At 72.7% G+C, this 54,975-nt stretch carries 49 protein-coding genes and 1 pseudogene; 15 read left to right on the top strand and 35 right to left on the bottom strand.

The genetic code is table 11. The features are described 5' to 3' along the window. From PAI11_RS11570 to PAI11_RS11560, 3 genes are all read right to left on the bottom strand, one after another. On the bottom strand, positions 1-826 hold an 826-nt coding region (locus tag PAI11_RS11570; protein WP_040599952.1), incomplete at its 3' end, for an MlaD family protein. A gap of 3 nt (positions 827-829) precedes the next feature. Continuing rightward, on the bottom strand, positions 830-1,642 hold the full coding sequence (locus tag PAI11_RS11565) for an MlaE family ABC transporter permease (RefSeq protein WP_007574763.1): 813 nt from the start codon (positions 1,640-1,642) through the stop codon (positions 830-832). Then, positions 1,642-2,496 (bottom strand): MlaE family ABC transporter permease, encoded by an 855-nt coding sequence (locus tag PAI11_RS11560; RefSeq protein ID WP_007574761.1) that lies wholly within the window; start codon positions 2,494-2,496, stop codon positions 1,642-1,644. Before PAI11_RS11560 ends, PAI11_RS11565 begins: the two co-directional genes overlap by 1 nt. A gap of 119 nt (positions 2,497-2,615) precedes the next feature. Here PAI11_RS11560 and PAI11_RS24285 point away from each other — a divergent pair, with 119 nt between their 5' ends. Then, entirely contained in the window at positions 2,616-3,251 is a 636-nt protein-coding gene (locus PAI11_RS24285; protein ID WP_007574759.1) for a TetR/AcrR family transcriptional regulator, read from the top strand. Positions 3,252-3,409: 158 nt separating this feature from the next. Here PAI11_RS24285 and PAI11_RS11550 read toward each other — a convergent pair whose 3' ends face one another. From PAI11_RS11550 to PAI11_RS11540, 4 genes are all read right to left on the bottom strand, one after another. Continuing rightward, the gene (locus PAI11_RS11550) at positions 3,410-5,113 is read right to left on the bottom strand and encodes an ATP-binding cassette domain-containing protein (protein WP_081488379.1); all 1,704 of its coding nucleotides are present in this window, start codon (positions 5,111-5,113) and stop codon (positions 3,410-3,412) included. Positions 5,114-5,382: 269 nt separating this feature from the next. Continuing rightward, positions 5,383-6,036, bottom strand: coding sequence for a hypothetical protein (locus PAI11_RS11545; RefSeq protein ID WP_007574755.1), 654 nt, complete (start codon positions 6,034-6,036; stop codon positions 5,383-5,385). Between the two features lie 35 nt (positions 6,037-6,071). Beyond that, positions 6,072-6,203 (bottom strand): hypothetical protein, encoded by a 132-nt coding sequence (locus PAI11_RS28310; RefSeq protein ID WP_007574752.1) that lies wholly within the window; start codon positions 6,201-6,203, stop codon positions 6,072-6,074. A 153-nt stretch (positions 6,204-6,356) separates the two neighbouring features. Then, entirely contained in the window at positions 6,357-7,274 is a 918-nt protein-coding gene (locus PAI11_RS11540; protein ID WP_007574750.1) for an ABC transporter ATP-binding protein, read from the bottom strand. Between the two features lie 188 nt (positions 7,275-7,462). Here PAI11_RS11540 and PAI11_RS11535 point away from each other — a divergent pair, with 188 nt between their 5' ends. Further along, positions 7,463-8,392 (top strand): hypothetical protein, encoded by a 930-nt coding sequence (locus tag PAI11_RS11535; protein WP_007574748.1) that lies wholly within the window; start codon positions 7,463-7,465, stop codon positions 8,390-8,392. Positions 8,393-8,399: 7 nt separating this feature from the next. On the opposite strand, the gene PAI11_RS11530 is transcribed toward PAI11_RS11535, so the two are convergent. Further along, complete coding sequence (locus PAI11_RS11530; RefSeq protein WP_040599949.1) at positions 8,400-9,917, bottom strand: aldehyde dehydrogenase family protein; 1,518 nt, start codon at positions 9,915-9,917, stop codon at positions 8,400-8,402. 134 nt (positions 9,918-10,051) lie between these two features. After that, positions 10,052-10,981 carry a hydroxymethylglutaryl-CoA lyase gene (locus PAI11_RS11525; RefSeq protein WP_007574744.1) on the bottom strand — a complete coding sequence of 310 codons (930 nt, stop codon included), beginning with the start codon at positions 10,979-10,981 and terminating at the stop codon, positions 10,052-10,054. Between the two features lie 237 nt (positions 10,982-11,218). On the opposite strand from PAI11_RS11525, the gene PAI11_RS11520 reads away from it, so the two are divergent. After that, positions 11,219-12,388: a LuxR C-terminal-related transcriptional regulator gene (locus tag PAI11_RS11520; protein WP_050897217.1), complete on the top strand. Its 1,170-nt coding sequence runs from the start codon at positions 11,219-11,221 to the stop codon at positions 12,386-12,388. Beyond that, on the top strand, positions 12,385-13,590 hold the full coding sequence (locus PAI11_RS28305) for a helix-turn-helix transcriptional regulator (protein ID WP_040599948.1): 1,206 nt from the start codon (positions 12,385-12,387) through the stop codon (positions 13,588-13,590). Before PAI11_RS11520 ends, PAI11_RS28305 begins: the two co-directional genes overlap by 4 nt. Positions 13,591-13,599: 9 nt before the next feature. On the opposite strand, the gene PAI11_RS26305 is transcribed toward PAI11_RS28305, so the two are convergent. The 7 genes from PAI11_RS26305 to PAI11_RS11480 all read right to left on the bottom strand — a co-directional run bounded on the left by PAI11_RS26305 (position 13,600) and on the right by PAI11_RS11480 (position 21,598). Beyond that, positions 13,600-14,040, bottom strand: a complete 441-nt coding sequence (locus PAI11_RS26305; protein ID WP_007574742.1) for an SCP2 sterol-binding domain-containing protein — start codon at positions 14,038-14,040, stop codon at positions 13,600-13,602. A gap of 123 nt (positions 14,041-14,163) precedes the next feature. Beyond that, positions 14,164-15,417: an acyl-CoA dehydrogenase family protein gene (locus tag PAI11_RS11505; RefSeq protein ID WP_040599947.1), complete on the bottom strand. Its 1,254-nt coding sequence runs from the start codon at positions 15,415-15,417 to the stop codon at positions 14,164-14,166. Positions 15,418-15,548: 131 nt separating this feature from the next. Continuing rightward, on the bottom strand, positions 15,549-15,974 hold the full coding sequence (locus PAI11_RS11500; protein ID WP_050897216.1) for a GFA family protein: 426 nt from the start codon (positions 15,972-15,974) through the stop codon (positions 15,549-15,551). 26 nt (positions 15,975-16,000) lie between these two features. Then, positions 16,001-17,587 carry a carboxyl transferase domain-containing protein gene (locus PAI11_RS11495; protein WP_007574736.1) on the bottom strand — a complete coding sequence of 529 codons (1,587 nt, stop codon included), beginning with the start codon at positions 17,585-17,587 and terminating at the stop codon, positions 16,001-16,003. Next, positions 17,584-19,569: an ATP-binding protein gene (locus PAI11_RS11490; RefSeq protein WP_007574734.1), complete on the bottom strand. Its 1,986-nt coding sequence runs from the start codon at positions 19,567-19,569 to the stop codon at positions 17,584-17,586. The genes PAI11_RS11495 and PAI11_RS11490 overlap by 4 nt, the downstream gene beginning before the upstream one ends. 14 nt (positions 19,570-19,583) lie before the next feature. Then, positions 19,584-20,405, bottom strand: coding sequence for an enoyl-CoA hydratase/isomerase family protein (locus PAI11_RS11485; RefSeq protein ID WP_007574732.1), 822 nt, complete (start codon positions 20,403-20,405; stop codon positions 19,584-19,586). Between the two features lie 2 nt (positions 20,406-20,407). Beyond that, complete coding sequence (locus tag PAI11_RS11480; RefSeq protein ID WP_007574730.1) at positions 20,408-21,598, bottom strand: acyl-CoA dehydrogenase family protein; 1,191 nt, start codon at positions 21,596-21,598, stop codon at positions 20,408-20,410. A 307-nt stretch (positions 21,599-21,905) separates the two neighbouring features. On the opposite strand from PAI11_RS11480, the gene PAI11_RS11475 reads away from it, so the two are divergent. The 3 genes from PAI11_RS11475 to PAI11_RS11465 all read left to right on the top strand — a co-directional run bounded on the left by PAI11_RS11475 (position 21,906) and on the right by PAI11_RS11465 (position 25,546). Further along, positions 21,906-23,684, top strand: coding sequence for an AMP-dependent synthetase/ligase (locus PAI11_RS11475; protein ID WP_007574726.1), 1,779 nt, complete (start codon positions 21,906-21,908; stop codon positions 23,682-23,684). A 146-nt stretch (positions 23,685-23,830) separates the two neighbouring features. Beyond that, positions 23,831-25,009, top strand: a complete 1,179-nt coding sequence (gene ribB, locus PAI11_RS11470; RefSeq protein ID WP_007574724.1) for a 3,4-dihydroxy-2-butanone-4-phosphate synthase — start codon at positions 23,831-23,833, stop codon at positions 25,007-25,009. An 18-nt stretch (positions 25,010-25,027) separates the two neighbouring features. Continuing rightward, the gene (locus PAI11_RS11465) at positions 25,028-25,546 is read left to right on the top strand and encodes a flavin reductase family protein (protein WP_007574721.1); all 519 of its coding nucleotides are present in this window, start codon (positions 25,028-25,030) and stop codon (positions 25,544-25,546) included. Between the two features lie 49 nt (positions 25,547-25,595). On the opposite strand, the gene PAI11_RS11460 is transcribed toward PAI11_RS11465, so the two are convergent. Together PAI11_RS11460 and PAI11_RS11455 are read right to left on the bottom strand one after the other, a co-directional pair. Next, on the bottom strand, positions 25,596-26,753 hold the full coding sequence (locus PAI11_RS11460) for a spirocyclase AveC family protein (RefSeq protein WP_007574720.1): 1,158 nt from the start codon (positions 26,751-26,753) through the stop codon (positions 25,596-25,598). Between the two features lie 8 nt (positions 26,754-26,761). Then, on the bottom strand, positions 26,762-27,163 hold the full coding sequence (locus PAI11_RS11455) for an SCP2 sterol-binding domain-containing protein (RefSeq protein ID WP_007574718.1): 402 nt from the start codon (positions 27,161-27,163) through the stop codon (positions 26,762-26,764). 322 nt (positions 27,164-27,485) lie between these two features. Here PAI11_RS11455 and PAI11_RS11450 point away from each other — a divergent pair, with 322 nt between their 5' ends. After that, the gene (locus tag PAI11_RS11450; protein ID WP_007574715.1) at positions 27,486-27,989 is read left to right on the top strand and encodes an SCP2 sterol-binding domain-containing protein; all 504 of its coding nucleotides are present in this window, start codon (positions 27,486-27,488) and stop codon (positions 27,987-27,989) included. 72 nt (positions 27,990-28,061) lie between these two features. On the opposite strand, the gene PAI11_RS11445 is transcribed toward PAI11_RS11450, so the two are convergent. From PAI11_RS11445 to PAI11_RS11375, 15 genes are all read right to left on the bottom strand, one after another. After that, on the bottom strand, positions 28,062-28,820 hold the full coding sequence (locus PAI11_RS11445; protein ID WP_138974252.1) for a DUF4386 family protein: 759 nt from the start codon (positions 28,818-28,820) through the stop codon (positions 28,062-28,064). Continuing rightward, entirely contained in the window at positions 28,810-30,165 is a 1,356-nt protein-coding gene (locus PAI11_RS11440) for an MlaD family protein (protein WP_007574711.1), read from the bottom strand. Before PAI11_RS11440 ends, PAI11_RS11445 begins: the two co-directional genes overlap by 11 nt. Then, the gene (locus tag PAI11_RS11435) at positions 30,162-31,505 is read right to left on the bottom strand and encodes an MCE family protein (protein WP_007574709.1); all 1,344 of its coding nucleotides are present in this window, start codon (positions 31,503-31,505) and stop codon (positions 30,162-30,164) included. Before PAI11_RS11435 ends, PAI11_RS11440 begins: the two co-directional genes overlap by 4 nt. After that, positions 31,502-33,001 (bottom strand): MlaD family protein, encoded by a 1,500-nt coding sequence (locus tag PAI11_RS26300; RefSeq protein WP_007574708.1) that lies wholly within the window; start codon positions 32,999-33,001, stop codon positions 31,502-31,504. Before PAI11_RS26300 ends, PAI11_RS11435 begins: the two co-directional genes overlap by 4 nt. Then, on the bottom strand, positions 32,998-34,365 hold the full coding sequence (locus tag PAI11_RS25825) for an MlaD family protein (RefSeq protein WP_007574706.1): 1,368 nt from the start codon (positions 34,363-34,365) through the stop codon (positions 32,998-33,000). Before PAI11_RS25825 ends, PAI11_RS26300 begins: the two co-directional genes overlap by 4 nt. After that, positions 34,362-35,846 (bottom strand): MlaD family protein, encoded by a 1,485-nt coding sequence (locus PAI11_RS11420; protein WP_040599946.1) that lies wholly within the window; start codon positions 35,844-35,846, stop codon positions 34,362-34,364. Before PAI11_RS11420 ends, PAI11_RS25825 begins: the two co-directional genes overlap by 4 nt. Further along, positions 35,843-37,345, bottom strand: a complete 1,503-nt coding sequence (locus PAI11_RS11415; protein ID WP_040599945.1) for an MlaD family protein — start codon at positions 37,343-37,345, stop codon at positions 35,843-35,845. The genes PAI11_RS11420 and PAI11_RS11415 overlap by 4 nt, the downstream gene beginning before the upstream one ends. Before the next feature lie 6 nt (positions 37,346-37,351). Further along, complete coding sequence (locus PAI11_RS11410; RefSeq protein ID WP_007574705.1) at positions 37,352-38,221, bottom strand: MlaE family ABC transporter permease; 870 nt, start codon at positions 38,219-38,221, stop codon at positions 37,352-37,354. Between the two features lie 15 nt (positions 38,222-38,236). Then, positions 38,237-38,980 (bottom strand): MlaE family ABC transporter permease, encoded by a 744-nt coding sequence (locus PAI11_RS11405; protein ID WP_040599944.1) that lies wholly within the window; start codon positions 38,978-38,980, stop codon positions 38,237-38,239. Positions 38,981-39,410: 430 nt separating this feature from the next. Then, entirely contained in the window at positions 39,411-39,902 is a 492-nt protein-coding gene (locus PAI11_RS11400) for a nuclear transport factor 2 family protein (protein ID WP_007574699.1), read from the bottom strand. 9 nt (positions 39,903-39,911) lie between these two features. After that, positions 39,912-40,379, bottom strand: coding sequence for a nuclear transport factor 2 family protein (locus PAI11_RS11395; protein WP_007574697.1), 468 nt, complete (start codon positions 40,377-40,379; stop codon positions 39,912-39,914). A 165-nt stretch (positions 40,380-40,544) separates the two neighbouring features. Further along, positions 40,545-42,503 carry an AMP-binding protein gene (locus PAI11_RS11390; protein WP_007574695.1) on the bottom strand — a complete coding sequence of 653 codons (1,959 nt, stop codon included), beginning with the start codon at positions 42,501-42,503 and terminating at the stop codon, positions 40,545-40,547. A gap of 106 nt (positions 42,504-42,609) precedes the next feature. Beyond that, entirely contained in the window at positions 42,610-43,662 is a 1,053-nt protein-coding gene (locus tag PAI11_RS11385; protein ID WP_007574691.1) for an LLM class F420-dependent oxidoreductase, read from the bottom strand. A 415-nt stretch (positions 43,663-44,077) separates the two neighbouring features. Continuing rightward, positions 44,078-44,257: a DUF1508 domain-containing protein gene (locus tag PAI11_RS11380; protein WP_007574689.1), complete on the bottom strand. Its 180-nt coding sequence runs from the start codon at positions 44,255-44,257 to the stop codon at positions 44,078-44,080. A gap of 281 nt (positions 44,258-44,538) precedes the next feature. Further along, positions 44,539-45,147 (bottom strand): TetR/AcrR family transcriptional regulator, encoded by a 609-nt coding sequence (locus PAI11_RS11375; protein WP_007574687.1) that lies wholly within the window; start codon positions 45,145-45,147, stop codon positions 44,539-44,541. 127 nt (positions 45,148-45,274) lie between these two features. Between PAI11_RS11375 and PAI11_RS11370 the strand changes: the two genes are divergently transcribed. The 4 genes from PAI11_RS11370 to PAI11_RS11355 are packed head-to-tail and all read left to right on the top strand — an operon-like array spanning position 45,275 to position 48,213. Next, a complete protein-coding gene (locus PAI11_RS11370) occupies positions 45,275-46,477 on the top strand; it encodes a lipid-transfer protein (RefSeq protein ID WP_007574685.1) in 1,203 nt (400 codons plus the stop codon). Next, a complete protein-coding gene (locus PAI11_RS11365; RefSeq protein ID WP_007574683.1) occupies positions 46,474-46,929 on the top strand; it encodes a MaoC family dehydratase N-terminal domain-containing protein in 456 nt (151 codons plus the stop codon). Before PAI11_RS11370 ends, PAI11_RS11365 begins: the two co-directional genes overlap by 4 nt. Further along, on the top strand, positions 46,926-47,351 hold the full coding sequence (locus tag PAI11_RS11360; RefSeq protein ID WP_007574681.1) for a MaoC family dehydratase: 426 nt from the start codon (positions 46,926-46,928) through the stop codon (positions 47,349-47,351). Before PAI11_RS11365 ends, PAI11_RS11360 begins: the two co-directional genes overlap by 4 nt. Positions 47,352-47,385: 34 nt before the next feature. Beyond that, positions 47,386-48,213, top strand: a complete 828-nt coding sequence (locus PAI11_RS11355; RefSeq protein WP_007574679.1) for an SDR family NAD(P)-dependent oxidoreductase — start codon at positions 47,386-47,388, stop codon at positions 48,211-48,213. Positions 48,214-48,449: 236 nt separating this feature from the next. On the opposite strand, the gene PAI11_RS11350 is transcribed toward PAI11_RS11355, so the two are convergent. Further along, complete coding sequence (locus PAI11_RS11350) at positions 48,450-49,373, bottom strand: SDR family NAD(P)-dependent oxidoreductase (protein ID WP_007574677.1); 924 nt, start codon at positions 49,371-49,373, stop codon at positions 48,450-48,452. 194 nt (positions 49,374-49,567) lie between these two features. On the opposite strand from PAI11_RS11350, the pseudogene PAI11_RS11345 reads away from it, so the two are divergent. Further along, positions 49,568-50,485: pseudogene (locus PAI11_RS11345) on the top strand (AraC family transcriptional regulator); the annotation flags it as partial. A 10-nt stretch (positions 50,486-50,495) separates the two neighbouring features. Here the strand turns inward: PAI11_RS11345 and PAI11_RS28125 are convergent. Then, on the bottom strand, positions 50,496-51,575 hold the full coding sequence (locus PAI11_RS28125) for an AraC family transcriptional regulator (RefSeq protein WP_007574674.1): 1,080 nt from the start codon (positions 51,573-51,575) through the stop codon (positions 50,496-50,498). Positions 51,576-51,672: 97 nt separating this feature from the next. Between PAI11_RS28125 and PAI11_RS11335 the strand changes: the two genes are divergently transcribed. Together PAI11_RS11335 and PAI11_RS11330 are read left to right on the top strand one after the other, a co-directional pair. Then, positions 51,673-53,184, top strand: coding sequence for a flavin-containing monooxygenase (locus PAI11_RS11335; protein ID WP_007574672.1), 1,512 nt, complete (start codon positions 51,673-51,675; stop codon positions 53,182-53,184). A gap of 47 nt (positions 53,185-53,231) precedes the next feature. Then, positions 53,232-54,854 (top strand): GMC family oxidoreductase, encoded by a 1,623-nt coding sequence (locus PAI11_RS11330; RefSeq protein WP_138974250.1) that lies wholly within the window; start codon positions 53,232-53,234, stop codon positions 54,852-54,854. Positions 54,855-54,975 lie beyond the last annotated feature (121 nt).

The raw sequence follows: 54,975 nt of genomic DNA, 5'->3' as shown, positions 1-54,975 counted from the left end.
CGCGGGCCGTCCGCAGCACCGCCGGCGCCCGCCGCAGCACCCCGTCGAGCGCGGTCCGCCGCTCGGCCACCGCGCCGAGCGCCCGCGCCGTCGCGGAGACGGCCCGCCGCAGGTCCTCGCGACGGGCGGCGATCACGCCGGCCGCGTCGCCGGCGCGGATGATCAGCCGCTCGACGTCGTCGCCGTCGGCCTCCAGCTCGCCGAACAGCCGAGCCGTCTCGCCCAGCGCGGGGTCGAGCCGCGCGAGCATCCGGTTGAACGAGGCCGCGCCCGATCCGGCGTAGATCCGGGACGCGCCGCGGATCAGCCCGCGGACGTCGTGGCGGGCGGGCGCGTCGAGCCGGTCGAGGATCGCGTCGAGGTCGACGATCCCGCGGGTCTGGGCCAGCGGCAGGGTGCCGCCGTCGGCGATCGCCGGGGCCCGCGACGAGCCGGGGGTCAGGTCGACGAAGCGGCTGGCGACGCCGGCCTGGCCGACGGCCCGGATCGCCGCCCGCGCGTCGCGCCGCAGCGGCCGCGCGAGCCGGTCGCTCAGCGACAGCTCGGCGTCGGCGGTGCCGTCGGCGGCCAGCGTCAGCCGGGTGACGGTGCCGACCCGGCGACCGGCCACCTGGACGGTCGCGCCCTCGACCATCTGGCCGGCGTTGGCGAACCGCGCGTGGACCCGATAGCCGTCGTCGCCGCCGGCGACCAGCAGCGCCACGGCCGCGACCACCGCCGCCAGCAGCGCGACGGCGACCCCGCGGCGGGTCCGCCGGCGTGCCGCGCGCCGCGCGACCGGCGCGGGTGCTCCCGCGCGCGGCGTCCGCTCCTGCCCACCGGCCACCGCTCAGCCGCCGATCGGGAGCCGAGGCATCCCGCCCCAGAAGAGCTGGGAGCCGAGGATGCCGATCACGTGGACGCCGATCAGGTTGACGACCATCGCCCGCGCGGTCGCCCGGCCGACGTCGACCGGCCCGCCGCGGACGCGGTAGCCGTAGTAGCAGCCGACGAGGACCACGAAGGTCGCCATCGTCATGCCCTTGATCCCGGAGAAGAGGTAGTCCTGCGGGCTCTGGAACTTCCAGAACAGCTCCAGGTAGCCGCCGGCCGAGACCTGCCCGACCTGCATCACGACCGCGACGAACGAGCCGACGTAGGAGACCACGATCGCGATCGCGTAGACGAACGGCAGGATCAGCCAGGTGCCGAGCAGCCGCGTCGAGCAGAGGAAGAGCACCGAATCCAGGCCCATCACCTCGAGCGCGTCGACCTCCTCGGCGATCTGCATCGTCCCGATCTCCGCCACGTAGCCGGTCGAGACCTTCGCGGCCATCATGTAGCCGAAGGCGTACGGGGCGATCTCGCGCAGGTCGGCGATCGCCGCGAACGCCCCGGCCACCGACGGCGCGCCGACGATCTTCGAGGCGTAGGCGCCCTCGATCCCGATCGCCAACCCGAGCGCGAAGACCAGGCCGAGCACGATCAGGACCGAGCCGGTGATCAGCAGGCTCGCCTGCCGCAGGACCTCGACCAGGTAGCGGCGGATCCGCGAGCTGAGCGCGCCGCTGGCGACCCGCCAGGCGAACTCGGCGCCGTCGCCGAGCGCGTCGAGCCCGTCGCGGACCTCGCGCGCGCGGCGGCCGGCGGCCCGGACCGCCATCAGCGAACCTCCGAGAGGATCGGGTTGGTCGCCAGCAGCAGCTGGGTGAAGACGTAGTTGATCGCGCCGGTCGCGAGGAACGCCACGACCACCGACTGGTTGACCGCCCGCCCGACGCCGGCCGCGCCGCCGGAGGCGTTGATCCCCTTGTAGCAGCAGACGATCGCGATCATCACCCCGTAGATCGCGCACTTCACGAACGAGGCGGCCAGTTCCAGCGTCGTCGCGCTGCTGAAGAAGGTCGAGAAGAAGGGGCCGACCGGAGCGTGGTTCTGGACCACCACCAGCACCGCGCCGAGGACGCCCGCCAGCAGCGCGAAGACGTCGAAGAGCACGCAGACGATCACGATCGCGAACAGCCGCGGGACGACCAGCGCCCGCACGGTGTCGATCCCGAGCACCTCGAGCGCGTCGATCTCCTCGCGCACGCGGCGGGCGCCGAGGTCGGCGCAAATCGCGGTGCCGGCCACTCCGGCGACCACGATCGCCGTCACCAGCGGCGCGAACTCGCGGATCACGACGATCACGTAGACCCCGCCGAGCCGGTCGAGCGCGCCGAACAGGCCGAGGAAGTTGGAGGCCTGGATGCCGGCCGGGCCGAACGAGAGCGCGAAGGCGGTCAGGACCAGCGGGAAGAGCGAGATCCGGAGCGCGAACCGCAACTGCTCGACCAGCTCGGGCCCGTAGTCGTACGGCGGGCGGAAGCCGCGCCAGAACGCCTGACCGGCCAGCTGGAGCATCCCGCCGGCCTGCAGCGTCGCCCCGGCCAGCCGCCCGTCGAGCCACGCCCGGCGGGGCGCCGGACGGGTGCTCGCCGGTGGTCGCCCGGCCCCGTTGTCGATCGTTCGATCCACGTCGCTCTCCCGCTCGCGGCCGCCACCGGGCTCGCGAGCGGCGCCACTCTGACAGAGCGATTTCCAGATGTCAAGAAAGGCTCTTGTCAGATTCGGGTCGTCTCTGCGACCATGGCTCCGTGTCCGCCGCCGGCCAACGCGTCTACAACGGCCTGACCGCCGACGAGCGCCAGGCGCAGCGCCGCACGCGACTGCTGAAGGCGGCCCGCGCGCTGCTCGCCGACGGCGACGCGAAGGGCCTGACCGTGACCGGGGTCTGCCAGGCCGCGAAGCTCAGCGAGCGCTACTTCTACGAGAGCTTCGCCAACCGCGAGGCCCTGATCGACGCGCTCTTCGAGGACGTGGTCGCGGTCGCCACCGGCGTGCTGGAGGAGGCCGCGGCCCGCGGAGCCTCGCGCGAGGCCCGGGCCCGCGGCCTGATCGAGGGACTGATCGACCTGATGCTGTCGGAGCCACGACTGAGCGTGCTCGCCACCGAGAGCCAGTCGAGCGAAGTCATCACCCGCGGCCGAGCCGTGACCGCCCGCGCCCTCGGCCAGGAGATCTCCGCCCGGGCGACGCTCTTCTGGCCAACCGCGGGCGACCCCGCATCCACGGACCTCGCCGGCGAGCTGGTGATCAGCGCCGTCGCCGACGTGCTCGCCGCCTGGCATGTCGGCCACCTGCAGTGGCCACGCGACGAGGTCGTCGCGCGCGCGACGAGGTTCTTCCTCGCGGCCGGCGACGCCCTGGGCGGCGAGCTGCCGTCCGCCTGAGCGGCGACGACGCTCGCCCAGACACCAGCGGACTGGTCGCCTACGTGGACCTCGCGACCTGGCCGTAGCGGCAGAGCGATCTCGACCGGAGCCCGCCGCTCGACGCCGCCGATCACCGACGACGTTGATCGCTCGCCATCGTCAGAGGTGGCTTCGGCTCAGTTGGTGGTGTCGTGTCGGGTGGTCGGGATCTCGTCGTACTCGTCGTAGACCGCGGCCGTCACCCGACGGTCGAGGACGATCGCGGCGAGGAACAGCGTGACCACCGACAGCAGCGCGATCATCAGCAACGGCCGCCCGACGCCGTCGGCGAAGAACGAGCCCTCCAGGCCGGTCGCGGTCCGCAACTCGCTCGAGATCCCCGCCCCCAGGTCGAGCGATCCGCCGATCCCCGACAGCGCCCAACGCGACAAGGTCATGTCGGACAGCAACCGCACCGGGTCGATCATCTGCGACGGCGGGATCAGCGCCCCGGCCAGCAGGAACTGCGGGATCACCACCAACGGCAGCGCCGTCGTCGCCTGACCGGGGTTGCGGACCGCCGCCGACACCAGCAGCCCGATCGCGGCGCTCCCCCAGCCCGCCACGACGCAGACCGCCAGCACGCCGAGGTACTGACTGGCCGGCCCGTCAGGCGGCTGCAGGACCGCGACCGCGATCACCAGCAGCAGGATCTGGAACGCGATCAACGGGAACAGGACCACGCACTTCGACAGCAGATAGGAGTCCAGCCGCACTCCGACCGCGACCTCGCGATAGAGCGCGTCGCGCTCACGCGCGATCTCGCGACAGGCCGTGATCAGCCCCAGCCAGACCGCGCCGACGACCAGCATGAACGCCAGCAGCACCCCGTAGAACGGGCCCAGCACCGCATCGGAGAGGATCCGGCTGGGCACCGTCAAGCCGATCGCGATCCCGATCAACGGCGCCTGCCCGATCATCAACGCCAGCGACCGCGGATCCCGCGCCAGGCACAGCGCATAGCGCGACGCGAGCGTCCGAACCTGAGCGCTCGCCGGCGGCAGCCCGCGACGCCGGACCGGCGCGTCCGGACTCTCGGCCGACACCGCCCGCAACGGGCCCGGGGCCTCGGTCAGCGGCTGCGCGACCGCCGTGTAGACCTCGTCGATCGAGCTCGCGCCGAAGTGCCGCAGCACCTCGTCGTGACTGCCGGAGAAGACGACCCGACCACCCGGCCCCATCACCGCGATCCGATCGCAGAGGGTCAGGCTGCCGGTCGCGTGCGTCGACGCCAGGATCGCCAGCCCACGATCGGCAAGCTCGCGCAGCAGCAGCATCAACCGCCGCTCCAGCCCCGGATCCAGCCCCGTCGTCGGCTCGTCGAGGACCAGCACCGACGGCCGCCCGACCAGCTCCGTGCCACACGCCACCCGACGACGCTCGCCATCCGACAGCGACCGCACCTGATGATCGCCACGCGCGGTCATGTGCAGCTCGTCGAGGACCTCCTCCACCCGCGCCGCGCGCTCGGCCGCCGGGACGTCGTGAACCCGCAACGCAGCGGCATAGGCCAGCGCCTCGCGCACCGTCAGCTGCGGATGGACCAGATCACCGGTCGGGACGTAGCCGACCGCATCCGTGCAGCTCCAGATCGGCTCCTCACCAACGCTCACCGACCCGCTGCTCGGCGCGTTGACGCCCGCCAACACCCGCAACAGCGTCGACTTGCCCGAGCCACTGGCCCCGATCACCGCACACAACTCGCCCGGCCGCACCTCCAGATCGACGTCGCGCACCAACACCGTCCCGCGCGCCTGGACGCCGACGGCACGACCACGCAACGCCCGACCCGTCACGGCCAACGACGCACGACCCTCATCGATCAACGGCGAAGAACCCATCGCCACCCATCATCGCGCGTCGTCATTCTCCGCGACTCCGCCGACGCGCCCTGCGTCGCCCCGAGCCCCACCACGACCGTACCCGCAGCCGACAACCCCACCAGCACCCTACGCGCCATACCGTCCCCCTCCTCAGCCGATCTCTCTCAGGGCGTCGATCGGCGCTCGGCGCCGGCCCCTCTCTCCCAACGCCACCGTAGGTCGGCGGCGCGCAGCGCGCATCTGCCCGAGGGAGCGTTGCCGTCCCCCGTTCGAGCGAGCCGGCGGGCTCATCCGGCCGCCAGCAGCGCGTGGCACGACCACAGCGCCTCGTCGACGGTGATCGCTGCGACGCCCGGAGGACGGATGGCGAAGAAGACCGCACGCTCGGTGCGGCGGCCGACGGCGACCTCGGCTCGCGGCGGTCGGCAGAGGTCGGCCAGCGCCCGCCGCTCGTCCGCCACCACCAGGCGACCCGGTGGCAGCGGCCGGCCCGGATCGGTCGGGTCCGGGATCTCGCCGCTGAGGCTGCAGCGGATCCCGAGCGTGCCGTCAACCGCGTCGGCGTCGAGCGCCCAGACCGGCACCCCGGTCTCGACCAGGGCGATCAGCAGTGCGTCGTCCGGCAGGCCGCCGGGGCGGAAGCCACCGCGGGCCAGCCGCTCGATGCACGCCGCCTCGTACGGCGAACGGTCGTGGTCCGGGTCGCGACCCAACGCCCGGAAGAGGGCGCGGAAGGCGGCCGGCACCGTCATCTGATGCATGTGCAGGACGTCGCGGCCGTCGATCGCGGTCGAGAGCTGGCGCAGGTGGTCCTTCGCCCACCGGGGACTGCGCGCGGCCACGGGGCACGGGCCCTCGAAGCTGGCCAGCCCGAGACCGGGAAGCTCCTCGGCGACGTCGGGCGCGATCCAGCCGCTGTCGGCCCGCGGCGCCGCCGGCATCGGCGACGACTGTCCGGGCGGTCGCGTCACCGCGCTCACGTCGTCTCGGCCAGGTTGACCATCCCGAGCCCCGCCATCGCCACCGCATCGTCCGAGCCGGCAGCGCGCAGCATCGACGTCGCGAAGACCTCGCTGCCGATCGTCACGGCCAGCAGCAGCCACATCATCGAAGGGCTCGCACGATCACGGCGATGGCATCGGGGGCGAACCGACGCTCGGCGCAGCCGAACGGAGACCGACGCCGGGGACGGCACGCGGGGAAGCACCCCGGCATCGGTCTCGTTCGCAGCGGGAGGACCCGCCGGCGCCGGCCGACGGGCTCAGTCCATCCCGAGCGGGCCCTCGGTCCGACGATTGAGGAACTGGCGGACGAATGGGTTCTCCGACGCGAACATCTCCTCGCGCCCGCCCGCTTGGACGATCCGTCCCTTCCAGAGCACGCTGATGTACTGCCCGATCTGGTGCAGCGACGCGATGTCGTGCGTGACCACGACGTAGGTCCCGCCGTGCTGGGCATGCATCTTCACGATCAGGTCGCAGAGCAGCGCGGTGCGGACCGGATCGAGACCGGAATCCGGCTCGTCGAAGACGACGATCTCCGGCTCGGTCACCAGCGCGCGGGCGAACCCGGCGCGCTTGCGCATGCCGCCCGACAACTCGCTCGGCATCAGCTCGCCGGCGTGGCCCATCCCGACTTCGGACAGCCGCTGGTGGACGACATCGGCGATCCGGTCCTCCGGCATGTCGGTGTTCTGCCGCAGCGGGAAGGCGACGTTGTCGAAGATGTTCATCGACCCGAACAGCGCGCCGTCCTGGAACAGGATCCCGAACTTCTGGCGCATCTCCAGCAGCTGCGAGGTCGTCAGGTGCGGGACCGACTGGCCGTGGACGATGATGTCGCCGTAGTCGGGGAAGAGCAGGCCGATCAGGTGCTTGATCAGGACGCTCTTGCCGGTGCCCGACGGGCCCAGCACGATCGTGATCATGCCCTCGGGGATGCCGAGGTTCAGCCCGTTGAGGATCGGCTGGCGGCCGAAGCTCTTGTAGACGTCGATGCACTCGATCGACCAGAACTCGCCGGGGTGCTTCTCGCGGAAGCTGGTCTGCCCCTCGTGCAGGCTGTACTCGTGGGCGCGGTCGAGCAGCTCCTTGGTCTCGGCGTCGGCAGCGATGCCGTCGCCGGTATCGAACCCGTCCTCGCCGCCGGCCCTCCGGTGGAGCAGCCCCCGTCCCGACATCGCTTCTCTCCTTGCCGTGCAGCGCACCGCACGAGGCGGCTCGCGGAGTCGGACCGACCGGCTCCCACACTGCCAGACGATCGTACGGTCGGCCCTCCGCGAAGTGGATGCCCAAGGGGGTGGATATCCATCCTCCCTGGGAGGGGGAGCACCCCGTGCGGATGCCGTGCCGGGCGTAGAGTCGGGCCGTGGATCCGCTCTTCGTCTTCGTCCAGTTCGAGTTCACCCACGGGCTCGGACCGACGCCCGGGCGCTACGTCGCCGCACCCCTCCGCGGGCTGCGGACGGCCGACGGCGACGACGGCCGACCGCAGCCGGCGCGCGAGCGACACCGCACCACCGGCACGCTCCTGACCACCGGCGAGGCAGACGTGCTGGTGATCGCGGTCGTCGGCGCCCGCACGACCGGGTTCAAGCTCCGCCGCCGCGCGCGCCCGGCGGTCGCCGAGGCCGCTGGCGAGCCGGTGCCGGTGGCCCTCGCCAGCTTCGTCGAGGGCAGCGCGCCGCTGACGGGCAAGCAGGCCGCCCGCGAGCGGCTCGACGAGATCGTCGGAGACGAGGGGCTCCAGCAGCGTTGGGTCGAGGAGGGGCTGGAGGTCCTCAACCGGGCGATACGCGCCCACCGCGCCGGCGCTGGCGATCCCTACGTCAGCGAGGTGACGCGACGCGACGCCCGCGCGGTCCGGATCGGCTACGGCACCACCAGCCAGGTCGCCGACGGCGGCTGGACCGAGGCCGTCGAGTTGCCGGCCCCCTCCGGCGGGCGCCAGCGACGGGCGGCCGCGCTGGCCCCGTCGCAGGCCGTCGCCGACGCGCTGACGGGGCGCCAGGCAGTGCTGGAGGCCGAGGACCTGCTGCTGCGCACGCACCTGGACCTGGACCACGGTCGCAGCCGCGGCGCCGCGCTCCAGGCAGCCGCGGCGCTGCGCCTGCTGCGGGCCGAGCTGGCGCCGCGCGACGACGAGGCCCTGTCCGCCGCGGTCGCGACGACGGCCGCGCTGGCCGACGTCGCGCTGGAGCGGCCGCTCGGCGACGACGAGCTCGAGCAGCTGGAGGGCGCGCTCGTCAGCGGCGTCCGCCTGCTCGAGGCGCGTCGCCACGAGCAGGCCCGCCGGTAGCGCGGCCTCAGCCGTCGCTGAGGACCATGTCGTAGGCGCGTGCTTCCCGTCGCTGCGACAGATCGACGTGGATGTGCTTGACCTCGCTGTACTCGTTGAGCGCGTCGGGGCCCAGCTCACGGCCGAGGCCGCTCTGCTTGTAGCCGCCGAACGGCAACTCCGGGGTCACCATGTGGACGTCGTTGACCCAGACGGTGCCGGCCTCGAGCTTGGCCGCGACCTCGAGCGCTCGCTCGTAGTCGCCGCTCCAGACCGCGGCCGAGAGGCCGTAGATCGAGTCGTTGGCGATCGCCACGCCCTCGGCCGGGTCGCCGCTGTATCTGATCACCGTCAGGACCGGGCCGAAGATCTCCTCGCGCGCGATCCGCATGTCGTTGGTGACGTCGGTGAAGACGGTCGGCTGGACCCAGAAGCCCTTCTCGAAGCCAGGGCCCTCGGGCACGCCGCCGCCGGTCGCCACCGTCGCGCCCTCGTCGCGGCCGATCTGCAGGTAGCTGAGGATCCGCTCGTGCTGCTCGGCCGAGATCACCGGGCCGAGGTCGGTGTCGTAGTCGGCCGGGTCGCCGAGCTTGATCGTGGCGGCCCGCGCGACGATCCGCGCGACCAGCTCGTCGTGGATCGAGTCCGGCACGATCAGGCGGGTGATCGACTCGCACATCTGGCCGCTGTAGAGGCAGCAGCCGAACAGCGCGGCGTCGGCCACGGTCTCCAGGTCGGCGTCGTCGAGCACGACGGCCGCGCCCTTCCCGCCCAGCTCCAGCGAGACCTTCTTGACCGTCTGCGAGGCCAGCCGCATGATCTCGCGCCCGACCGCGGTCGAGCCGGTGAAGGCGACCTTGCCGACGTCCGGGTGCGAGGCCAGCCGCGCGCCGACGTCCTCGCCGTCGCCGGTGATCACGTTCAGGACCCCGGCCGGCAGCCCGGCCTCGTGCGCGATCCGGGCGAAGGCCAGGGTCGACAGCGGCGTCTTCTCGTCGGTCTTGATCACCACCGTGTTGCCCGCGGCGAGCGCCGGTCCGATCTTCCACAGGCTGAGGACCAGGGGGAAGTTCCAGGGCAGGATCCCAGCGCAGACGCCGATCGGCTCGCGTCGCAGGATGTTGTGGGAGATCGTCGGATAGGGCGCCGTCGCGATCCCCCGCTCGACCTCGTGCTTGGCGGCGAGCTCGGCGAAGTAGGTCATGTGCGGGGCGGCGAGCCCGATGTGGAAGCCGCCGGCTTGGCGGACCGTCGCGCCGTTGGCGGCGATCTCCAGCTCGATCAGCTCCTCCAGGTTCTCCGAGACGCCCTCGGCGATCCGCAGCATCACCGCGCGCCGCTCGTCACCGGTCAGCCCCGACCAGCAGCCGCTCCGGAACGCGGCCCGAGCGGCTGCGACGGCGGCGTCGACGTCGTCGGCGCCGCCCTTCGCGACCGTCGCGACGAGCTCCTCGTTGGCGGGGTTGCGAATCTCGTACGCGTCGGCGGCGTCGCGCCACTCGCCGCCGATGAACATCTTGTGGTGCTGGACGCCCACGGTCGCCATGCTCGTCTCCCGGATCGGTGGTCGCCGCGGCCGCGCGAGAGAGCGCGACGCGGCGGATCGCTCCGATTCTCGTCAGCGATCGACGGCACGCCATCTCACCGCCGAAGGGTTCGTGCCCCCCGTTGGGGCAGCACTCAGGCGGTGGCCCACTCGATCGGCCCGGCCACCAGCACATGGCTGCCGAGCGGCCGGCCGAGCACCCGCTGGACGTCACGGGTGGCGTCGAGCAGTGCCGGCAGCGAGACCCCGGTCTCGATCCCCATCTCGTGCAGCATCGAGACGAGGTCCTCGCTGGCGATGTTGCCGGTCGCCCCCGCCGGCACCGGGCAGCCGCCCAGCTCGCCGAAGCTCGACTCGAACGACGTGCAGCCCGCCTCCAGCGCCGCGAGCACGTTGGCCAGCCCCTGCCCGCGCGTGTTGTGGAAGTGCGCGGTCAGCTCCACGTTCGGCAGCGCCTGCCGCGCGGCCGCGAAGAAGGCGCGGACCTGCAGCGGGTTGGCCATCCCGGTCGTGTCGCCGAAGCCGACCTCGTCGGCCCCGGCGGCGGCCAGCCGCCCCGCGATCTCCAGGGTCCGCTCGCCCGGGACCACGCCCTCGTAGGGGCAGCCGAACGCGGTCGCCACCACGGCCTGGCAACGCAGCCCGGCGGCGTGGACCTGCGGCAGCATCCGCTCGATCGCGGCCAGCGAGTCGTCGACCGCGCTGTTGACGTTGCGGCGGTTGTGGGTCTCGCTGGCGCTGAGGAACAGGCAGATCTCGTGGAACCGGTCGCGCAGCTCCAGCGCTCGATCGAGCCCCCGCTGGTTGGGAACCAGGACGCTCAGGTGGACGTCGTCGGGGACGTCGATCGCCTGCAGCACAGCGACGCCGTCGTCCAGCTGCGGCAGCACGTCGGGCCGCACGAAGCTGGCCACCTCGATCCGCTGCAGACCGGTCCGGGCGAGCGCCTCGATCAAGCGCACCTTGTCGGCGGTGGCGATCCGCTCGGGCTCGTTCTGGAAGCCGTCGCGAGGCCCGACCTCACGGATCGTGACGGCGGCGGGCAGGGTCGTGTCGGCAGGCACGTCGGCGCTCCCGGGACGGCGTGGCGAGGCAGCCGTCGGCTGCACGGGAGCAATCTGCCGGCTGGCCAACGGCCGCTCGTCCTCCCTGTGGAGGAGATCGCTCCCCCGCTCGCGGTCAGGGGCCGTTCGAGGCCCGTTCTGGCGGCCGACGCTGGGGTAGCATCGGCCATCGGGACTGGGAGGCCCGTGCGAGCGTCGGCGCGCCGCGCTCGCGAGCGTTACAGGAGGAGACGGGTTTTGACCTCGGCAGCAGCCACGCCTGCAGCACCGGACATCGACCTGCGGGTGCGAGAGCTCACCGCCGCCACTCGTGGCCTGGTCGCGGCCGATCCACCGGACCCGGACCCCGACTCCGCCCGTCAGCTGATCGCAACCCTGACGACCACCACCGAGCAGATCAGCGCCGAGTTCCTCGCCGGCCGCCTGCGCCCCGACCGCGCCGCCGACCTCTGCGAGCTGCTGGTCGAGGTCGGCGAGCTGCAGTCCGACCTGCGCGAGCACACGCTCGGGTTGCGCTTCCAGACCCTCCACCGGATCCACGAGGCGCTGGCCCGGATCCGCCAGGCCCCCAGCTCGGCGGCGCTGATCGAAGCCGCCCCCGCCGAGCTGTGCGCGGCCTGCGGCTTCGACCGAGCGCTGATCTCGCGCGTGCGCGGGTCGACCTGGGTGCCGGACGTGCTGCATATCGCCGCGGGCGAGGACAGCGAGGTCAACGGGGAGCTGAAGCAGTTCCTCGACGGGATCGAGATCCCGCTGACGACCTCGATGCTCGAGGCCGAGCTGGTCCGCCGTCGGGCACCAGCGCTGATCCACGACGCGCAGGGCGAGGCACGGACCTTCCGGCCGCTGATCGAGCTGTCCGAGACCCGTGCCTACGTCGTCGCGCCGATCGTCACCACCGGACCGGTCATCGGCTTCCTGCACGCCGACGCCTACTGGTCCGGGCGGCCGCTGACCAGCTACGACCGCGACAACCTGCAGACGTTCGCCGAGGGCTTCGGCCTGATCTTCGAGCGAGCGGTCCTGGTCGAGCGGCTGGCGATGCAGCGCGAGCGGATCGGCGCGGTCTTCTCGTCGACCGAGTCGATGATCGCCGAGCTCTGCGAGCAGCAGGTCCAGCTGGCCCGCGAGGAGGTCGGGACCGACGCCCCCCAGACGTCGCCGGCGGCGATGCTGACCGCGCCCGAAGCCCGGATCCACGGGATCCTGACCCCGCGCGAGCGCGAGGTCCTCGGCCTGCTCGCCAGCGGGGCCACCAACGTCCAGATCGCCGATCAGCTGGTCGTCTCGGAGAGCACCGTGAAATCGCACGTCAAGCACATCCTGCGCAAGCTGCGGGCGTCGAACCGCGCCGAAGCGGTCTCGCGCTACCTGCGCCTGGCCCGCAACCAGCACCCGGTGGCATGACCGCCGTCGACGAGGAGGTCCCGCGCGCGTTCCCGGCGCCGTCGCGCAGCCCCGGCTGGCGGCGCCGCGAGAGCGAGCTGGTCACGCGGGTCACCACGATGCACCAGGCGGTCTCCGAAGCCCTCGGCGAGGCGTTGGCGGTGTCGGGCGTCGATCGCGACCGTCCGGGGCGCTCGGCCGAGATCGTCTCCGCCCTGACCTGGATCTGCATCGAGCGGCTGCGGCTGACCGCCGAGGCCGACCACGAGACGACCGCACGGCTCTGCGGTCTGGTCGCCGAGCTGCAGCAGCTGGCGCTCGAGCTCTACGAGCACGAGCTGAGCCTGCGGACCCGGCGCCTGGTCGACTGCTCGGCCGGGCTCTCGCGGCTTCGGTCGCTGCCGACCTCGGCCGATCTGATCGATCAGGTCTGCGAGGAGCTGGTCCGTCGCTGTGGCTTCGGCCGGGTCGTCCTCTCGCGGGTCGAGAACGGCATCTGGAAGCCGTGGATGGGCTACTTCAGCGACGAGCAGGAGTTCGAGTCCTGGTTCACCGACTGGGTCAACCAGGCGATCCCGCTCGACGAGGACACGCTCGAGGCGCAACTGCTGCGCGAGCGGCGCCCCGGGATCGTCTACGACACCGAGACGGCGACCGTCCACCGGCCGATCATCGTCGACGCCGGCCGGTCGCGGTCCTACGTCGCGGCCCCGGTGATGCCGGGCGGCACCGTGGTCGGCTTCCTGCACGCCGACTACCATCCGTCCGCCCGCCGCGTCGACGACGTCGACCGCGACGTCCTGTGGGCGTTCGCCGAGGGCTTCGGCCAGATCTACGAGCGCAGCGTGCTGCTGGAGCGCCTGCGGGCCCAGCGCGACCACGTGCGCGAGACGCTGGCCTCGACCGAGCGGATGATGGACGAGCTGTGCGACTCCGGGATCGACCTGGCGCAGCACCCGGATCCGGGGACGATCGTCACCCGCAGCGCCGTCTCGGCGCTGTCCTCCGACGCCGACGCCCTCAGCGAGCTGACGGCCCGCGAGCGCGAGGTGCTCGAGCTGATGGTCGTCGGTGCGACCAACGGCGCGATCGCGGAGCAGCTGGTGATCACCGAGGGGACCGTCAAGTCCCACGTCAAGCACATCCTCCGCAAGCTCGGGGCGGTCAACCGCTCGCAGGCGATCGCGCGCTACCTCGGGATCGCCCAGATCGGCCAGGACTGACCGCCCCGGTCAGGCCCCGGCGGCGCCGCCGGCTTCCAGCTCGCCGACGGCGCCGCGCAGGATCGGCAGCACGCGCAGCAGCTTGCGGACGGCGCCCTCGAAGCGGACCTCGCCCGCCAGGATCGCCATCGGCAGGTGGGTGCCCTGGTCGAGCATCCCGTCGAGATCGGCGGCCGTCAGGTACAGCCGGACCGTCGGCTCCTCGTCGAGGATCGCGCCCACGACGACCCGCGGCGGTTCGCGGTCGAGCAGCAACGCGACCGTCGCGTCAGGGACGTCGGTGACCTCGATCAGGGCGCGGACATCGGCCTGCGCCAGCCGCTCGGCGGCCTCCGGGTGCGTCAGGCCCGCGGCGACGCGCCGGGCGAAGATCCCGATCGGCCCGTCGACGCCGACCGGCGCCTCGTCGACCGGCGCCCGTTCGTCGGGCGTGCTGCACTCGCTCTCCACTGCGTCGGCTGGGTGCGGCGCGCGTCGCGCGTCTCCGAGACGTACCCATGGCGACCCCCAGCCCAGACTGTCGGTGGTCGCCATGGAAGGAAGTCTCCGTCTCGGTTCCGGCCGTGGTCGCGTCTACGCGGCCACGACCTGCTCGTCGGTTGGTGCGGGCTCCGGCGCGGCCAGCAGGCCCAGCTCCGACCGCCCCAGCAGATCGTACGCCTGGTCGGTCGTCAGCGGGTGGAACGGTCCGGCGCGTGCGTCACGGTACAGGCGCTCGAGGACGTGCCCGCGGCGGAACGCCTGACCGCCGACCAGCCGCAGCGCGGCGTCGGTCGCGCGGATCGCGTTCTCGGTCGAGGTGACCTTCGCCACGTCGAGCCAGGCCGTGCGCGCGATCGGGTCCCACTCGGCGTCGCGACCCTCGATCAGGATCTTGCCGGTCGCCTCGAGCGTGCGGGCCGCGGCCTGGGTCTCGAGCAGCAGCTTGCCGAGGCCGTACTGGACGAACCCGACGCCCTTCAGCGCCACGTCCTTGCCCTCCATCGTGGCGCCGAGCGTCTTCTTCTTGAGAATCTCGCGGCACTCCGTGTAGGCCTTCTCGGCCAGGCCCTGATAGACGCCGGCGAAGCTCATCGACGCCCACTCGAACTCGCCGAAGAGGCCCTGGCGGAAGTTGCCGCCGTAGGAGTCGGCCGGCGCGGCGACGTCATCGAAGATCACGGTGTGGGTGCCGGTCGCCCGCATCCCCATCGTGTCCCAGGTCTCCTTGATCGAGATCCCGGGCGTGTCCATCGGGAGGATGAAGACCGACTCGCGCGAGGCGTGCTCCAGGAAGTCCTCGGGCAGCTCGCCATCCGCGTCGGTGACCGTCGCGTTGAAGGCGACGATGTCGGCGCCCTGGCAGAGCGTCGCCCAGGTCTTCTTGCCGTTGATCCGCCAGCCGCCCCGGCCGTCGGGGATCGCGACCGTGTCGGCCAGGCCGGAAAGCCCGGCGCGATCCTCGCTGAACGGGCCGCAGACGATCTTGCGCTCGTTCACGACCTGCGAGAAGACCCGCTCCTTGGCGGCGTCGTCGAGCAGCCCGCGGAAGATGCCGATCATCGTCTGGTGCATGTTGAACGCCAGCGCGGCCCCGGGGTCGCCCTTGGCGAGCTCCTTCGAGACGAGCGTCGTGGTCCAGATGTCGGCGCCGAGCCCGCCGTACTCCTTCGGCACGGCCAGCGCCGGGAGGTTCGCCTCCTTGTACAGCGGGACGAGCTCCTTCGGGAACCGGTTGTCGGCGTCCGCCTGCGGCCCGACCGCCGCGAACTCCTTGGCGAGCTCCCGCGCCCGCTCGATCACGTCGGCCTGCTCGGCCTCCGTCATCACCACGTCATGCTTGCCCATGCTCGATGTCACTCCCCGTGTGGACGTTGATGAACCGACCCTAGATCCGGCTCCACGGCCGGAAATCCCGCCTAGGGGGACTCTGCCCCCTCCGATGGGGTGAGGCCGCTCGCGGCGGCTCCGGCCGCCCCTCACTCGGTGTCGAGCCCACGCGGGAAGTACCCGCGATCGTCGCGCTCCGGCGTCCGCGCCCAGGGCTGCGCGGAGTCGGTCCACGCCTCCAGCTCGGGCACCAGCCAGGAGCCGTCGTCGAGGGTCCCGGCCTTGATCCAGGCGACCTCGTCGGCGTCAGCCAGGATCGACATGATCGGCGACCCGCAGTTGGGACAGAAATGCCGATGGGCTGGCTGGCCGCGGTCGCTCCCGATCGTGTCGAAGACCTTCGTCTCCCCGGTCACGTGGAGGTCCTCGACCGCCACCCCGGCGATGATCGAGTACGCCGACGCCGTCTGCCGCTGGCAGTCCCTGCAATGGCAGATGGCGGTCATGATCGGCTCCTCGGAGTCGACCGTGTAGCGGATGCTGCCGCAGAGGCAGCGACCGTCGAGCTTGCCCATGTTCTCTCTCCTGCCGTGGGAACCGATTACATCCGGAAGATCGGCTGACGACGTGGGCCGAGCGGCGCATTGGCGCACGTCGACAGCGCCAGCCCCAGCACGTCGCGGGTCGACCCCGGCGCGATGACGCCGTCGTCCCACAGCCGCGCGCTGGAGTAGTAGGGGTGCCCCTGGGTCTCGAACTGCTCGCGGATCTCCCGCTTGCGCGCCTCGACCTTCTCGGGGTCGGTCTCCTTGCCGACGGTCGCCAGCACGTTCGCCGCCTGGTCGCCGCCCATCACCGAGATCCGCGCGTTCGGCCACATCCACAGGAAGCGCGGGAAGTACGGCCGTCCCGACATCCCGTAGTTGCCGGCGCCGAACGAGCCGCCGACGATCACCGTCAGCCGCGGCACGCGGGTCGTCGAGACGGCCGAGATCAGCTTCGCGCCGTCCTTGGCGATCCCGCCGGCCTCGGCGTCGCGGCCGACCATGAAGCCGGTGATGTTCTGGAGGAAGACCAGCGGGATCCCGCGCTGGTCGCACATCTCGATGAAGTGCGCGCCTTTGAGCGCGCTCGAGCTGAAGATCACGCCTTGGTTGGCGAGGATCCCGACCTGGTGCCCGTGCAGGTGCGCCAGGCCGCAGACGAGGGTCGTGCCGTAGCCGGCCTTGAACTCGTGGAAGCGGCTGCCGTCGACGATCCGGGCGATGATCTCGCGCGGGTCGTAGGGCGTCCGCAGGTCCGCCGGGACGGCGCCGGTCAGCTCGGCCGGGTCGACCGCCGGCGGCTCCGGCGTCCGCGTCCGCCACGGGACCGGGCCCTTCTCCGGCAGGCTCGCGACGATCGAGCGGACGATCGCCAGCGCGTCGCCGTCGTCGGCCGCCAGGTGGTCGGCGACCCCCGAGCGCTTGGTGTGCAGCTCACCGCCGCCCAGCTCCTCGGCCGTGACCTCCTCGCCGGTCGCCGCCTTCACCAGCGGCGGTCCGCCGAGGAAGATCGTGCCCTGCTCCTTGACGATCACCGACTCGTCGCACATCGCCGGCACGTAGGCGCCGCCGGCGGTGCAGGACCCGAGCACGGCGGCGATCTGCGGGATCCCCTCGGCCGACAGGTTGGCCTGGTTGTAGAAGCTCTGGCCGAAGCCGCGGACGTCGGGGAACAGCTCGTCCTGCAGCGGCAGGTAGCCGCCGCCCGAATCGACGAGGTAGACGCACGGCAGCCGGTTCTGGAGCGCGATCTCCTGGGCCCGGGTGTGCTTGCGGGCCGTCATCGGGAAGTACGACCCGCCCTTGACGGTGGCGTCGTTGCAGACGATCAGCACCTCGCGACCGGAGACCCGGCCGATCCCGGTGATGATCCCCGCGCCCGGTGCCTGGTCGTCGTACATCCCGTGGGCGGCCAGCGGCGACAGCTCCAGGAACGGCGACCCGCGATCCAGCAGCCGGTCGACGCGCTCGCGCGGAAGCAGCTTGCCGCGGGCGACGTGGCGCTCGGCCGCCCGCGGACCGCCGCCGGCGCGGACCCGCTGCAGCTGCGACCGCAGATCGGCGTCGAGCTGGGCGTGGGCGCCGGCGTTGGCGCGGAACCCGTCGCTGGACGGGTCGGCGTGGCTGCGCAGGACGACGCTCATGCCGTTGCCTCCAGCTCGACCAGCGCCTGGCCCTGGCGGACGCTGTCGCCGACCGCGATCTGCACGTCGACGACCGTCGCGGCCATCGGCGCGACCAGCGTGATCTCCATCTTCATCGACTCCAGCACGACCAGCACGTCACCCTCCTCGACCTCGGCGCCGCCGCTGGTGCGGACGGCGATCACGGTTCCCGGCATCGGCGCCTCGAGCGAGCCTTCGCCAGCCGCGTCGGCACCCTCGACCACCGGCTCGCGGACGGTCAGCGCGAACGCGTCGGCGCCCGCCGCCAGCCACCGGCGACCGTCGAGGAGCACGTGGTCCCAGCGCCGCCCGCGGCCGTCGGTGACCACGCGCGTGCGGTGCGGCGCAAGCACCGTCGCCGAGACGTTGACGCGCTCGCCGTCGAGCTCGACCAGCGCACCGGTTGCCGGGCCATCGACCCGCACGACCTGCGGCTCGTCCCGGCCGACGGCCTGCAGCTCCCAGCTGACCGGTGCGCGACCGTCAATCCGCCACGAGACCAGCGTGTCCCAGGGGTCGTGGCCGTCGCCGGCGCGATCCAGCTCCAGGGTTCCGATCATCGCCAGCGCGATCGCGGCCTGGCGGGCCTCGGCGTCCGGTGGCAACGCGTCCGCCGCGTCGCGCTCGATCAGGCCCGTGTCGAGCTCGCCGCGGACCACCTCGGGGACCGCCAGCAGCCGGGTCAGGAAGCCCGCGTTGGTGGTCACGCCGAGCACGCGCAGGTCCTCGAGCGCCCCGCTCAGTCGGCCGAGCGCCTGCTCGCGGTCGCCGCCGTGGGCGATCACCTTCGCCAGCAGCGAGTCGTAGTGCGGCGTCACCGCACTGCCTGCGGCGAACCCGCTGTCGACTCGCACGCCGGGGCCGGTCGGCGCCTGCCAGAGCCCGATCGCGCCGGTCGCCGGCAGGAAGCCGTTGGCAGGGTCCTCGGCGCAGAGACGGACCTCGATCGCCCAGCCGTCGAGCCGCACGTCCTGCTGCCCGAACGCCAACGGTCGGCCAGCGGCCACGAGCAGCTGCTGCTCGACCAGGTCCAGGCCGGTCACCAGCTCGGTCACCGGGTGCTCGACCTGCAGCCGCGCGTTGACCTCGAGGAAGAAGAACTGGTCGGGGTCGTCGGCCGAGACGATGAACTCGGCGGTCCCGGCGCCGACGTAGCCGGCCTCGCGCGCCAGCCGCACCGCCGCGGCACCGAGCCGCTCGCGCATCTCCGGCGAGACGGTCGGCGACGGGCTCTCCTCGACGACCTTCTGGTGGCGCCGCTGAAGGCTGCATTCGCGCTCGCCCAGGTGGACCGCGTTGCCGTGGGCGTCGGCCAGCAGCTGGACCTCGATGTGGCGGGCCCGCTCGACGTAGCGCTCCACGAGCAGCGCGTCGTCGCCGAAGCCGGCACGCGCCTCGCGACGGGCGGCCTCCAGCGCGGCGGGCAGCGCCGCGCGCTCGCGGACGATCCGCATCCCGCGGCCGCCACCGCCGGCGGCCGCCTTCACCATCAGCGGGAACGCCTGCGGGTGCTCGTCGGCGAATGCCAGCAGCTCGTCGTCGGTCAGTTCGGGGCGCTGCAGGCCCGGCAGCACCGGCACGTCGGCCGCCTCCGCCGCGAGCTTCGCCCGAACCTTGTCGCCGAGCGCCTCCATCGCCTCGGGCGGCGGGCCGATGAAGACGATCCCGCGCGCCGCGCAGGCGCGCGCGAACGCGGGGTTCTCCGACAGGAAGCCGTAGCCGGGGTGGATCGCGTCGGCGCCACTGGCCGCCGCCGCGTCGAGCACCCGCTCGATCGACAGGTACGACTCGGCGGCAGGAGCCGGCCCCAGCCGCACCGCCTCGTCGGCCTCGGCCACGTGGACCGCGCCGGCGTCGGCGTCGGAGTAGACCGCGACCGAGCGGATCCCCAACTCGCGCAGGGTCCGGATCACGCGCACGGCGATCTCGCCGCGGTTGGCGATCAGGACCGTCGAGAACATCGGGCGCCCGTCGCTCACGAGTGCCCGACGCCGGTCGGCGCCCCTCCGAACCGCGGCGCACGGCGCTCGAGGAACGCCCGCAGCCCCTCGGCGAAGTCGGCCGATGCCGCCCCGTCCGCCAGCGACCGGATCTCGTCCTCGAGCTGCCGCTCCAGCAGCGCGTCGCCGGTCTGGCGCAGCAGCCGCTTGGTCGCGGCGTGGGCCTCGCGCGGGCCTGCGGCCAGCCGCAGCGCCAGCGCCTGGACCTCGGTCGCCAACGCGTCGTCGCCGGCGACGCGCGACACGATGCCGGCCTCGAGCGCCGCGGCGGCGTCGAGCGTGGCGTCGCTCAGGTACAGGTCGAGCGCCCGCCGGTAGCCCATGTCGCGGGCCAGGAAGTAGGTCCCTCCGGCGTCGGGGCTGAGGCCCAGGCGGCGGTAGGCGACGGTCACGGTCGTGCCGGGGTCGGCGACGACGATGTCGTGGGCGGCCATCAGCCCGATCCCGCCACCCGCGACCGGACCGTGGACGGCGGCGATCGTGACCTTCGGCGAGCGGTGGATCGCGGCCACCAGCGGGTTGACGTCGGTCCCGACCTTGCGGATGTAGTCGTGGACCCCCTCGCCGAGCTCGGCGAAGGTCTTGACCGCGCCGCCGACGCACCACGACAGCCCCTCGGCCGCGGTCAGGATCACCCCGACGTCGCGACGAGCGCCGGCCTGCTCGACGCAGCGGCGCAGGTCATCGGCCATCCGGGCGTCGATCGCGTTGACGCCAGCCGGGTCGGCGAGGGTGATCGTCGCGACGCCATCGGCGACCTCGAGCCGGGCCCGCGGGACGTCCTGCTCGTCGGACACCGTCACGCTCCCAGCAGCTCGCGGGCGATGATCACGCGCCGGATCTCGTTGGTCCCGGCGCCGATCTGGAGCAGCTTGCCGGCGCGGTAGAGCCGGTTCACCTCCATCTCCCAGATGTAGCCGGCGCCACCGTGGATCTGGAGCGCGTTGTCGGCGACCCGCATGATCATCAGACCCGCCTGCAGGACCAGCGCCGCCGAGCGCTTGTGGACCCGGCTGCGAGCGGCGCCGTGCTCGATCGCGCTGACCTCGCGACCGACGTCGTAGCAGAAGCTCCGCAGCACCTCGACCTCGGTGTAGATGTCGGCGAGCATCCCCTGGACCAGCTGGAACTCGCCGATCGCCCTGCCGAACTGCTTGCGCGAGCGGGCGTAGTCGACGGCCAGCTCGAGCGCCCGCTCGGCCATCCCGAGGATCATGAACGACAGCCCGATCCGCTCCAGGTCGAGGCCGCTCATCACGACCTTGACGCCCTCGTTCTCGCTCCCGACCAGGTTGGCTGCCGGGACCCGGCAGCCGTCGAGGACGATCTCGGCGGTCTGGGTGCCGCGCATGCCCATCTTCACGAGCTTCTGGGCCACCTGGAAGCCGGGGGTGGCGGTCTCGACGACGAACGCCGAGATCCCCTTCGCCCCCAGCTCCGGCGCGGTCTTGGCGTAGACCAGGGCGACGTCCGCCATCGGCCCGTTGGTGATGAAGATCTTGGTCCCGTCGAGGACGTAGTCGTCGCCGTCGCGGCGGGCCGTCGTCGCCATCCCGCCGAGCGCGTCGGAGCCGGCGCCCGGCTCGGTCAGGCACAGGCAGCCGACGAGCGAGCCGTCGCACATCCCCGGCAGGTAGCGCTGTCGCAGCTCCTCGCCCGCGTTGTGGAGGATGTTGTTCAGGCAGAGGTTCTCGTGGGCGAGGATCCCGAGCGAGATCGACGGGTTCCAGCGTGCGACCGCCTGCAGGACCAGGCCCGAGGCGAAGAAGTCCAGCTCGGCCCCGCCGAGCTCGGTCGGCGCGGTCACGCCCAGGTAGCCGCTGGCCCCGAGCTTCGGGAACGCGTCCGGCGGCCACCACTCCTCGTCGTCCATCCGCTCCTGGTGCGCGAACAGCTCGGACTGCGCGAAGCGGTCGACCTGCTCCAGGATCTCGCGGTGCTCGTCGCTCAGGCCGAACGACTGGCGGCTCTCGGTGATGACGGCGGACATGCGGTGGCTGGCCCCTCTCCTCGTCGCCCTCGTGCGACGGGCGTCGCACCTCGGGACATCGACCCTAGGCCGGCGCCAACCGCCGCTCGTCACCCCTTCGCAGGGTTCTCCTCACCGATCGGGGGAGTCCGGCCGCCGTCCGGCCGGCACTTGACCGACGCGAACCGTCGGCCGCCTCTCGAAAGGGTGAGCTTGCTGCTCCGGACGGAAGAACATGGCGCATCGACACTCGCGCGGCAGCCAAGATCGGCGCCTGTCGCGGCACCGGGAGCGTCGCGGCGGTCCGGACCACCACGAGGGGAGAGCCATGACCACCACCGCCACCGTCGCCGGCACCACGATCGCCGACTTCGCGTTCCGCGCCGCCGCGGCCTACGGCGACCGCCCGGCCGCCCGCCACCAGACGGCGCCCGGCGCGTGGAGCGACATCAGCTACGCCGACCTTGCGGGCCAGGCGATCGAGCTCGGGCTCGGGCTGATCGAGCTCGGGCTCGAGCACGGCGACCGGGTCGCCGTGCTGGGCAACACCCGTCCGCTGTGGTCGGTCGCGCACCTGGGCCTGACCGCGACCGGGGCGGTGCACGTCTCGGTCTACCCGACCAACGCGCCGGAGGAGTGCGCCTGGGTCGTCGGCGACTCCGGCTCCCGCGGGATCATCTGCGAGGACGCCGACCAGGTGGCGAAGATCCAGCAGGTCCGCGACCAGCTGCCGGACCTGGAGTGGATCGTGGTCCTCGACGGCGAGGCCGACGGCGCGATCCCGCTGGCCGAGGTCCGCCGTCGCGGCCGTGACCGCGACGAGCAGGAGCTGCGCGACCGCGCTGCCGCCGTCGTTCCCGAGGACGCGTACATGTTCATGTACACCTCGGGCACCACCGGCCCGCCGAAGGGCTGCGTGCTGTCGCACGGCAACTACCGCTTCATCCTCGACGCCGCCGACGAGCTGTCGGGCATCGACCGCGACAGCGTCATGTATCTGTTCCTGCCGCTGGCGCACGCCTTCGCGCTGCTCTTCCAGTTGATCGTGCTCGATCACGGGGCGGTGCTCGTCTACTGGGGCGGCGACACGGCGAAGCTCGTCCCCGAGCTGGCGCAGACCCGACCGACCCACCTGCCGTCGGTTCCGCGGATCTTCGAGAAGATCTACTCCGCCGCCGTCGGCAGCAAGGAGCCGGAGGTCCGCGAGCAGCTGCTCGCCGCCGCCCGCCTGGGGTTCGAGGTCCGCGAGCGCCAGCACCGCGGCGAACCGATCCCGGACGAGATGCGAGCCCGCTTCGAAGCCGCCGACGACGCCGTCTTCGCCAAGGTCCGCGCGCTCTTCGGCGGCGACCTCCAGCGAGCGATCAGCGGCGGTGCCCCGCTGTCGCAGGAGATCGCCGAGTTCTTCTGGGGCTGCGGCATCCTGATCACCGAGGGCTTCGGGATGACCGAGACGTCGACCGCGGCGGCGATGAACACCCCGGAGCACCACCGCTTCGGGACCGTCGGCCGTTCGCTGCCGGGCCAGGAGGCGCGGATCGCCGCCGACGGCGAGCTGCTGCTGCGCGGACCGAACATCTTCCAGGGCTACCACGGCCTGCCGGACGCGACCCGTGAGGCGATCGACGACGGCTGGCTCCACACCGGCGACCTCGGCGCGATCGACGACGACGGCTACATCTCGATCGTCGGCCGCAAGAAGGACATCATCATCACCGCCGGCGGCAAGAACCTGACCCCCGCCAACTTCGAGAACGACCTCAAGCGCTCGAAGTGGATCAGCCAGGCGGTGATGCACGGCGACCGCCGGCCGTTCCCGATCGCGCTGGTGACCCTCGACCCCGAGACGATCGTCGCCTGGGCGCAGGAGCAGGGGCTGCCGACCGGCATCGCGGAGCTGGCCGGGCACGAGCAGGTCCGGGCCCTGATCCAGGCCGAGGTCGACCGCGCCAACGCCAGGCTGGCGCGCGTCGAGCAGGTCAAGCGGTTCGCCGTCCTCCCCCGTGACCTGTCGCAGGAGAGCGGCGAGCTGACCCCGACGCTGAAGGTCAAGCGCAAGGTCGTCGACGAGCACTTCGCAGCCGAGATCGAGGCGCTCTACGCCTGAGCCGCCGCGGGTCGAGGGCGGTCCGCTGGGCCTTCGACCCGGATGGAGGAGACAAGCTCCCCCCTGAGGGGATTTCCGACCGTGGCATCCCGCCTACTGTCGGTGCAAGAGAGCGATGCCGGGCCACCGGCGGGGAGGCGAGGACCGTGTTCCACGACGAGATCAACCCGGGCGCGTCGATCGACGATGTCGCCGGCGACGCCCACGTGCCGTTCGCTTCGATCCCCGAGGCGATCGCCGAGCTGCGAGCCGGCCGGATGATCGTGGTCTGCGACGACGAGGATCGCGAGAACGAGGGCGACCTGACGATCGCGGCCGAGTTCGCGACGCCCGAGGCGATCAACTTCATGGCGACCCATGGCCGGGGCCTGATCTGCCTGGCGCTGACGCCCGAGCGCTGCCTCGAGATGGAGCTGCGCCCGATGGCGAACCGCAACGAGGCCCCGCACGGAACCGCGTTCACGGTCTCGGTCGAGGCTCGTGAGGGCGTCACGACCGGGATCTCCGCCGCCGACCGCGCCCGTACGATCGCCGTCGCGATCGACCGCGACGCGGGCCCCGGCGACCTGGTCTCGCCGGGCCACATGTTCCCGCTGACCGCCCGGGCCGGCGGCGTCCTCGAGCGGCGCGGCCAGACCGAGGCGGCCGTCGACCTGGCGCGGCTGGCCGGCCTGACGCCGGCCGGCGTGATCTGCGAGGTGATGAACGACGACGGCACGATGGCCCGGGTTCCCGACCTGACGGGCTTCTGCGAGGCCCACGGGCTGAAGATGGTCTCGGTCGCCGCCCTGGCGCGCTATCGCCGTCGCGAGGAGCAGCACGTGCGGCGGGTCGTCGGCACCCGGATGCCGACCGGCGTCGGGCCGTTTCAGATCGTCGGCTACCGCGGCCTCGACGGCCGCCAGGAGCACGTCGCGCTGGTCCACGGCGACGTCGGAGGCCTCGACGAGGTCCCGGTCCACGTCCACCGCGCCGACGTGCTCGGCGACGTCTTCGCGATCGCCGACGGCCACAGCGAGGTCAACGCGGCGATGCGCTGGATCCAGGACGAGGGCGCCGGGGTGCTGCTCTACCTGGCCGGCGAGGACCGGCTCGACACGCTGGTCCGGCGTCTCGCCGGCAGCAGCCGCCCGGCGGGGCCGGACTTCGCCGTCGCCGGCGAGGTGCTGGCCGACCTCGGCCTCTGGTCGGTGCAGCTGATGGAGGCCGATCGCGCGGCGCTCGAGGAGCTGTCCGAGCACGGCATCCGCGCCACCGTCCGTCACCGCCGCGAGCACGCCAGCGACCGCGCACCGCTCGTCGGCGGCATGGTCCCGACCGCCTGAGAGCAGGAGCAACGACCCGTGAGCACCCCAGCCGACGTCATCACCCCGACCAGCTTCGCCGACGCCATGGCCGACCTGCCGGCCGGCGTGGCGGTCATCACCACCCGCGGGCCCGACGGGCCGATGGGGCTGACGGTGACCTCGATGGGCCCCTTCACCGCCGAGCCGCCGTCGCTGATGGTCTCGGTCTCCCATGGCTCGCGCTCGTGCGACCCGCTGCTCGGCTGCGAGCAGTTCGGCGTCCACCTGCTGGCGCGCGACCAGGAGCAGGTGGCGATGGCCTTCGTGCGCAAGGACGACGACAAGTTCGCCGGACTGTCGTGGGCCTGGGATGGCGACGTGCCGCGGCTCGACGGCGCACTCGCCTACCTGCGCTGTCACCGCGACACCGCCTTCACGCACCACGACCACACGCTCCTGATCGGGGCGATCGTGGCGATCGACCGCATCGCCGACCAGCACGCGGCGCCGTTGCTCTACCACCGCCGCAAGTTCTGCTGGAGCCTGCAGGACGACGGCACCAGCACCGGCGGCTGACTCCACGGCGGGGTCGGGCGGCGGTCGCTGCTGCGACCGCCGCCCGGCGTCAGGGCCGCGTGCCGTCGTAGGTCGGCCGCGTCCCGTTCCAGTTGCCGTCGCCGGCGCGCTTGAGCCCCGGATGGCCGGCCTGCTCGTAGAGCCCGTCGGGATCGTAGACCTGGGTGTCCTCGTACGGCCAGGGCTGCGCCAGCTTGTCCGTCTGGCCGGTGAACCGCAGCGTCCCCATCCCGATCAGGCAGATCACGTAGGCGATCGCGATGATCGACCAGGCGGCGGCGAACTCGGTCGTCCGCGGGAAGCGGGCGAAGCTGCGGATTCGGCGGGCGATCCGGCGCTGCGGGGTCCGGCCCTGGGCGTCGCGGTAGAACAGCAGGCAGGTCGCCATCATCGTCAGCTCGAACAGCAGCGGCTCCCACAGCAGCTGCGCCTGCGACGTGTCGCCGCCGTCGATCAGCGGCCCCGGCGCCTGGCTGAAGATGAACGCCTCGGTGACCGTCCCGGTGCGGAAGCCGGCCAGGTCGATCGCGAAGGTGACGCACTTGCAGACGATCAGCAGGCTGATCAGCCGGTGACGCTGGATCCACGATCCGGGACCCTTGCGGCGCTCTGCTCGCGCCTGCAGCCGCCGCCAGATCCAGTGGGTCAGCAACGCCGGGTAGACGAGCCAGACCATGTAGAGCGGGAAGAAGAAGACCGGCTCGAAGGTCGGCGCCAGGTCCGACCAGAACGGGATCGTCCCGTGCGGGATGTGCAGGAACCGCGGGTCGGTCGGGAAGTACCCGAGCCAGTTGTAGAACGGGTCGAAGAAGTACATCCCGCCCGCGGCGAACGTCACCAGCAGGCCGTTGTGCATCTGCCGCGACTTCCACGAGCGCCAGCCGAAGATCCCGAGCAGGATCGCCGCGCCTCCGAAGCCGACCACCTGCCACAGCTGCGGCCAGTAGTCGAAGCCGAGGAACGGCTCGTTCGCACGCGGGTTGCCGTTGACCCAATGGGTCCCGATCGGGTTCGGGTCGCGCAGCGCGCCGGGGCCGGTCTCGGCCACGGCCAGCATCGCGCCCAGGATCGTCGCGAAGACGCCGAAGGCGACGGCCAGCCAGCGTCGCGACGGGGCTGGCTGGTCGGGATCGCCGGCGGCCAGCGCCGCCGGCGGCGCGACCGTGCCGCCGATCGGCGGCACGGTCGCGGTGTCGATCGTGCTCATGCTCCGGCTCAGACGACCGCGGCGTCCTTCTCTGCCACGAGGTCGCGGTAGAGCGGGAACAGCGGCTTGGTGATCGGGACCAGCTTCAGGATCTTGCTGACGGGGCCTCGCGCCTTGACCTTGCCCTTGGCCAGCCCGACCGCCAGGTTGTACTCGCCGCGCCAGTACTTGTCGGCGATGTCGGCCGGCATCCACAGCTTGACGTCGGCGTCGGCATCGTCGCCGCCGTCGATCACCTCCATCGGCTCCGTCATCCGGATCGTCAGCGAGCTGTCGGGATCGGTGTAGTAGACCTGCATCACGACGTTCGCCGCGGCGAGCTTCGGGCCCGCCTCCGGGTGCTCGCTCGCCTGGCGGAAGACGCCGCCGACGTACTGGTAGACCTCGTCGGCGTCCTTGAAGAAGGCCATCTCTCGCTCCTCGTCCGTGTGGTGGTCGGTAGACCGTCGCGGACGCGGCTCGGCCCACGGCGATCTCCTGCGAGCAGACTCCCCCGCGGGCCTCTGGCGCGGCATCTCTCGCCAGGGGGAGATCCGTCCACCGAACGATCCGTGGCCGCCGGGACCGCCGCGATCGCTGCCCCCATCGGGGGAGGGCCTTCCTCCGATCCGAGGAGGCTCGCCGCCTCGAGGGCGTGCGAGCCTGACCACGTCGGTGCCGGCTGCGCTCGTCGGAGGACGGGCGCCGCCGGTCGGAGAGTGGAGATCGCCGCCAGCGCGGCGGGGAGGAGTGATGCTCGTGCAACGGGACACGGTCGAGCCACAGGAGTTCATCCGGCTGCTCGAGGAGTTCTTCGCCAGCGCCGCGCGGCAGCCGGAGCTCGCCGAGCGGATGTCGTTCGCCCGGACCACGGTCGCGCTGCACCTGACGGACGCGCCCGACGGGACGGGCTGCACGTTGCACCTCGCCGGCACGCCGATCGACGCGACATCCGGGATCGACAGCGGGGCCGAGATCCACCTGTACGCGCCGACCGCGCTCTGGCTCGACCTGCTGGCCGACCGCCTGCCGCTGCCGATCGCGGTCGCTCAGGGCAAGGTCGACTACAGCGGGCCGGTCCGCAAGTTCCTGCGGGTGGCGCCGATCCTCAAGGGCTTCGACTTCGACGTCTGGCGCGGCAACGTCGGCCACGCGGCGCGTGCCGAGGTCCCGAACCCGGGCCTGGCCGCGGCGGCCGGCACCGCGACGTCGAACGGCGCGTCCGCACAGTCCCGCGCTCCCGCGGCCGGCCTCTGAGTTTCGGGCAGCCAACCGCCCAGGCAGCATCCGCGCGGCGGCCCTCGGGCCGCCGCTTCGCGTTCGCCTGCGTCAGATCGCCTCGACCGGCTGCGGCGTCGTGCTGCGCCACGCCGGCGGGCGCCCACCCGGCCAGTAGCCGAGCGCCAGGACCCCGATGCTGCCGACCCAGGCGGCGACCATCGCGTCGCCGATCGGCAGCAGCACGAACGAGCCTGCACCGGCCACGCCCCAGTACCCCAGGAAGCGCGACAGCAGCCCAACCCGCATCGCCGCGGTCGCCAGCAGCGCCAGCCAGACGGCGAAGACGATCCGGCTGAGGCCGTCGGCGACGCTCGCCACGCGCATCGCCCCGGAGTCGTCGATCAGCTGCTTCGCCCGCGGCGTCGTGCGGGCGCCCGAGGCCATGAAGAGGTCGGCGACGTGCTGGAGGGCCGCGAAGCCGAAGATCGTGGCTGCGGCGACGAGGCCGGGTCCGAGGACGGTCAGCCACAGCAGGTACGGCCGCGCGACCGCCGCGTCGCGGGTCCGAACCAGCGACCACAGGTAGAGCCCGACGAGGGCGACCAGCACCAGTCCGAGCACCCGCAGGCTCGCCGAGCCGGTGTGGGTGCCGGCGTGCTCGTGGAAGTCGGCCAGGTGACGGGCTCGATCGATCGGCTCGTCGGTGAAGCCGGGGCCGGTCGGCCGCGCCGAGCCGCTGGTCGCGGCGCTGGCGAGCATCACCGCTCCGAGCATCGCCGCGACGCTGGCGATCCCGGCCACGCCGACCAACCGCCCCCGTCGCCGCTCGCGGGCGAGCACTGCCTCGTCCTCGTCGCTACTTCCCACGCTCCGCGTCCAATCCGCTGGTGTCGCTCCGGATCCGCGGGTACGTGCCCGTGAACTCCTGGTCAGCGTAGGGCAGCGAACCCGGCCTGCGGTAGGGGTTGGTCGACTCGTGGATCAGGTCCTTGACGATCCCCTGGTCCAGCAGCGGCGCGACGAGCGCTCGCAGCTCCGGCGTCCAGTTGGCCAGCGTCCGGTCGCTGATCGGGCACAGGCAGCGGCCGACCGTGCCCCACTTGTCGAACATCGCGGCGGTGCCGAAGTTCGACAGCAGGCCGGCGATGTCGCGGTTGTAGGGCTTCAGGTAGTCCAGCGCCGGGTTCGCCTCGCGCAGCATCGCCTCGAGCCGCGGGACGGTGCCGGTCGCGTCGACCGTGAACGTCCGCAGGCTCGCCAGCGCCGGGTTGGCGGCGCGGAACAGCGCCGGCAACTCGTCGGTCAGCTTGCGGGCACGGGTGGCGGTCGGTGCCAGCTCGGCCAGCACCGGGCGCAGCGTCTGCAGCGACGTCCGCAGATCCTCGACCACTGGCGTCGCCGTTCCCGAGAAGCCCGTCAGCTTGCGGACGCTGGTGCGCGCCTGGCGCAGCGTCGGCGGCAGCGACTCGAAGGTCTCCTTGACGGCGCCGTCGCGGGCGGCGACCGCCTCGGCCGTCGTCTTGGCGGTCCGGACCAGCGACTGAAGGTCGCCGCTGCGATCGCTGATCGCCTGCATCACCGTGCCGGTGTTGCGGACGATCGCCGTGATCTGGCCGCGCTGGTCGTTGAGCACGTCGAGCAGCTTGCTGCCGTCCTCGGCCAGCGGCGGGACGCGGTCGAAGAGGTCGTTGAGATCCTCGGCGCGGCCCGCGACGCTCCCGCCCGCGGTCTGCAGGTTGCGGCTGACGTCGCGCCGCGTCCGCGCGTCGAGCGAGTTGAGGACGCGGTCGATCGGGACCGCCTCGCGCTGGCGGGCGACGGCCAGCGTGCCGCCGTCGGGCACGCCGCCGGACTTCGGGTCGCCGGGCGTGATCTCGACGTAGTTCTCGCCGACCAGGGTCTTCTGGCGAACCAGGATCTTCGCGTTGCGGTAGATCGGCGCGTACTTCTTGTCGAGCTCCAGGTCGACGCGGATCCGATCGCCGTCGTTCTCGATCGTGCCGACCGAGCCGATCTTGACCCCGGCCGCACGGACGTCGGCGTGCTTCAGCAGCTGCTGCGAGTCCGAGAGGACCGCCGTCACCCGGTACGGGTCCTCCGTCAGCGGCAGTCGGCCGCCGGCTGTCGTGTAGAAGTAGGCCAAGATCGCCAGTCCGCCTGCCACCAGGGTCAGGAGGACGAGCGCCTTGCCGCCGAGCCGGGTGTTCTTCATCGGGCGCTCTCCTTGCTCTCCGCGTCGTCGCGCGACGGCAGCCGCTTGGTCTGCGGCCCGTTGGCCCGGTACGCGGCCTCCGGGTCCTTGAAGCACGGCGGCGCGATTCGCCAGTCCGGGTCCTTGAGCAGCTCGAGCGGCGTGTGGAAGTCCACGATCACCGAGGCCCGGGCGTCGGGGACATAGCCTCCATCGCCGAACTTGAGCAGCGAGTTGAGCCGGTTCAGGAACGTGCTGACCAGCGGCAGGCACGGCTGCAGCAGCGTCGTCCCGTGGTCGAGCTGCTTGGCCTGCTTCGCCAGCGGAGCGAGCGCTCGCTCGCCGGTCGCCGCCGTGTTGGGCAGCTCCTGCGCCAACGGCACCAGGCTCCGCATCGCCGGTCGCAGCGAGCGGATCGCCGGGGTCGCGTCCTTCGAGAACGCGCTCAGGCTGTCGAGCCCCGACGGCAGCGCCTTGGCGACGGGGCGCAGCGACCGCAGCGCGGAGTCGAGCGTCGTCTCGGTCCGGCGGACGTTGGCGAAGGTCGTGCGCAGCTCGCCGAGGGTGCCGGGCAGCTGGCCGATCGTCGCCGACAGCGACCGGTCGTGCTGGGCCAGCGTCGCGAGCGTCTTGCTGCCCTGGTCGACGAAGCCGGCGAGCTGCCGGTCGCGCGTCGCGAGGACCTCGGTCACGTTGCCGAAGTTGTGGACCAGGCGGGCGAGGCTCGCGCGGCGGCCGTTGAGCGTGTCGCCGAGCTGGGTCGCGACCTCGAGGAACGGCCCGAGCTGCGCGAACGCCTGGCGCATCCGCTCGCCCCGATCGTCGGTGCCCCGGGCCAGCTGGGTCAGCAGCGTCGCCAGCCGCGGCCGCGTGTCCTCGTCGAGCACGTTCAGGACCCGGCCGACCTCGACCATCGACTTGGTGCGGGTGGCCGGCAGGGTCGCGCTGGCCTGCAGGACGGGGGCGCTCTTGGTCCCGCGGCTGACGATGTCGACGTACATGTCCTCCAGCGCGGTCACCGGCCGGATCACGACCTTGGCGTTGGTGTGCAGCGGCGCGTACTTCTTCTCGACCTTCAGGACCAGGACCGGATGGCCGTGCTCCAGCCGCGAATCGGCGATGCTGCCGGCCTTGACCCCGGCGATCCGCAGCTCGTGGCGTCCGGGGACCACGCCCTCGACGTTGTCGAAGGCGACCTTGTACTGGACGTAGTCGACCCACGGCTTGTCGCCGGCCAGGTTGCGGACGATGTTGACCGCCGTGAACAGCCCGGCCACGCAGAGCCCCAGGAACAGCAGGCCCGGGACCGTCGCGCGGCGGAGCTCGAGCTTGAGCCGATCGAGTCCGACCTTGTCGCTCATCGGCCCCGCTCCTTCGTGGTCGTGCCGGCCAGCCCCGGCGCGGCCTTGCGCACCAGCGACCGCAGCTTCGCCTTGTCGTCCATGATCGCCCGCAGCTTCTTCTCGGGCACCGTCCCGCCGCGCAGCTCGACCTTGTCCGGCGGGGTGCCGGTCAGGAGGCCCTGGATCAGGCGCGCCGCCAGCTCGCAGTTGAGCTTCTCGTCCGGCGCGACGTACTCGTTGGTGAGGAAGGTCTTGCAGGGCGAGAGACCCGGCAGGCCCTCCCCGACGCCCGCCTCGAAGTTGGCGACCGGGCCGTTGCGGTCACCGAGTGCCGTGACGCCCGCCGCCGACGAGAGGGCCGGCCCGATCACCTCGTAGTTCTTGCGCTTCGACTCGATGTCGCGCTGGCGGGCCCACGGCAGGATCGGGTAGATCAGCCGGTCGAGGGTCGGGTCGAGCGCGTCGATGAAGGCGTTGCCCGAGGTCGTCAGCTTGGTCAGGTCCTGGACCGCAGGCTGCAGTGCCCGCAGCGTCGGGCGGGCGTCCTTCAGCAGCGGGGTCGCCGCGGTCAGGACCGTCTGGGCATCGCGGGCCGAGCCCTCCAGCTTGCGCACCCCCGGCCGCAGGTCGCGGGCCAGCGGGTCGAGGACGTCGAGCGTCGAGCGCAACCGGACCATCGTCCGCCGCGTCTCGGCCAGCGCCCCGGGCGCGGCGCTGAGCAGCCCGCGCAGGTCCGCCTGGCGGGCCGCCGTGACGCCAAGCGCGACGCGGCCGCTGTTGATCAGCTCGCCGAGCGCGACCTCGTCGCGTGCGACCGCGCCGACCGTGCGGCTGGTGGCCCGGATCATCCGCGGCAGGTCTCCGGGCTGGGTCCCGCGCAGCGCCCGCAGGCCGGGGCCGAGCGAGCGCATCGCCGGGCGCAGCGCCCGGACCGTCCGGCGGTAGCCGTCGGGCGACGCGAAGCCCTTGTCGAACTCGTTGACGATCGTCTTGACCGCCTGGCGGCCGTGGTCGTCGAGCGGCTCGATCGCCTCGTCGAGCTCGGTCTGGGTCGATGTCCTCGCGAGGGCGATCGTGTCGTCGCCGAGCGGCGGGGCGCTCGGCGAGCCCGGCTTCAGGTCGACGTACAGGTTGCGGCCCAGCAGCGTCCGCCAGCGCAGGGTCAGGGTCGCGTCGCGGCGGACGCTGACGCCCTTGCCGTCGTCGATCTTCATCGCGATCCGGACGCCCTTGCCGGACGCGGCGCGCCCGACGCTGGTGACCTGGCCGACCTCGACGCCCTGGACGCGGACCGGGGTGTAGCCCGGCCGGATGTTGGCGCCGTTGTCGATGTCGGCGGCGATCTCGGTGCCGCCGCCGTCCAGGAACGGGATTCCCGGCTTCGTGTAGATCACGAACAGGAAGAGGCCGGCGAGGACGACGAAGATCAGGCCGTTGCGGGCGTTCTTGGGGCGGTGCTGGCCGGGCTGGATCTCGAACCGGCGGCGACCGCCCTTGCGCGTGCGACGGCTCATCGGATCGCCTGGAAGCTCTTGGAGTAGGTGAGGCCCTTCATCGATTCCTCCACCCGGGGCATCTGCTTGCCGGCCTCGCCCTCGCCGTTGACGCACGGTCCGGGGTAGGGGTTGGTGTGCACGAACTGGGAAAGCAGCGGCTTGCCGTCCGGGCCCTGCCGCGTCGCGGTCGCGCCGCCGAGGATGTCGCCCGGGTTGAAGGTGACCTGGAAGCGGATGAAGTTGCTGGTCGTGTTGCCCCACTTCATGAACTCGCTCCAGCCGGTCATCGCGTTGCTGAGCTCGCAGGCGCGTGGGGCGACCGAGCGCAGCGTCGGCGTGATGTCGCCGAGCGCCCGCTCGATCCGCGGCGCCTGCGGGACCAGGTCGGTCAGCAGGCCGACGGTCGGGTCGACCGCGTCGCGAGCCTTGTCGAGCGTCTCGCGCGCCTGTCGCAGGGCGGGCCGCGAGCCGCGCATCAACGCGGTCGTCTGGCGCAGCGCGGCCGGCGCGACCCGCAGCGCCGGGCGTCCATCGCGGGCGAGCCCGTCGACGGCCGCCACCAGCCGCTCGACCTGCGGCAGCTGCGCCTGCAGCTGGTTCAGCGTCGGGGTCGCCTCGTCGAGCGTCTCGCCGAGCGCGTCGGCGTTGTCGGCGAACGGCTTCAGGGCCGCCCGCTCCGGCTCGAAGCCGGCGGCCATCGTGTCGCGGACGGCGTCGAAGCCGGCCGCGGCGCTGGCGGTCGAGCGGACGAAGCGGCCGGTGATCCCCGGCTCGGCGACGAGCGGCTCGGCCAGCGTCTGGACGTCGCGCAGGAACGGCGGCAACTCCTTCAGTGCCAGGTTGACCTGGTCGCCCGCGCCGCCCGCGCCCGCGCCGAGCTCGTTCAGCAACGTGCGGGTCCGCTCGCGGGTCCGCGGGTCGAGCGTGCCGAGCACGTCGTCGAGCGCGACCGGGATCCGGGCGTTGGCCGCCGGGATCGTCGCGCCCTCGGGCAACGGGCGACCCTTGGTCCCCGGGATCATCTCCAGGTAGCGGACGCCGACGGCGCTGCGCAGGCGGATCCGCAGCTGGGTGTCCGAGCGCAGCGGCGCGAACTTCTTGTCGAGTCGCAGGTCGACGAGCGCCTTGCCGTCCTTGACGCGCGGCCGAAGGATCTGACCGGCGCGGAGCCCGCCGATCCGGACCTCGTAGTGGTTGGCGAGGTTGTCCGCGCCGTCGAACTCGGCCTTGAGGTTGTAGTACTCGCGCCCGGGGACGGTGTCGGCGGCGCGGTAGCCGACCCATGCCATCAGCGACAGCACGGCGATCGCCGCCAGCCCGATCGCCAGGACCGAGAACCTGCTGGTGCGGCGACCGGCCGCGCGACGTCCAATCCGTCTCATCGTCCCACCCAGGTGTTGAGGAGCCCGCGGGTCGCGGCCCGCTTCGGAGCCGTCGCCGCCGAGGTCGCCCGGGCACGAGCGGCGGCGCGACGGCGCTCGGCGCGACGGGCCGCGCGCTCGGCAGCGGTCCGCCGGGCATCGACGCCGCGCCCGTGACCGCCGACCCGGCGTCCGACTCCGCTCGCGGCGTCGAGCACCGACCGCAGCAACGGCTTGCGCGGCGTCGCGGCGCGGGCCGCGGCCGTCGCCCCGGCCGCGTCGGCAGCGAGGTCGGGATCCGGCGGATCGGCCGGGTCCGGCGGCTGGCCGTGCTCGGTGCCGCCGCCCAGCAGGCTGTCGACCACCGAGCGGATCGTCTGCGTGCCGACGGAGACCTTGGCGCCGATGAAGTGTCCGAGGCCGTCGCGGTTCTTCAGCCCCAGCGACCAGTTCTGGACGAACCAGAGGATGTCCTCGAAGGCCCGTCGGTCGAGCTCGTCGAGGGTCGGGGTGGCCAGGTCGGAGACCTGACGCAGCTGCGCCAGGGTCGGGCGCAGGCGCTGCAGCGGTGCGGTCGCCTGATCGCCGAGCTTGCGCAGCTGCGGCGCCGCCTCGTTGGCGGCCTTCAGGCTGTCGCGGGCCGCGTCCTCGAACCCGGGCAGCGCGGCGAGCGTGCCGCGCAGCGGCTGGGCGCTGCGCTGCAGGTCGGCCGCGGCGGGCCGCAGGCTGGTCGAGGTCGTCCGCAGCTGGGCGAGCGTCCGCCGCAGCTCGGCGAGGCCGGCCGGAGCGCTGTCGAGAGCGCGCCCCAGCGACTGGCGACGGTCGGCGACCTCCTTCAGCGTCCGGTCGGCCTGGTCGATCAGCTTCGCGAGGTCGTCCTTCTTCGGGTCGATCGACGCGGTGATCCGGTCGCCGCGCTCGATCAGGGCGCCGAGCGACCGGTTCTCGGCCACGACCTCGGAGACGAGCTTGCGCGCGTCGTCGAGCGACGGCGGCATCGCGTCGAGCAGCTTGGCCAGGTCCTTCCCCCGCGAGCCGAGCGCGACGCCGAACTCGTTGACCAGGATCTTGACGCGGGTCCGCGTGTCCTCGTCGAACGTGTTCAGGACGTCGTCCAGCTCGACCGGCAGCGAGGCCTTGGCCAGCGGGATCCGGGAGCCGGACGGCAGCGGACGGCGGCGGTCGCCGACGTCGAGCGCGACGTAGCGCTCGCCGAGCAGGTCGGTCGGGCGGATCTTGACCGACGCGCCGCGCCCGATCGGGGCGGAGTTCGACTTCAGGTCGAGCTTGGCGATCGCGGTGTCGCGATCGGTGATCTCCAGGTCGGCCACCGTCCCGCCGGGAACCCCGGCGATCTTGACCGAGGAGTGCTTGCGCAGCCCCCCGGCGTTCGGCAGCTCCACGTCGACGCGGTAGGCGTCGTCGCCGCCGGACAGCAGGATCCACCCCGTCACCAGGACGGCGGCGGCCAGCAGCCCGACGACGATCCGTCGCGGGGTCATCGGTCGCGCTCCTCAGGATCCTTGCTCGGGTCGAGCGACTCGGGCCCGACCCCGCACTGGGGCTGGAACCACGGCTCGCCGCGGATCAGCCCCGGCGGGCGCGGGTAGGCGTACTGCTTGAGCCCGATCTTGGTGAACAGCTCGGTGGTGACGATCGGGGGCCAGGCGTGCAGCGTGGCCGTGCTGGCGTTGATCCGCGCGCGGATGCCGTGGAGCCGGATCTTGCCGTTCTCCTCGCGTCCGCGGTACGGCATCGGCTGGTCGAGCAGCTGGGTCTCGATCGGGGCCTGCTTGTCCTTCAGCTGGTACGACTGCAGCCAACCGCCGAGCCCGACGACCGCCCCGGCCGCCTCAGGGGTGTACGGACGGATGCAGGCGATCATCGGCTTGGCCTCGCGCAGGATCCGCTCGGCCTTGGTGACGAACGGCGAGCCGTCGGTCAGCAGGCTGTTCAGCGCCGGCGCGACCCGGGTCGTGGTGCGGACGGTCGAGAGCGCCGTCGGCACGATGTCGTAGAGCTGTCGCAGCGCCGGCGTCGCGGCGCGGGCCAGCGGCTTCAGCCGCTTGGCGCCGGGCTCGAGGTCGCCGACCAGGCCGGTCAGGGTGCCGACGCTGCCGTCGACCCGGGCCAGCGTGGTGCGGGCCTCGGCCATCGCGCCGGGCACGCCGTCGAGCGTCTGCTGGATCTCGCGCGAGCGCGATCCGAACGCCTCGAAGGTCCGGGCGCCGACGGTCACCAGATCGCTGACCTGCGGTGCCCGCGAGGCGAGCGTGCGGGTCAGGCGATCGGTGTTGGCGACGAGCCCGCGGAGGGCCGCGCTGTCGCTGCCGAGGTCGGCCAGGAAGCCATCGATGTCGCGGATCCCGCGGCCAGTCGCGGCGAGCCCGCGGTTGGCGTCGCGCTCGGTCCCGGAGACCGCGCTGTCGACGTTGCCCTGAAGGCTCTTGACCTTGCCGCGGGTGTCGTCGTTGAGCGTGTTGAGGACCTGATCGACGTCGACCGCCGGCCGCGTGTCCTTGGCCGCGATGATCCCGCCGTCCGGGATCGCCGGCGCGCCCTTGGGTCCCAGGTGCAGGTCGAGCCGGCGGGTGCCGGAGCCGATCGTCGTGCCGTAGCGGGTCTTGACGGTGGTGCCCTGCGGCAGCGGCCAGTAGTCGTCGTCGTTGACGCCGATCTCGACGATCGCGCGACCGTCCTGGTACTCGACCTTGCCGACCTTGCCGACATCGAGGCCGTCGACTTGGACGTCGAGCCCCGGCGTGATGTTGAAGGCCGACGAGAAGGCCGCCTTGACGTGGTGCTTCTGCTCGCGGGTTCCGATCACCCAGAAGGCGAACCAGACGACGAAGGCGGCGCCGACGATCGACCACGGGTGGCCGACGAGCCAGCGAACGCCGCCGACGACCGGGTTGGGACCGCGCCTGCGCGGCGGCTGCGGACCGCTGCTGGGCCCGAGTCGGCGCAGGGGCGTCCGCGGAACGCTCTGTTCCTGTGGCATCCGGCCTCACCCACCGACCGGGAGCTTGGGATCGACGCCCCAGAAGAAGAACGTGAAGCCCTCGTTCAGGACCATCGTCAGCATCAACGCGACGACCATCGATCTGGCCGTCGCCTCCCCCACCCCGACGGGTCCGCCGCGAGCGGTGTAGCCGTAGTACATGGACGCGATCACGATCGCGATCCACATCACCAGCGTCTTCAGGTAGCTGAAGATGATCGACGGTCCGTCGGTGAAGGCCCAGTGGACCGACTCCCACGCACCGCGGGAGATCTCGCCGATCTGGAACAGGATCACGAAGACCTCGCCGACGTAGAAGAGCACCAGCCCGACGACGAAGATCGGCAGCGAGACGAGGATGTTCGCCAGCAGCCGCGTCCCGATCAGGTACCGCATCGGGTTGAGGCCGAGCGACTCCATCGCGTCGATCTCCTCGTTGATCCGCATCGAGCCGATCTCGGCTACGTAGCCGCAGCCGATCTTGGCCCCGACCATGTAGGCGAACATGAACGGCGTCGCCTCGCGGATCGGGCAGAGCGCGCTGAAGACGCCGGCGTAGCTCGACGCGCCGTAGCCGCGCAGGACGTAGACCGACTCGTTGCCGCAGGTCAGCCCGAAGGTGAACTGCATCGCCCACAGCACCAGCGCGGAGCCGGTGATCAGCAGCGCGACCTGGCGCAGCATCTCGGCGCTGTAGCGCAGCACGCCGGGCAGCTCGATGATCGCCCGGAACCCGAAGGCGGCGATCTGGCCGGCCTCGACCAGGATGTTGCGGACGGGGTCGACGAAGCCGTTCGCGAAGCGCTCCAGGCCCGAGGGGCGGGTCGGGCGCCGGCGACGCGGCTCGTACGGGGAGGGTTGGACTCCAGCTTCCACGGTGCTCTCCCGGCCTCAGCGAAGCGTGGACGTCTCCGGGAACGCGCCGAGGAGCAGCGAGTTCAGGAGGTAGTTGTAGACGTAGACCGCGCAGAACGAGACGACGACGGCCTGGTTGACCGCGCGCCCGACCCCGGCCGCGCCGCCCTTGGCGTTCATGCCCTTGTAGCAGCAGACGACGGCGATGATGAAGCCGAACGTCAGGACCTTCAGGGTGTTGAAGGCGACCTCGGCGATCGTGAAGTTCGACGAGAAGGTCGACAGGTACCCGGCCGCCGACTCCTGCCAGACGGTCATGTTCGCGATCAGCTGCCCGACCAGGCTGATCGCGGTGTTCCAGTAGTTGAAGACGACCGTCATCAGCCCGAGCGCGAAGAACCGCGGGACGATCAGCGTCTTGATCAGGTCGGTCCCGAGCACGGCCAGCGCGTCGAGCTCGTCGCGGACCTTGCGGGCGCCGAGGTCGGCGCAGATCGCGGTCCCGGCGACGCCCGCGATCACCATCCCGTTGATCCAGGTCGCCAGCTCGCGGACCGAGGCCATGACGGCGAACGCCCCGAGCCGGTCGGTGGTGGCGAGCGTCGCGAGGATGCTGCCGCCGGTGACGCCAGGCGCGCCGTAGGAGAAGACCAGCGTGCAGAACATCAGCGGGATGAACGCCCGCTTGGTCACCAGCCAGCACTGCTCGATGAACTCGCCGCCCCAGTTGTACGGCGGCGAGACCGCGGCCCGCATCGTCTGCAGGGTCAGGAGGGTCATCCCCGTCAGCTGCTCGATCCAACCGAGCGGGGCGGGCAGCCCCTTCGGTGGCGCGGGTGGCCGCGTCAGGCCGCCCGGGAGCTGACCGCGCTCGACGGTCGCTCCGGCATTGGTACCCGTGGCTGTAGCCATCAGGCGTCTCCGTCCAGGCTCATTGGCTCTCTCTCCCGGTGGGATCCGGGCGCCACTCCCAGGCGCGGTTCCCAACGAGAGCTACCGTATGTGCGGCCGTGCACAGGAACCATCCTGCGGGGGGAGAGGATCCCTCCCCCCTTGGTGGGAGACGCCCTCCGACGGCCGTCCACGACGCTTGCGCCGGGGCCCGCGTTCTGCTGCTCGATGACGCGCGACGGCCGGGAGCAGTGCTCCCGGCCGCGCGTGCTGGATGGGGTCTCGTGGGCCGCGCCGCGGGGGCGCGTGCGGGCGCCGGTCAGGCAGCCGTGAGGGAGGCGGGGTCGAAGCCCTCCTCCCAGTAGTGCGGCGTGATGATCGGCAGCCCGAGCTGCTGGAAGACCGGGTTCTCGTTGAGGATCGTCGACTCGAGCGTGATCTTCCCGGCATCGTCGAACTGCAGGAACGTCGAGCCCTTGGAGGTCAGGGTGCGACCCTCGACCGGCAGGCCGTGGAAGGTCTCCAGGCCCTCGACCGACCAGTCCCAGTGGATCATCAGGTGCCCGTTGCCGGCGAACGCCTCGGTGACGGTGATCGTCTGGACGCCGAGCCCGTTGTCGCGGTCCTTGTTGGCGTAGGGCGCAAGCTGCGCGAGCAGGTCCGCGCGATCGCTGATCGTGTCGCCGAGGTGGTCGTCGACCATCCGCTCCTCGATCGTGAAGCGCTCGTCGGCGGCGTACAGCGCGGCGTGCGCCTCGAGGTCGTTCTGGCGGGTGTCCGCCCAGGTGCGGGCGAAGTCGATGCTGGTCATGGAGTCCTCTCAGGCCGCGCCGGCGACAGCCGACTTCGCGGGGATCCGGGCCTTCTCGATCCCGGGCTGGCCGATCGCGGTCAGGATCGCCCCGACGTCCCACCACGACGACTCGCGCGTGATCCGGCCCTGCTCGTCGTAGACGTGGAACGTGTGGCCCTGGGTGAAGAACGGCTTGTTCGTCACGTCGAGGCCGATGAAGTTGCCGGCGTCCTCGGGCGTCCACTCCCAGCGGATCAGGCCGCTGCGGCGGTCGCCCTCGTAGCCGCGGATCCGGAAGTTGTGGACGCCGAGGCCGTTCTCGCGGTCCTTGTTCGCGTACAGCACGAAGATCCGACCGAGGTCGCCCTTGTCGCGGATCTGGTACTGGTCGAGGATCGGGTCCTCGAAGACGAAGTCGTCCGCGTACAGCTCGCAGATCGCCTCCGCGCTGTGTCGGAACGCCTTCAGCCACTTGACGGCGAACGCGTAGTCCATGGGGTCCTCCCTAGGTGGTGCTCGTGGTGGTGGGACCGGTGCCGCGAGGCGCCGGCCGACCCTTCGAAGCGACCGTAGTCGCGGCCCCGTGGCGCGCCGTCTTCCCGCGGGAGGAACCGCACCGTCCGTTGGGAGGACCGCCTCGCGATGGGCCCGCGGCGAGCCTCAGCCGACGCCGGCGATCGCGCTGCCGGCGGCCGTCCGGATCAGCTCCAGCGCCTCCGGGTTCTCGGCCCCGGAGAGATCGCCCGGGTCGCCGCCGATCGTCACCGCCCGGATCGCCCGGCGCATGATCTTGGCCGAGCGGGTCTTCGGCAGGGCGTCGACGCGCAACACCCGGGCCGGCGTGAAGGGCTTGCCCAGCTCGCCCCCGATCGCGGCCCGCAGCTCGTCGGAGACGTCCTCGCCCTCGGCGGCCGTCGGCGTCCAGTAGCACCAGATCGCCTCGCCCTTGTCGACGTCGGGGACGCCGATCACGGCGGCCTCGGCGACGCCGGGATGGGCGACCAGGACGCTCTCGACCTCGGCCGGCCCGACCCGCTTGCCCGCGACGTTGATCGCCTCGTCGGAGCGGCCGAACAGGTACCACTCGCCATCGAGGTCGGCCTTCGCCCAGTCGCCGTGGCGCCAGACACCGGGGAACGTCGACCAGTAGGCCTCGCGGTAGCGCTCCGGGTCGCCCCAGACGCCGCGGGTCATCGCCGGCCACGGCTGGCGGCAGACCAGCTCGCCGAGCTCGCCGCGGACCGGGCGCCCGCTGGCGTCGAAGACGTCGACGTCCATCCCCAGCGAGGGCCCGCCGAGCGAGCACGGCCGGATCGGCTCGACGACGAACGGAGCCAGGAACGCCCCGCCGATCTCGGTCCCGCCGGAGAAGTTGATGATCGGGGCCCGACCGCCGCCGACGACGTCGCTGAGCCACCAGTAGGAGTCCTCGTCCCATGGCTCCCCCGTCGAGCCGAAGGTCCGCACGCCGGACAGGTCGTGGCGGCCCGGCAGTTCGTCGCCGTGGGCCTTCAGCGCCCGGACGAGCGTCGGCGAGACCCCGAACATCGAGACCTGGTGGCGGGCCGCGACCTGCCACAGCCGGTCGGGCGCCGGCGTGTCGGGTGCGCCCTCGTAGAGCAGCAGCGCACCGCCGAGGGCGTGCGTCCCGAAGGTCGACAACGGCCCCATCACCCAGCCCATGTCGGTGACCCAGAAGAAGACGTCGCCGCGCCGCAGGTCGAACTCGTAGGCGACCTCGGACGCGACCTTGACCAGGAAACCGGCGTGGGTGTGGACGGCCCCCTTCGGCCGACCGGTGGTGCCGGACGTGTAGCCGAGCAGCAGCGGGTCCTCGGCGCTGGTCGGGGCCGCCGCGACCGGGCCGTCGACCGGCGCGGCGAACTCGCGCCAGCTGACGTCGATCGGACCCCGGCGAACGGCGGCATCGGTATCGGCGCGCTCGACCACGACCACCGTCTCGACGCTCGGGCAGGCGGGCAGCGCCTCGTCGAGGGCCGGCTTCATCGGCCCCCGGCGTCCGCGGCGCCACGACCAGTCGGCGGTGATCACCAGTCGCGCCTGGGCATCGTCGAGGCGCGAGGCCAGCGCCGACGCCGCGAAGCCGGAGAAGAGCGGCACGTAGAGCGCGCCGACCTTGGCGATCGCGTAGGCCGAGATCACCGCCTCGGGGATCATCGGCAGGAACACCCCGACCGCGTCGCCCTTGCCGATCCCCCGCGCCCGCAGGCCGGCGGCGGCGCGGTCGACCGCCTCGGCCAGTTCGCGGTAGCTCAGCGTGCTGGTCTCGCCGGTCTCGTCCTCGTGGATCACCGCCGGCGTGTCGGCGACGTCCGGATCGTGGCGCCAGCGGTCGACGCAGGCCGTCGCCACGTTCAGCTGCCCGCCGATGAACCACTTCGTCCACTCGACTCCGGCCGAGCTGTCGCGGACCCGCTCGTAGGGTCGATCGAAGGGCAGCTCCAGGTCGTGGACGACCAGGTCCCAGTACCAGTCGATGTCCGCCACCGAGCTTCGCCGCAGCTCGTCGATGGACGCACTGCCGGCCTTGCGCATCAGCCGCGTGACGTTCGCCTCGGCGATCCGGTCCGGCGTCGGCTCCCAGGCGTAGCGTTGCATGCGCGGGACTGTCCTCGCCTGGGCCTGCGCCGACAACGCCCGCCGGGAGGACGAAGCTCCGCCTTCGGGGGGATCCGGCCGGCGCGGCGGGCCGATCGCCGTCTCGTCAGGCCCCGCTGACGGCGCCCGCACCCGCCCGCGCCAGCGCGGTCAGCTGCGTCAGCCGCTCGTCGACCGTCTCCCCGATCGGGTTGATCAGCAGCGTGTCGACCCCCGCGTCGGCGTAGGCGGCCAGCCGCTCGCCGACGGTGTCCGGCGTCGCGCACAGGCAGACGCTGTCGATCAGCTCGTCGGGCAGGGCGGCCATCGCCTCGTCCTTGCGGCCGGCCAGGTAGAGGTCCTGGACCCGATCGGCCGCCTCGCCGAAGCCGTAGGAGCGGACGAGCGTGTTGTAGAAGTTCCTCTCGCGCGAGCCCATGCCGCCGACGTAGAGCGCCAGCATCGGCCGGACCGCGTCGCGCGCCGCCACCAGGTCGTCCATCACCGCGGCGTAGACGAGCGGCGTGATCGCGACGTCATCGATCGAGCGGCCCCCGCGCTCGGCGCCCTCGCGCAGCAGCCCGGCGGTGGTCTCGACGTGCTCGGGCGAGAACAGGACCGGGATCCACCCGTCCGCGATCTCGCCGGCAAGGGTCGTGTTCTTGGGGCCGATCGCCGCGAGCGAGATCGGGATCCGCTCCTGGTGGGGCGCGATCGTCAGCTTCAGCGCCTTGCCGGGGCCGTCCGGCAGCGGCAGCGTGAGGGTCTTGCCGGCATAGGCGACCCGCTCGCGGGCGAGCGCCATCCGCACCACCTCGACGTACTCGCGAGTGCGGGTCAGCGGGCGGTCGAAGCGCGACCCGTGCCAGCCCTCGGCGACCTGCGGCCCCGACGTCCCGAGGCCGAGCCGGAAGCGCCCACCGGAGAGCTGGTCGAGGGTGGCGGCGGTCATCGCCGTCATCGCCGCCGAGCGGGCCGGCATCTGGAAGACGCCGGAGCCGATCTCGATCCGCTCGGTCTGGGCGGCGATCCAGGCGAGCACCGTCGCCGCGTCGGATCCGTACGCCTCCCCGACCCAGACCGACGCGAAGTCCAGCCGCTCGGCCTCCTTCACCAGTCGCAGCTGCTCGGCGGCGTCCAGGCCGAGTCCCCAGTAGGCGATGTGCAGGCCGAGTCGCATCAGGACTGCGACGCTAGTCGGCGATCGGCGGGGACTCGTCTCTCGATGGGGGCATCTCGCTCCCCCGAGCGGACCGCGGCGACCCCGTGGACCGCGCCGCCCGTCGGTCGACGAGCAACGCGGTCCGGGGAGGAGGGCGCCGCGGAGGAAGCGACCGCCGCGACGCGGTATGTGGGTGCGCCACGATCGGCTCCGACGCTCCCGCCGGGCCCGTTCGCGACACCGCGCCGCGCCGCCGCGACCAGACCGGACACGCGGCGACGCGACCAACGACAGGATCGCCGCCCGATCATCCGCGGGCATCCCCCGGGTGGGCGGTATCCCTCCCGCGATGGGTGATGCCCGTCGGCGGTCGAGCTGGGCGACCGGCAAACGCCGAACCCTCGGCGCCAGAAGCCCGTGGTCGGTCTGTGACCTAGTCCTGGACCTCGATCTCGGCGCTTCCGGCGGAGGCCTTGACGCCCTCCGCAGCGGACTTCGCGGCCGACTTGGACGAGAAGCTCTCACCGGAGCTCGCCGTCGTCTGCCCGTTGCCGGCAACGAGCTTCCAGCGGTAGTTGCCGCCAGCGTCCGGATACACAACGAACTTCGCCATGGTGCCTCCTCCAAGGGAGCACGGAAACGGAACGCCGCGAGCGTACCCGCCATCGCACCGGCGCACCAGGTACAAGAGGTCGGGCTACTCGATCCAGGCTGCGGGCGCGCATCGCGTTGGTCGTCGTCTGAGTAGCGGACCGACTGAGCGACGCGCCATCTCTGCCCGCCCGAGACCTGGGTCCGGGACCGGGCTCCCCAGGACGGCCCGCCCCCCGGCAACTCGCATGCGTCGGCTCGGGCGCGGGGATCGGGCCAGAACGGCGCCGAGACCGGGGAGGGCTACGGCTCGACTGCGGCCATGCTCGCGTGGACGCCGGGCAGGATCCACGCCCGCGCGACCGCGGCCGCGCCCTCGTCGCTGTCGAGGTCGAAGCCCGACGGCGGGCTGATCAGCAGCGACTGCGCCAGCCGCGTCAGCACCTCGGCCGTCGCGTCGGCGTCCATCGCCTCGTACGGCGTGGCGGCCACGGCGGCCCGCAGGTGGTCCGCGCACCAGCCGATCGCGTCGGCCATCACCGGGCTGTCCCCCGCCATCAGCGCGAGGAACTCCGCCGGGTCGCTGCGCAGCGCGCGGCCGACGATCCGGTTCGCCCGCAGGCCGCGACAGGTGCGCACGAACGTCTGGACGATCCGCTCCCCGGGATCGTCGAAGCGCTCGACGACCCGGGCGACGTAGGCGTTGAAGCGCTCGACCTCGCGGGCGAACGTCGCGTCGAGGACCGCCCGCTTGCTCGGGAAGTGGGCGTAGAGCGTGACGCGCGCCAGCCCCGCGCGGCGGGCGACGTCCTCCATCGTCACGCGCCGCAGGCCGACGTCGACGGCCTGCTCGGCGCACGCGTCGAGGATCCGGTCGACGGTCGTGGCGGCGGCGGGCTCGGCGGTGCTCACGCGGTCGATCGTATCGCGCACTGCCTTACATTCATACGCAATCTGTATATCGTGTTAGGCCGGGTGGGCCATTCCGCCCGTGCCCGCCGGTCGACCCGGCGGCGTGAGGACCACGAGAGGAGACCCCGTGCAGCGCACGTACGTGATCGGCGTCGGCATGACGAAGTTCGACAAGCCCGGCAGCAAGCAGGGCGACTACCCCGACTGGGCCGCCGAGGCCGGCGGCAAGGCGCTGGCCGACGCCGGCATCGACTACTCGCTGGTCCAGGAGGCCTACGCCGGCTACTGCTACGGCGACTCGACCGCCGGCGAGCGCGCGATCTACGGGCTCGGCCTGACCGGGATCCCGATCGTCAACGTCAACAACAACTGCTCGACCGGCTCCAGCGCCCTGTACCTGGCCCGGCGGGCGGTCAAGGCCGGGCTCTCCGACGTCGCGCTCGCGATCGGCTTCGAGAAGATGGAGCGCGGGTCGCTGGGGATGAAGTTCCCCGACCGGACCTCGCCGATGGATCGCCACCTGGCGCGGCTGGTCGAGCTGCGCGGCTGGGACGAGAGCGCGCCGTTCGCGCCGCAGCTGTTCGGCGCCGCCGGCCGCGAGCACATGGAGCTCTATGGCTCCAAGCCCGAGCACTTCGCCTGGATCGGCTGGAAGAACCACAAGCACTCGGTCGAGAACCCGTACTCGCAGTTCCAGGACGAGTACTCGCTGCAGGACATCAAGGACGCGCGCGAGATCTTCAGCCCGCTGACCAAGCTCCAGTGCTCGCCGACCTCGGACGGCGCGGCCGCGGCGATCGTCGCCAGCGAGCGGTTCGTCGACGAGCACGACCTCTGGGACCGCGCGATCGAGATCGCCGGCCAGGCGCTGACGACCGACACCCCCGCGACCCGCGACGAGGCGACCGCGATCGGCGTCGTCGGCTTCGACATGACCCGCGACGCGGCCCGCCTGGCGCTCGACGAGGCCCAAACCGCGATCGGCGACGTCGACGTGATCGAGCTGCACGACTGCTTCTCGACCAACGAGCTGCTGACCTACGAGGGGCTGGGCCTGGCCGAGGTCGGCCACGGCCACGAGCTGGTCGAGCGGCAGGCGACGACCTACGGCGGCGACGGCCCCGTCGTCAACCCGTCCGGCGGCCTGATCTCGAAGGGCCACCCGCTCGGCGCGACCGGCCTGGCGCAGTGCAGCGAGCTGACCTGGCAGCTGCGCGGGCAGGCCGCGGGCCGCCAGGTCGACGGCGCCCAGGTCGCCCTCCAGCACAACCTCGGGCTCGGCGGCGCCGCCGTCGTGACCGTCTACCGCCAGCCGCAGGTCGCGGCATGATCGATCGCTCCTTCATCGGCCGCGAGACCAGCTCGTTCGAGGCGGTCGCCGAGCGCGGCCGGCTGCGGTTCTTCGCCCACGCGATCGGCGAGCAGGACCCGGTCTACAGCGACCTGGACGCGGCCAGGGCGGCCGGCCACGGCGACCTGCCGGTGCCGCCGACGTTCCTCTTCGGCCTCGACGTCGAGCGCCCCGACTCGTTCGCCTACGTCGGCGAGATGGGCATCGACCTGCGCCACGTGCTCCACGGCGAGCAGTCGTTCGCCTACCACCGCGTCGCGGTCGCCGGCGAGCCGCTGCGGTTCCGCTCGCGGATCGCCGACCTGTTCGAGAAGAAGGGCGGCGCGCTGCAGTTCGTCGTCCGCGAGATCGCGGTCACCGACGGCGACGACGCCCCGGTCGCCGACCTCCGCACCACGATCGTCGTCCGCGACCCGAGGGCCGGCGCATGAGCTCCACCGACACGGCCTGGACCACCGTCGACGTCGGCAGCGAGCTGCCGCCGCTGGAGCTGCCGCCGATCAGCCGCACGACCCTGGCGCTGTTCGCCGGCGCGTCCGGCGACCACAACCCGATCCACATCGACCTCGACGTCGCGAAGTCGGCCGGCCTGCCGGACGTCTTCGCCCACGGGATGCTGTCGATGGCCTACCTGGGCCGGCTGCTGACCGGCTGGGCCCCGCAGCAGCGACTGCGGTCGTGGAGCGTGCGGTTCGCCGCGATCACGCCGGTCCACGGCCAGCCCACCTGCCGCGGACGGGTGACCGCGATCGACGAGGTCGACGGCGAGCGGATCGCCACCGTCGAGCTCGGCGTGACGCTCGCCGACGGCACCCTGACCCTGGCCGGCGACGCGCGGATCGCGCTCGCCTGAGTCCCGACACCAACGACGAAGGAAGACAGCAGAGATGGGAACCCTGGACGGAAAGGTCGCCGTGGTCACCGGCGGCGGGCGCGGCATCGGCCTGCAGATCGCGACCAAGCTGGCGAGCGAGGGCGCGAGCGTCGTCGTCAACGACCTCGACCAGCAGCCGGCCGACGAGGCCGTGGCCGCGATCGCGGCGGCCGGCGGCAGCGCGACCGCGGTCGCCGGCAGCGTCGCGGAGGACGGGTTCGCGGACCGCCTGATCGACACCGCGGTCGAGGCCTTCGACGGGCTCGACATCATCGTCAACAACGCCGGCTTCACCTGGGACTCCGTGATCCAGAAGATGACCGACGAGCAGTGGGACGCGATCCTCGACGTCCACCTGAAGGCCCCGTTCCGGATCCTGCGCGCGGCGCAGCCGGTGATCGCCGCCCGCGCCAAGGCCGAGCGCGAGGCGGGAACGATCCGCCACCGCAAGGTCGTCAACATCTCCTCGATCGCCGGCACCGGCGGCAACCCCGGCCAGTCGAACTACTCCTCCGCCAAAGCCGGCATCACCGGCCTGACCAAGACGCTCTCGAAGGAGTGGGGCCGCTACGCGGTCAACGTCAACACGGTCGCGTTCGGGTTCATCCGCACCCGCCTGACCGAGGCCACCGCCGACGGCTCCAGCACGATCGACGTCCAGGGCCGCGAGATCAAGGTCGGCGTCAACCCGCAGCTGTTCTCGGCGATGGAGCAGATGATCCCGCTCGGCCGCGCCGGCACGCCCGAGGAGGCTGCCGGCGCGGTCTACCTGCTGACCACCCCCGAGTCCGACTACATCAGCGGCCAGACCCTGATCTGCGGCGGCGGGCTGAGCCTCTGACCGCAGGTCCCTCCTCTCGCCGCCGTAGGGCGGCGAGAGGACGGGCGAGCGCGGCCGAGCCGGGGAATGGAGGCTCGCAATGGCCGGAGAGGAGGCCGGCCCGGCCGCGTTGCCCGAGGACCCGTCGGGTGCCGTCGGCGCGCCGAGGCGCGCGTTCGGCTCGACGGGCCCTAATCGCTCGCGCGGTCCCGGGCGCGGACGCGTCGCTCGCCGCCGCACGGCCGCTCGTCGGCCCATCACCGCTCCGCCTCGCTCGCCGCCGCACGGGCCGCCTCCCGCGCGCGGAGCGCGCCCGCGGCCTCGCGCGCGGCGGGTCGGCGCGCGTATACGGCGTCGAGCGCCGGGCCGACCACGCCACGCAGCAGGTAGGCGGCCCAGAGCCAGCCGGGGACCAGCGTCCGCGGCGACCGCCGCTCGACGCCCGCGACGATCGCACGCCCGACCCGCTCGGCCGAGACGCGCGAGCGCAGCGCGCCCGGGACCTGGCCGGCGAAGCGCACGTAGTCGGCATCGCCGAGGACGCCGTCGATCAGTTCGGTGCGCACGAGCCCGAAGTGGCCGACCCCGACCGTCACGCCCGCAGGCGCCAGCTCGACGCGCAGCGCCCGGGCGAGCGCCTCGACCGCCGCCTTCGAGGCGCCGTAGGCGGCGCCGAACGGCGACGGCATGAACGCCATCATCGACGACACCAGCAGGACGTGGCCGCGGCGCGCCACCACCTCCCCCAGCACGGCGTCGATCGTGTTCCACGTGCCGCGCAGGTTGACGTCGATCACGCGGTCGTGCGCCGCCCGGTCGCCGCGCTCGACGGTCGCGACCGTCGGCGGGACGCCGGCGTTGGCCACGAGCACGTCGATGCCGCCCAGCGCCTCGGCGATGCGGGACACGGCGAGGCGCAGCGCGACGGGATCCGTCACGTCGGCCTCCACGCCGAGCGCCGCCGGGCCCAAGCACTCGGCGGCACGCCGGGCCTCGTCGCCGTCGCGGTCGACGAGCGCCACGCTGGCGCCGCGGGAGACCGCGCGGCGAGCGGTCGCCAGGCCGATCCCCCGCGCCCCTCCGGTGATGACGACGACCCGTCCGTGGAGCGACAGGCGGCGACGCCCGCCCCGCTCGGCGCAGGGCGACGGAGCGACCCGGCGCGGCTCCTCCTCGACCATGTCCCCGACGCTAGGCGGTCGCGGTCGCGGCGTCTCGATCCGCGCGGACAGGCCGTTGATCCGTTCGGACACGCCTTGCGGCCCGAGGCATCGGCGCCGCGAGCCCGTCGCCGCTGCTCCCGCTGCTAGCGTCGGCGTCGGTGGAGTCGCATCGCCCCTCCTGGGACTTCCCGCGCTCGGCGGTCGCGACGCGCATGCTGACCGAGGTCGGCGAGGACCACGGGGTGCCCGCGGCCGCGCTGCTCGCCGGCAGCGGCCTGTCGGCGGACGACCTGCGGCGGTCGGAGACGATCGTGCCCGCGCTGGCGGAGCTGCAGGTGGCGCGCAACCTCGTCCACGCGCTCGGGAACCGGCCGGGCCTGGGCGCCGACGCCGGCGCCCGCTACCGGCTGGTCAACACAGGGATGCTGGCGTTCGCCATGCTCGCGAGCCCGACCGTCGGCGACGGGCTGACGATCGCCCTCCGCAACGCCGGCATGACCTCGGCGTTCGTGCGACCGGCGCTCGCCATCGACAACCGCCGCGCGCTGTTCTCGTTCCACGCCGACGCGATCCCCGCCGACGTCCGCACCTTCTTCCTCGAGCGCGACGCGACCGCGGCCGTCGCCCTGATCGCCGGCATGCTCGGGGAGCGGCCGCTGCCCGGGACGCGGATGGTCCTCGACCTGCCCGGAGCGAGCGTCCGCTCCGTCGCCGACGCCCTCGCCACCGTCGGCGAGGTGACGTCCGACCCGGGCGTCGTCTCCCGCCTGGAGATGCCGCTGTCGCTCTGGCGCCGCCCCCTCCCCCAGGCGGACGACGAGAGCGCCGCGCTCTGCGAGCGCCAGTGCCGGGCGCTGCTGGAGCGCCGTCGCCATCGCGCCGGGCGGGCGGGCGCGATCCGCGCGCGGCTGCTGCGGGACCCGGGGAGAATCCCCTCGCTGGCCGAGATCGCGCGGGAGCTCAACGCCGATCCGCGCACCGTCCGCCGCTGGCTCACCGCGGAGGGGACGTCGTTCCGCGCGCTGCTCGACGAGGCCCGCCAGGCCCTCGGTCAGGCGCTCGTCGCGGAGCCCGGCCTGACGATCGCCGAGGTCGCCGCGCGCACCGGGTTCGCGGAGACGGCCAGCTTCTCGCGGGCGTTCACCCGCTGGACCGGTCAGACACCGACCGCCTGGCGGGCGAGCCGCCCGGCGGACCAGCCTCCGGAGCGCGACGCCGCCACGCCCCCGGGGTCGTCCCCGTCCAGCGCCGGAACGCGTGGGTGAAGCTCGCGGCGTCCGCGTAGCCGAGCCGCCGGCGCGTCTCGTCGACCGTCAGCCCCGCGGTGTCGAGCAGCTCGACGGCGAGCGTGCTGTAGACCTCGTCCCGCAGCGCGTCGAAGCGCACGCCCTCGAGCGCCAGGTGCCGGCGGAGGGTCCGCGGGTCGACGTTGAGCCGCGCCGCGACCTCGGACATCGTCGGGCGCTGGGCCGGATCCCGCAGCAGCAACGCCCGAACGCGCGCCGCGACGCCGCGACGCCGGGCACGACGCTCCAGCAGCTCCTCGCACGCGCGCCCGGCGTCGTGGCGGGTCACGGCGTCGGCCTGCGGCGGCCGGCGGGAGGTCGCCGCAGAGTCGACGACGATCCGATCGACGGCCCGGGCGCCGGCGACGCGCGCGCTCGGCGCCACGTCCCGGATCGCGGCGAGCCGGTCGCCGGAGAACCTGGTCAGGAACCGCAGCGGCGCCGTGCCGCCGCCGACGCCCGTGAAGAGCATGATCGCCGCGGCCAGGTCGCGCTCGACGACGAAGTCGACGAGGTCGACGGGCACATCCCCCGGATCGAGGTCGATGCCGACGCCGTTCTGGGCCGCGGTCCGGACCGGCCGGATGAAGGCGTAGGACAGCCGCGCGAACCGCACGCCGGTCGACACCACCTCAGCCCAGGTCGGGCTCGTCAGCAGCGTGTACCCCCAGATGCCGAACGTCCCGAGGGTGAACCGCCGCCCGACGTCGGCGCCCAGGCCGGGCTCGTCGCCGACCGCCGCGACCAGGTTCCGCATCGCCTGTAGCTCCTGCCCCGCCTCGACCACGAGATCGGGCGACTCGAGGTCGCGCGGGGACAGGCCGGTGAGCCGCAGGCAGCGCTCGGCCGCGACGCCGCGCGCGACCCCCGCGTCTACCACGGTCCGCACCCCGGCCGAGGCACGCAGGAAGTCCCACGACGGGGCCGCGGGCACGAAGTCGCGGTCACCCGCGGCGGCAGTGTCCGCAAATCTCAAGCCGTGGTCCGTCAATCTCCTGTCGTCCCCCGCCGGCCGAGCCTAGCGTCGTGGCATGCGCCTCGACAGCCCGACCGACGGACCAGCGAGCCCGACCGAGGGACCCCGCGTCGCGATCGTCGGCGCCGGCATGTCCGGGATCTGCATGGCGATCAAGCTGCGCGACGCCGGCTTCGCGCGGTTCGTGATCTTCGAGAAGGCCGACGACCTCGGCGGCACCTGGCGGGCCAACCGCTATCCGGGCGTCGCGTGCGACGTGCCGTCGCCGTTCTACGCGTACTCCTTCGCCCCCAACCCGGGCTGGAGCCGGCGCTTCGCCCCGGGCGACCAGATCCACGCCTACCTCGGCGCGACCGCGCGAGAGGCCGGCATCCACGACCGCATCCGCTTCGGGACCGAGGTCCGCAGCGCCGACTTCGACGGCAGCCGATGGTGGCTCGAGAGCGGCAACGGCGAGCGCGAGGCGTTCGACGCGGTCGTGCTCGCAACGGGCGTGCTACAGCGCCCCCGCATCCCGTCGATCGAGGGCCTGGAGCGGTTCGCCGGACCCGTCGCCCACTCGGCGCAGTGGCGGCCGGAGTGGTCGACGGCGGGTCGACGGGTCGGCGTCGTCGGCAGCGGATCGACCGGCGTCCAGCTGGTGACGGCGCTCGCGCGCGACGCCGCCTCGGTCACCCAGTTCCAGCGCACTGCCCAGTGGATCCTGCCGGTCCCCGACCACACCTACAGTCGGGCGTGGCGCCTGCTGCTGGGCCGCTCGCCGCGCCTGCGGCGGTTCGCCTACCGCAACGCGGCCTGGCAGTTCTCGCTGTTCGGCCGAGCGGTGATCCGCGACGGCTGGGAGCGGCGGCTCGTCGCGGCAGTCTGCCGGCTCAACCTGCGCACCGTCCGCGACGGCGCCCTGCGCGCGCGGCTGACGCCGACGGACGAGCCGATGTGCCGACGGCTCGTCATGTCCTCCGGCTACCTGCGGGCCGTCCAGCGGCCCCACGTCGACGTGGTCACCGATCCGATCGAGCGGGTGGAGCCCGATGCGGTGGTCACCCGCGACGGGCGCCGGCACCAGCTCGACGCCCTGATCCTCGCCACCGGGTTCGACGCCCACGCGTTCATGCGCCCGATGCGGATCAGCGCCGGCGACCGCACGCTCGACCGGGCCTGGGCCGACGGCCCGCGCGCCCACCGGACGACGATGCTGCCGGGGTTCCCGAACCTCTTCCTGCTGATGGGGCCCAACAGCCCAATCGGCAACACGTCGCTGGTGCCGATCGCCGAGGGCCAGGCCGAGCACGTCGTCGGCTGGATCCGCCGGATCGCGCGGGGCGAGCTGACCCACGTCGCGCCGACCGCCGAGGCGACGGCGCGCTTCAACGCGCAGCTGCGCGCCGACATGACCGGCACGGTCTGGGTCACCGGCTGCCGCTCCTGGTACATCGGGCCCGACGGCCACCCGACCCTGTGGCCCTACGACATCGCCGCGTTCTACCGGATGCTGCGCCGTCCCGACGACGCCGAGTACGCCCTGACCGTCCCCGATCGCGTCCCGGTACCGGCGCCAGCCGCCTGATGCCCTCCGCGATCACGTCCGACACCCCCATCCCGAGGAGCAAGATCATGGGCTTCGATCACATCGTCATCGGCGCCGGAGCCGCCGGCTGCGTCGTCGCGGCCCGCCTGAGCGAGGATCCCGACCGGCGCGTGCTGCTGATCGAGGCCGGTGGCCACAACCGCCGCCTGTCGGTCAAGGCGCCGGCGGCGTTCGCCAGCCAGTTCGACACCAAGCTCGACTGGGCCTACCGGACCGAGCCCGAGGAGCACCTGGCCGGTCGCGAGCTGTTCCACCCCCGCGGACGGCTGCTCGGCGGCTGCTCCTCGATGAACGCGATGATGTACGTGCGCGGCAGCGCCCACGACTTCGATTCGTGGGAGGCCGGCGGCGCGACCGGCTGGAGCGCGGAGGACGTGCTCCCGTTCTTCGTCCGCTCCGAGGACAACGAGGACCTCCGGGACCGCTACCACGGGCAGGGCGGCCCGCTGCACGTCCAGACCGTGCGCGACCCCGACCCCGTGACGCTCGCCACCGTCGAGGCCTGCGCGCAGGCCGGGATCACGCGCCGCGACGACATCAACGGCGAGCACCAGGATGGAGTCGCTCTGACGCAGGTCAACGTCCGCGACGGCGTCCGCCACGACACCGCGACGGCGTTCCTGGGCCCGGCCCGGCGGCGGCCGAACCTCGAGATCCTGACCGGGGCGCTCGTGCACCGCGTCGTGCTCCGCGGCGGCCGAGCGGTCGCCGTCGAGCTCTCGGATCGCCGCAACCGGATCCGCCAGATCGAGGCCTCGGGGGACATCGTCCTCTGCGCGGGCGCGTTCGGGACGCCCGAGGTCCTGCAGCGCTCGGGGATCGGCCCCGCCGAGCACCTGCGGGCGGTCGGCATCGCGCCGGCGGTCGACCTGCCCGCCGTCGGCCACCACCTGATGGATCACCCGTTCCAGTTCGTCAACGTGGAGCTCGACGAGCGCACCCCGGGCCTGTTCGGCATCGAGCACCCCCGCAACGTCGCGCGCTGGCTGGCGACCCGCAAGGGCCCGCTGACCACCAACGTCGGCGAGGGCCTGGCCTTCATCCGCACCGATCCGTCGCTGCCCGCCGCCGACGTCGAGCTCGTGATCGCACCGATCTACTTCTGGGAGCACGGGCGGGGCCAGCATCCGCGTCCGGCGTTCTCGATCGGGCTGTCGCTGGTCGCGCCCGAGAGCCGCGGGAGCGTCCTGGTCAGCTCGGGCGACCCGACGCAGAAGGCGCGCGTGCGCCTGAACCTGCTGAGCCAGGGCTCCGAGGTCGACGCGATCGTCCGGGCGATCCAGCGGACGCGCGAGATCGTCGCCCAGCCGGCGCTCGACGGGATCCGCGGACCCGAGATCAACCCCGGTCCCTGGACCGCCGACGACGGGTCACTGCGCGGATTCATCCGCCACACCGCGCAGCACACGTACCACCCGGCATGCTCCGCGCGGATCGGATCCCCGGAGGAAGGGGCCTGCGACCCCGAGCTGCGCGTGCACGGCGTCGAGGGCCTCCGGATCGGCGACGCGTCGGCGATGCCGACCGTCACTCGCGGCAACACCCACGCGCCGACGATCATGATCGGCGAGCGCTGCGCCGACTTCATCCGCCGCGGCGCGAGCGCGGAGCAGGTCCGGGAAGCGCGCCCGGCGGCGACGACGGCATGAGCGTCGGCGCGGCCGGGGCGCGGGCGATCGGCCTTCCGGCGTCGCCCCGCCTGCCGATCGCCGTCGTCCGCCGCGCGCTCGCCGCGGCCGGCCCGTGGATGGGCGATCCGCGGGTCGCCGC

The organism is Patulibacter medicamentivorans (genome assembly GCF_000240225.1).
Lineage (GTDB): Bacteria > Actinomycetota > Thermoleophilia > Solirubrobacterales > Solirubrobacteraceae > Patulibacter > Patulibacter medicamentivorans.
This window is presented reverse-complemented; position numbering and strand designations above follow the sequence as displayed.

What these genes read in the sequence shown, in the direction of transcription:
- PAI11_RS11565 (WP_007574763.1), bottom strand. Translation starts at nt 1,642, where the DNA reads ATGGCGGTCCGGGCCGCCGGCCGCCGCGCGCGCGAGGTCCGCGACGGG.
- PAI11_RS11550 (WP_081488379.1), bottom strand. Translation starts at nt 5,113, where the DNA reads ATGGGTTCTTCGCCGTTGATCGATGAGGGTCGTGCGTCGTTGGCCGTG.
- PAI11_RS11545 (WP_007574755.1), bottom strand. Translation starts at nt 6,036, where the DNA reads ATGCCGGCGGCGCCGCGGGCCGACAGCGGCTGGATCGCGCCCGACGTC.
- PAI11_RS28310 (WP_007574752.1), bottom strand. Translation starts at nt 6,203, where the DNA reads ATGATGTGGCTGCTGCTGGCCGTGACGATCGGCAGCGAGGTCTTCGCG.
- PAI11_RS11540 (WP_007574750.1), bottom strand. Translation starts at nt 7,274, where the DNA reads ATGTCGGGACGGGGGCTGCTCCACCGGAGGGCCGGCGGCGAGGACGGG.
- PAI11_RS11530 (WP_040599949.1), bottom strand. Translation starts at nt 9,917, where the DNA reads ATGGCGACCGTGGGCGTCCAGCACCACAAGATGTTCATCGGCGGCGAG.
- PAI11_RS28305 (WP_040599948.1), top strand. Translation starts at nt 12,385, where the DNA reads ATGACCGCCGTCGACGAGGAGGTCCCGCGCGCGTTCCCGGCGCCGTCG.
- PAI11_RS11505 (WP_040599947.1), bottom strand. Translation starts at nt 15,417, where the DNA reads ATGGGCAAGCATGACGTGGTGATGACGGAGGCCGAGCAGGCCGACGTG.
- PAI11_RS11500 (WP_050897216.1), bottom strand. Translation starts at nt 15,974, where the DNA reads ATGGGCAAGCTCGACGGTCGCTGCCTCTGCGGCAGCATCCGCTACACG.
- PAI11_RS11495 (WP_007574736.1), bottom strand. Translation starts at nt 17,587, where the DNA reads ATGAGCGTCGTCCTGCGCAGCCACGCCGACCCGTCCAGCGACGGGTTC.
- PAI11_RS11490 (WP_007574734.1), bottom strand. Translation starts at nt 19,569, where the DNA reads ATGTTCTCGACGGTCCTGATCGCCAACCGCGGCGAGATCGCCGTGCGC.
- PAI11_RS11480 (WP_007574730.1), bottom strand. Translation starts at nt 21,598, where the DNA reads ATGTCCGCCGTCATCACCGAGAGCCGCCAGTCGTTCGGCCTGAGCGAC.
- PAI11_RS11475 (WP_007574726.1), top strand. Translation starts at nt 21,906, where the DNA reads ATGACCACCACCGCCACCGTCGCCGGCACCACGATCGCCGACTTCGCG.
- PAI11_RS11460 (WP_007574720.1), bottom strand. Translation starts at nt 26,753, where the DNA reads ATGAGCACGATCGACACCGCGACCGTGCCGCCGATCGGCGGCACGGTC.
- PAI11_RS11455 (WP_007574718.1), bottom strand. Translation starts at nt 27,163, where the DNA reads ATGGCCTTCTTCAAGGACGCCGACGAGGTCTACCAGTACGTCGGCGGC.
- PAI11_RS11450 (WP_007574715.1), top strand. Translation starts at nt 27,486, where the DNA reads ATGCTCGTGCAACGGGACACGGTCGAGCCACAGGAGTTCATCCGGCTG.
- PAI11_RS11440 (WP_007574711.1), bottom strand. Translation starts at nt 30,165, where the DNA reads ATGAAGAACACCCGGCTCGGCGGCAAGGCGCTCGTCCTCCTGACCCTG.
- PAI11_RS11435 (WP_007574709.1), bottom strand. Translation starts at nt 31,505, where the DNA reads ATGAGCGACAAGGTCGGACTCGATCGGCTCAAGCTCGAGCTCCGCCGC.
- PAI11_RS26300 (WP_007574708.1), bottom strand. Translation starts at nt 33,001, where the DNA reads ATGAGCCGTCGCACGCGCAAGGGCGGTCGCCGCCGGTTCGAGATCCAG.
- PAI11_RS25825 (WP_007574706.1), bottom strand. Translation starts at nt 34,365, where the DNA reads ATGAGACGGATTGGACGTCGCGCGGCCGGTCGCCGCACCAGCAGGTTC.
- PAI11_RS11420 (WP_040599946.1), bottom strand. Translation starts at nt 35,846, where the DNA reads ATGACCCCGCGACGGATCGTCGTCGGGCTGCTGGCCGCCGCCGTCCTG.
- PAI11_RS11415 (WP_040599945.1), bottom strand. Translation starts at nt 37,345, where the DNA reads ATGCCACAGGAACAGAGCGTTCCGCGGACGCCCCTGCGCCGACTCGGG.
- PAI11_RS11405 (WP_040599944.1), bottom strand. Translation starts at nt 38,980, where the DNA reads ATGACCCTCCTGACCCTGCAGACGATGCGGGCCGCGGTCTCGCCGCCG.
- PAI11_RS11400 (WP_007574699.1), bottom strand. Translation starts at nt 39,902, where the DNA reads ATGACCAGCATCGACTTCGCCCGCACCTGGGCGGACACCCGCCAGAAC.
- PAI11_RS11395 (WP_007574697.1), bottom strand. Translation starts at nt 40,379, where the DNA reads ATGGACTACGCGTTCGCCGTCAAGTGGCTGAAGGCGTTCCGACACAGC.
- PAI11_RS11390 (WP_007574695.1), bottom strand. Translation starts at nt 42,503, where the DNA reads ATGCAACGCTACGCCTGGGAGCCGACGCCGGACCGGATCGCCGAGGCG.
- PAI11_RS11385 (WP_007574691.1), bottom strand. Translation starts at nt 43,662, where the DNA reads ATGCGACTCGGCCTGCACATCGCCTACTGGGGACTCGGCCTGGACGCC.
- PAI11_RS11380 (WP_007574689.1), bottom strand. Translation starts at nt 44,257, where the DNA reads ATGGCGAAGTTCGTTGTGTATCCGGACGCTGGCGGCAACTACCGCTGG.
- PAI11_RS11365 (WP_007574683.1), top strand. Translation starts at nt 46,474, where the DNA reads ATGATCGATCGCTCCTTCATCGGCCGCGAGACCAGCTCGTTCGAGGCG.
- PAI11_RS11360 (WP_007574681.1), top strand. Translation starts at nt 46,926, where the DNA reads ATGAGCTCCACCGACACGGCCTGGACCACCGTCGACGTCGGCAGCGAG.
- PAI11_RS11355 (WP_007574679.1), top strand. Translation starts at nt 47,386, where the DNA reads ATGGGAACCCTGGACGGAAAGGTCGCCGTGGTCACCGGCGGCGGGCGC.
- PAI11_RS11350 (WP_007574677.1), bottom strand. Translation starts at nt 49,373, where the DNA reads ATGGTCGAGGAGGAGCCGCGCCGGGTCGCTCCGTCGCCCTGCGCCGAG.
- PAI11_RS11335 (WP_007574672.1), top strand. Translation starts at nt 51,673, where the DNA reads ATGCGCCTCGACAGCCCGACCGACGGACCAGCGAGCCCGACCGAGGGA.
- PAI11_RS11330 (WP_138974250.1), top strand. Translation starts at nt 53,232, where the DNA reads ATGGGCTTCGATCACATCGTCATCGGCGCCGGAGCCGCCGGCTGCGTC.